Origin of the sequence: Xanthomonas sp. LF06-19 (assembly GCF_034105425.1) — a bacterium.
GTDB lineage: Bacteria > Pseudomonadota > Gammaproteobacteria > Xanthomonadales > Xanthomonadaceae > Xanthomonas_A > Xanthomonas_A sontii.
In genome coordinates this window covers 57,672-115,342 of sequence record NZ_JAXGGH010000005.1, presented here as the reverse complement: position 1 = coordinate 115,342, position 57,671 = coordinate 57,672, and the positions used below count along the sequence as shown (strand labels likewise).

Here is a 57,671-nt window from a genome sequence, read left to right as displayed (position 1 = left end):
GCCAGGTAGTAGGTGCCATTGCGCTTGAACAGCCACGGCGCTTCGAAGTAGCCGTCCAGCGTGGTCACCGCCACCGCCCGCCCCTTCGGCGTGACCATGTCGCGTTCCAGTTCGATGCCGAACAGCTTGCCGAAAGTGCCCCAGTACAGATACACGCGGCCGTCGTCGTCGACCAGGACGGTCGGGTCGATGTTCTGGATCGCGTTGGGCACCGGCAGCGACTGCGACAGGATCGGTCCCTGCGGATGCGCGTCGCGCCACGGCCCCAGCGGGCTGTCGGCCACCGCCACGCCGATCGCGAACGGATCGGCATTGCGCGAGTGTGCTTCCTGCACCGGCGCATACAGGTAATAGCGTTTATCCGGGCCCTGCACGATCTGCGCAGCGTAGGCGTGGCCGGGCGCCGCCCAGGCGAATACCTGCTGCGGGCGCAGCAACGTCGGGTAATGGGTCCAGTCGCCGCGGCCGACATCGTCGGTGACCAGCAGTTGCCAGCGGTCGATCGCGAAGTCGTTGACCTCGGGTGCCGCCTCGTCGCGGCCGGCGATGATGTAGAGCTTGCCGTCGGCGACCAGCGGCGCGGGGTCGGCCGAATAGGCGCGGCCGTCGGCCAGGATCGGATTGCCCGGTGCATGTACCTGCCTCGACCGCGGCACTGCCTGTGTGGCGGCGATGGCCGCGGCAACGCCGATGCAGGCAGCGCAGGCCACCAGCAGGCAGGCGACGGTACGGCGCACGGGATGGCGGTTCATGGCGTCGTCTCCGCCTCGATCACCAGGTCCAGCCGCACCGGCAGCGTCCCGGTGCCATCGCGGCCCCGCGCCTGTCCGACCACGCTCAGGCGTGCGGGCTTGGCATAGGCGGCCGGCGCCAGCGGCGCCCAACGCACCGGCACGCGCTCGCGCGAGCCGTCGTTGTACTGCACGGAGACCAGTTCCGGCAGCCCCGGCGCCTGCCCCGCAGGCACGTGCAGCGGCGGCGGCGCCTGCACGGTGGCGAGCTGGCCCGGCGCGGTCGCGCGGACCCAGATGCTGGCCGTCACCGGCACGCCGCCGTCGGCCAGGCCCTGCACCTGCACGCGGCCCTCGCCGGCCAGCGCCGCCGCATCGACCTGCGACCAGCGCGCGCCCAGCCAGGCCCAGCCGCCATCGGCGAAGTAGCCGGCGATGCGTGCCGGCAGCGTCGGCGCCTGCCCGGGCGCGATGCGCACGTCCACCGCTTCGGTCGCCACCGCGCGCTCGGCGAACACCTGCCATTCGTCCAGCCCGACCGCGTAGTGGCCCTCGCCCTGCGTCGCGGTCTGCAGCACCGCGCGCAAGGCCGTGGTAACCACCGGCGCGAACGTCACCCTGCTCGGCGCGCCATCGCCATGCACCGGATAGCCGCCGCGCACGGCGATGTCGCGCCACTGCGTGCCGTCGCGGTATTGCAACGTCCACGCACGCGGCAACGCCACCCCGCCCTGCGGCTGGTCGTCCCAGAAATACAGCGCCGCCGCGTTCAGTCGTTGCGGTTGCGGCCACTCGTACTGCACCCACACCGAAGCCGGCTGCGCGCGTCCCCAACTGCCCCAGCGGCGGTCGGCGGCCGGCACCTGGTCCGGTGCCGGCAGCAGCCCATCATTGAGCGCCTGCAGGCGGTGATGGCCAGCGGTGAACTGCGCGCTCGGCGTGGCCTCGCCCTGTACTTGCAGCGTCTGCCCGGCCGGAGCCGCCGCCGCGATCACCTTGACCTCGGCGTGCCCTTGCAACGCGCCATCGTCGGCCTGCAACTGCAGGGTGTAGGTACCGGGCGCGGTGAAACGCACCTGCGTGGTGGCCGCCTGCGGCTGCTCGAACAGGGCAGCGCCGCCGGGCGGTGCCTGCAGCGTGCGCCACTGCAGCGCCAGCGTGCCGTTCGGCAACGCGTCGTCGCCGACCCGGCCGACCAGGCGCATCACGCCACCCGCCGCGCTGCCGTCTTCCTGCCAGGCCTCGACCTCCGGCGCCTGGTTGCCGTGCACCGCCGGCGCCGCGGCGCCGCTGGCATAGGCTTGGATCTCCTTGATCCCGGTGCGCAGCGGGCCGGCATGGGTGACCTGCACGCGCCAGCGCTGCGCGCGCAGCGGCGGGAAACGGATGCGGTTGCGGTTGCCCTGCGCGATCGGTGCGTCACGCACCTGGCCCGGCACGGTCTTCCACACGCCGGCGTCGAAGTACTGCAGCACGTACAGCCACGGCGGCGCGTAGCCGGCGCGCGTGCCCGACGGGAAGCCGTGCTGTTCACTCGGAGGCGAGGAACTGCGATAGAAGTACACGCGTACATCGTCCAGGGTCTGGGGGCGCTGCAGATCCAGTTCCAGCCAATCGCTGGCGGCAGGCGAACCGGCGGTGCCCCAGAACGGTTCGTTGGCGGTGCTGCCGTCGACCGCGGCCGTGGCCGGGAACCCGTCGGCCGCATAGCTCGCGCTGACCGCCGCACCCTGCGCCAGATTGCGCGCGCCGGGCGGCAGCGCGATGTCGAGCCCGGCATCGGCGAGTACCGCACCGATCCGCGCCTGGCCTGGAAACCGCACCTGCTGCGGCGCCTGCAATGCCAGCCGATGCGCGGCCAGCACCTGCATCTGCGCGGCACCGGCATTGACTACATCCGGCAAGGCCTGCACGCGGCCGCTGGCCGGGTCGTACAGCACGTGCGCCAGGCGATCGACGGTGAAGGCCAGGTGGCCGTCCAGGTACAGCGAATAGCCCTTCGGCGCGGCTCCGCCGTAGCGGCGGCCGTCGCGATCCCAGACGATGCTCAGGTCGCGATCGCGATAGCGCAGGCAGTCGGCGACGAAATGATCCCAGCCGATATCGATGGGATACAGCTCGATCAGGGCATCGCTGCGCGGGCGCAGGCCCATCGCATCCTCGATCACAGTGAAGTTGGTGGCGCCGAGCTGGGTGTGGTGGATCCACGAGCGATAGCCGATGCGGCCGCCATCGGCGGCGCTGCCCTGCGCCCAGAACTCGTTCTGGTCCGGATAGCGGTTGTCGCCGTCGATGTAGTGCGCCCACGCGTTCCAGTACAGCAGCTTGCGGTAGCTGGACGCATCCAGGTATGGGCTGGGGTAGTCGCGCAATACGCTGCCGAGCAGGCGGAACGCCACGGTGGAATTGATCACCGAAAAATTGTTGCTGCCGCCGGCGCCGCGCGCCTGCGCGTCGGCCTGGTTGGCGGTGTAGAACGGAAACAGCGGGAACTGTCGCGCATCGGCGAACAGGCGCAGCGCGCGCACGTACTTGGGGTCGTCGTCGGCATCGCCGTGCCTGGGCATCAGGCCGACGCTGAAGGGGTAATAGTTGTTGGTTTCCTTCCAGTCCACCGGCAGGCGCGGCTCATCGGCCTGGCGCTGCTTGATCAGGTCGCCGTGCAGGCCCATGCCGTCGGCCTGTGCACTGTGGTCCTGCCACAGCACATCGAGCACGGCACGGCGGATCTTCGCCGCCAGCGCCTGCATGCGCACCGCGGTGGCGGCGTCGCCGGCCAGTTGCGCGGCCTGTGCAGCGGCCAGCGCGTTGGCGTACACGTACGCGCTCTCGCTGCGGTCCATGCGCGCTGCGCCATGGTGTTTGGCCCAGTCGAAGGACACCGCGTCGGCGTCGTTGCCGGTCATCGCCGCCCAGTCGTATTCGATCAGGCCGTTGCCGTTGCGGTCGTAGGCGCGCAGCAGCGCGTCCACGTCATCGCTGGCGTAGCGCGCCAGTTGCCCGGCGATCGCCGGCGGGCCGCCATGCACCTGGTAGGCACGCCAGGCGGCGGCACTGAGGTACTGGGCGTAGGAATTGGACCAGTTCTCCGGCGCGCCGGGATTGTCCACGTACTTGCCGCCGCCGGCGGTCTCGCCCGCGCCGAGCCAGGAGCCGTAGGCGTAGAGCGGATCGCGCAGGTACTTGAGGTCGTCGATGAACATGCCGGTGGTGAGCACGATGGCGTTGTCGTAGCCGAGCACGCCTTCGATCGCCACCGGGAACTGGTAGTCGTTGCCGGGCACCGCCGCGTCGAGGAAATTGAAGCGCAGCAGCCACCAGCGGTAGAACAGGGTCTTGTCGAGATTGTCCTCGGGCGTGTCCAGGTACGGCAGGTTGTCGACCCACCAGCGGTTGTAGGCGACGACGTGGTCGCGGTAGGCCTGCTGCGGCGACTGCGCGGCGATGCGCCGGTATTCCTGCAGCGAGGCAGGCAGCTCGCGCGCGATCAGCCCCAGTTGCACCTTCAGTGTCGGCGCGGTGCCGTGCGCCGGCACCGCCAGCGGCCGCGCGATGCTTGCGCCATCGACCGCGAAGCCGTCGCCGGACAAGCGCGGAAACAGCGTGGTGATGGCGTTATGGGTGACGAAGGCGCCGGTCAACTCGGCACTGTCGGGATGCGTGGCCATCGGCGAGACCGCACGCAGGGTCAGGCTGTGCGCCACGCCGTCGACACTGGACACGGTGACTTCGGCCACCGCCACGTTCTGCTCGCTGATGAACTTGACCAGTTGCAAGCGCACGCCGCCACCGGCATACGCGCTGCTGAAATAGCTCGGCGTCTGTCGCCGCTGCGCGCTGTCCTCGACCAGCGCGATCGGCACGCCGTCGCGCTCGAGTTGCAGGCGGAACAGCGCGTCGTGGCCGGTCTTGTGCACGTAGGCCACGTCGCCCACGAAGCCAGGCTCCTCCGGCTTGTGCGTGTACAGGTAGGCGGCGCGGCCGCGGGTGAACAGCCAGTTGTTGCTGTCGCCGAAACCGCCGCCGGTGCCCTGCCGCGCGAGCAGGCGGTCGATCCAGAAATCACGGCCGGGCGCGCGGCCGGCACCCGCCGCCAGGTCGGCGGCGAACACCCGCTGCAACTGGCCCTGCCCCTGCCCCGGCGCGAACGCCACGCCGCTATCCGGCAAGGGATGCGCATCGCCCTTGAAGTGCGGCATGCCGATCGCGGCATTGCTGGGCTGCAGGCCTTCGCCGTCGAGGTCGCTGACGGCGGCTGACGCCGCCACCGCAGTCGCAGCGAACGACAGTCCAACCAGGAGAGCGACGGCGCCGCGTCGCACGCGCGATGCGGCGCCACCGGGGACAGGCATGCGACTCAAAACTCGGTCCTGATCCGCACCCAGAAGTAACGCCCCAGCGTGTCGTAGGTGAACGCATCGGTGTTGGCCGCGCTGGCATAGCCGTAGTAGCGCGGCGGCGTGCGATTGCCGAGGTTGTTCACGCCCAGCGCCAGGGTGGTATGCAGGCTCTCGAACTTCCGGCTCACGCTGGCGTCGTGGTAGGTCACCGTGCCGACCGGGAAGTACACGCAACTGCCGTCGGCGGCGGTGTTGACGCAGAAGTCCTCGTAGGTGCTGCCGACGGTGGTGCGCCCGATCAGCCGCGTGTTCCAGCTCGCGTGCCAGGGGCCGTTGTCCCAGTCGAGGGTGAAGTTGGCGCGCCAGCGCGGCAGGTTGCCGTAGCTGGATTGCTCGCCCACGTAGTTGTGCGGATCGCCGCTGAACTTGTAGCTGGACAGGTAGGTGGCATCGACACCGGCGCGGAAGCGGCCCCACGCCGTCTCCGGCAAGGCGTACTTGATGCCGACGTCGTCGCCGCGGATGTCGACCTTGCCGCTGTTGATCGCGAACGGCACGGTCACGCTGACCAGTTGCCCGGTGGGGCCGCGCTTGATCAGCGGACAGTAGGCGCTCTGGCCGTCGTAGCAGTTCTGCAGCACCTGATCCAGGCCGGTGCCGTTGATCATGTCGTCCAGGGTGACGCGCCAGCTGTCCAGATTCAGCGACAGACCCTCGGCCCAGCTCGGGTCGTACACCGCGCCGATGTTGTAGGAGCGCCCCTGCTCGGGCTTGATCGCAAAGCCCGCGTTGGCCGAGCCGGTGGTGAGCACGGTGAACGAGGAGCTGTTGACGAAGCTGCCGTTGGTCGGCACGTTGGCGCAGGCCGCGGGATTGCCGCCGCCGGTGTAGCCGTTGCACGGATCGGTATAGGTGCCGGCGTCGTCGACCACGCCGTTGAACGGGGAGCCGTACAGATCGCCCAGCGCCGGCGCGCGGAACACCTGCGAGCCGGTGGCGCGGATCAGCAGGTTGTCGATCGGCCGCCATTCCAGCGCCACCTTGCTGTTGGTGGTGCTGCCCCAGTAGTCGTAGCGCGAGTAGCGCGTGCCCAGGTTGAGGTTCAGCGCCTGCGCGCCGGTCACGCCCTTGAGCAGCGGTACCAGCACTTCGGCATACGCCTCCTTGATGGTCTCGTCGTGGCCCTGGTTCATGATGCAACCGTCGTTGTAGTCGCAGTTGCCGTCGGCATCGGCCGCCGCCACCGGATTGCTGGTGCCCTGCGAGAAGCCGTTCTTGCGGAACGACAGGCCGAACGCGGCCTGCACCGCTCCGGCCGGCATCGCGAACAGGTCGCCGTTGACGCTGGCCTCGGCGAACTTCATCGTGCTCTCGTCGATCAGGTCGACCGCGCTCTGGGTAGCCTTGATGCCGGCGATGGTGGCCGGATCGTCCGGGTTGAACACGTTGATCGGGGTACAGCCGGCGATGACGTTGCCGGGCGTACCGCACTTGATGGTGCCGTCGCTGTCGCGGAACGAGGCGCCCACCGCGTTGTTGAGCGCCGAGGTGATGGAGAAGCCGTTGCGCACCAGGGTGTCCTTGTAGTGCGCGTAGCCGGCCGCCGCATCCCACTGCCAGCTGCTGTCGCCGAACTTGCCGCGCAAGCCGGCGACGATGTTGGTCTGGTACATCGTCGAGGTGTAGACGCGGGTGTTGGCCGGCACCGAACGCAGCAGGTAGCGGCTGAGCTGGGCGCCGAAGGGGTTGTAGTAGTTCTGCGCGGCGTTGGGCAGTTCCAGGCCGTAGGCGGTGAGCTGCGAGGTGGTCTCGCTGCGGGTCCAGAACATGTCCAGGTAGCCCTGCACGTTCGGGGTGAAATCGAACGTGGCGTGTGCAGAGGCGTTGGTGCGCTGCACCGGGGTGATCAGGTACTGCCCGGTGTAGGAGTTGTAGCCTTCCACCGCCTGGCTGTAGGTATGGAAGTCGCTGGCGGTGACCTGGCCCGGCGCCAGGTTGGCGTTGGGCGTCAGCACGCTGCCATTGCGCAGGAAGGCGCGGGTGCCGTTGCCGCGGCGCTCCACCACCTGGCCGTTGAGATAGTTCTGCGCGGTGCGCGCGTAGTCGCGATCGCTGTCGTACAGCGCGTTCATCGAGCTGCGGCTCACGCCCAGGATCAGCCCGCCGCGGTCCCAGGTCTTGCCCCACTCCAGGCCGAGCGAGCGCCGGTTGCCGTCGCCGTGGGTGCTCAGGCCGTAGTCGGCGGTGGCGGCGAAGCCGTCGTACTTGTCCTTGAGGATGATGTTGACCACGCCGGCGATGGCGTCGGAGCCGTACACCGACGAGGCGCCGTCGGTGAGCACCTCGATGCGCTCGACCATGGCCGCCGGAATCGCGTTGACGTCCACGCCGGGCGCGGCGGCGACGCTGCTGGCCGGCCCGGCCATGCGATGGCCGTTGACCAGCACCAGGGTGCGCTCGGGGCCGAGGTTGCGCAGCGACACCAGCGCGCGACCGTGGCTGAAGCCGGAGTTGAGCGCGACGTTGGGCATGTTGCCGGCCATCGCCGGCAGTTGCTGCAGCAACTGGCCGAGGGTGTCCTGGCCGCTGTCCTCGATGCGCTGGCGGTCGATGGTGATGACCGGGCTTGCGGTTTCCGCATCGACCCGGCGCAGATGGCTGCCGGTGACGCTGATGCGTTCCAGCGTGGTCGCCTGGCTATCCTGCGTCGGCGCATCCTGCGCCTGCGCCGCCGGCGCGAGCAGGGCCAGGGCGGTGCAGATCGCCGCGGCCAGCGGACCGGGCTGCGGCGCGGCGCGCCAGGAACACGGGAGCAGCGGCGCAACGCGTTCGAGCAAAGACGGCATCGGAAATCTCCTGAGCGGCAGCCTGGCGTTCGCCGGAACGCCGCCCTTCCCCAGGCGGGCGCCCCGTCGCCAGCGCGTGTGGCGGATACGAAAACGGACGTGTCCACGCATGCGCCGCCGGACGGGACGATCCCGACGCCGCCTGCACGGCGACGCGCACGACCCATGCGCTGCGTCCCCGGTGACGTGCAGGAATCTCCCCCTTGGACATTCACTGCACGGTCACAATGTGCGCGTAGGACGCGCGTGGCGTCTTGTCGTATTTATCGGGAAAACGTGCGGAATACCGCACTGCCCCGCAGGCAGGCGGGACGTTTCCGACTTTTTCGCCACTCAGCCGTAGACGGCGGAAATCGCCACCGTCGCCGCGCTGCCGGCCGGCACCAGCACGCGCTCGTTGCGCGGCCCGGACAGCGCCGCCGGCTGCCCGTCCAGTTGCACCTCCTGCAGGCGGGTGCCGGCCGGCACGCGCAGGGTCAGCCAGGTGCGTGCCGGCCGCTGCGCCGGCAGCGTCACGCGGCCGTCGATGCGCTTGCGCGCCGGATCCCCGCGCAGCGCCAGCGACACCCTGCCCCAGCGCGTCGGCGCGGCGTCGATCGCGATCGTCTCGCCGCTGCCCAGCCAGTCGCGCGGCACCGCCCGCGCCAGGAACAGTTCCTCGCCGGCGCTGTCCTCGAACACCAGCATCCAGCGCAGCAGCAGCGGGATGGTCAGCTGCGCCGGGATGCAGAACAGCGGCATGCCGCCGGTGATGCCGGTGACCTCGCCCGCGGTCCAGCTGCCGCGGGTATGCACGTGGAAGCGGTGCGCGTACAGGAACAGCAGGTATTCCTCGATTCGGTCCAGGCGCAGCAACTGCTGCGCGTAGCCGTAGGAGATGAAACCAAGCAGGTCGCGCGCCTCCGGGGTCGGCGCGGTGATGTTGCCGACCACACCGAGGCTGGTGCCGCCGTGGCCGCGCACGCAGTCGATGACCAGGTGCGCCAGGTCGTCGGGCAGCACGTCGGCCTGCAGCAGTTCTGCATAGGCGCGGTGCGGCCAGCCCTGCTCGCTGGGATGCTCCTGCTGCAGCGACTGGCGGAACGTCAGCTTCACCCCCGGCAGCGGGCCGATGTACGGGGGCTGCAGATCGCGACGGATGTTGCCACGCAGCGTGCGCAGCAATTGCGTGGACAGTTGCTGCGCGCGGCGCTGCCATTGCGCCGCGGCGGCCTGCCCGCCGGGCCCGGCGATGCCGCTCCACACCGTCGCCAGGTCCTGCCAGCCGCGCACCGTCAGCGCGCTGTTGGCGTAGTACGGCTTCCACCACACCTGCGGATCGGGGAACAGGCACGCATCGGATTCGTTCCAGCCGTGGAGCAGGCCATGCCCCGGTGCCGATGCCGGCAGGCGCAGGCTGGCGTCGTGCAGCTCGACCAGCACCTGCGCGGTGGCGGCGATCTTGTCGCGGTGCTTGCGCAGCAGCGCGGCATCGCCGGTGTAGCGCAGGTAGCGCGCCAGCAGCGACAGGGTCAGCCCGAACTGCCCGGTCTCCGGGCCGCGCATGTTGACTATGCCGTCGGCCTGCACGAAATCGCTGAAATACCCGTCCAGCACCGCTGCCGCCTGACTGAAACGCCCCCATTCCAGGTTGGCGTACAGCGAACTGGTGAAGGTGTCCTGGAAGCCGTCGTACTCGTTGCCGTAATAGTCGCGGTCCACTGCACCGTACTTGGGATAGGTGCCGCCCGGACGCACCACCAATTCGCGGGCGAAGGCGAAGCGCGCCATGTCGCGCCAGCTCGCATCCGGAGTCTGCGCATGCACGGTGTCGGCGAGCTGCGCCTGCCAGTAGCCGGCGAAGGCGAGCAGGCCGCGGTAGAAATCCTCGGCGCTGCGCGGGCCGCGCCGCGGCGGGTAGTCGGGATAGCTGTAGCCGTACACGACCTTGCTGACCTTGCCATGCTCGACCAGCGCGCTGCGGTGCCAGGTCTGCACCACGAAGCGGTCCTCGGCCAGCACGTCGGCGAACAGCAGGATGTCGTAGTAGCGGCCCTCACCGGCCGGCACCACCTTGCGCACCGCCGGCATCCAGCCGCCGAGCAGGCCTTCGCTGCGGCGCCGCACCAACTCGTCCTTGCCCAGTTCCGGGAACGCCTGGATGGCGCGATAACAGCGGGTGCGCCCGTCCGGGTACACCGGCATGGTGTCGGCGCACTCGCGGGTACCGACGAAGGTGGTCCACGGCAGGCGCCCGTTGTAGTCCTTGGGATCCAGTTGCGAGGCCGGCGGCGGCGCCACGTCGCGCACCTCGTCGGCGCGCGGGTCGCCATCGCGCAGCAGGCGGTCGGCGAGCAGGTCGGCATCGGCCATCGCCACCTCGGCCAGGGCCATGCCGAAATACGGCGCCTGGGCGGCAGGGAACACCGCTTCGGTGCGCTTGCCCAGCACCAGCGCCCCGCCCGGCCCGCGCAGGGTCAGATCGCCGTCGGGCTGGCGCAGGTCTTCGTACACCTCCCAGGTCGCGCCGGCCTCGACGAAACGGCATTGCAGGGTGTGCCCGGCCAGCGCGTCGGCCGCCAGCGGCTGCAGTTGCGGCGGTGCAGGCGCACGCGCGGCGCTGGTCGCTGTGGGTGCCGCGGCGGCACGCCCGGCCAGCGCTTCCACGCCAGCAACCGCGCCGACGGCCAGGCCCTGACGCAGGAAATCTCTCCGATCCATCTACCGTCCCCGATGCAATGCGATCGTCGCATCCTGCGCTGCGCGCGCCGCAGCGTCTTGTGCGCTGTGCCGAGGATGGATGCGGAAAATCGCACAGCCGCGGCGTCGCGGCGATGTTGCGTTGCGGGAGCGCGACGCGCCGACGACGGCTTAGGCGAGCACGTCGAGCAGGCTGCCGATGCTGTCGTCGGCCGCACGCAGCACCCGCGCGTTGGCCTGGAAAGCGGTGCGCTCGGTCAGCGTGCCGACCATGTCGTCGACCAGATCGCTGCCCTGCCCGTCGGCCTGCCGCACCTGCCCGACCACGCCACCGCCGGCGCTCGCCTGGTTCACCGGGACCGAACGCTGGAAGCCCTCGGTGGCGAGGTTGGCGATGTTGTTGGCGCGCACCTGCAGCCCGGACGTGGCAGCGCGCATGCCGGACAGCGCGAGCGAGGAACTGGGAGCGATGGCGGTCATGGCAGGCCGTGGCGCAAGGAGACTTGCCGGGATATCGGCCGAGTTCGCGGCATCTTTAGGGGCGGGAGTCGGGATTGGGGATTCGCAGGAGCGAACGCATCGGCGCCGAGAGCAAAGGACCCTCTCCCGCCGGGAGAGGGTTGGGGCTGAGGGTACGGAAGCGCCGCGATGCCTGCGAAACCCCAATGCCTCCTCCGCCCCCTCATCCGCCCCTGCGTGGCTCCTTCTGCCGAAAGGTCAAGGAAACACGTCGAAGTATTGGCGATCGCGATCCACCCATCCATCAATTGTGCGATCGAAGTCAGATGATATTGCTGCCCTGTTCGCAGCGGACCGCGGATGGATCGCCACGTCATTCGGCCAAATTAATGTGTCATAAATATGAAATTATCTTGACGCCTCTTGAATGAACTGTTAATTTTATTTTCCTTAAAAATTCAGGGTATATATTCCGAAATACAAAATTCATTAAATAAAATTAGATTTCTTATCGAATTCCACTTGATTCACTTGACTCACTTGCAAGAGAGAAGAATGAAGATTTATAAAAAATCAGTCGTGGCATGCGCGTTGTTTTCCATTGCCGGAGCAGGCAATTGCGGAATAGGCGAGAACTCGTGGTTCTTCATGCCCTTGGAAAAAGTAACCTATGACTTCACCGCTGGCGAAGAACACATGGGCCTTGAAACAGGATGCGATTTCTTCGCCCCCGGCAATATCTTTTTTGCGATCACATACTCTGGCACGCCTGCAGCCGAAAAAAGAGTCTATGTCGAAACCGACGACCCCAGAAACGTCACGTACGACAAAGCCGCAAAGACGTTCTACGTCACAAATCCAAAGCGCATGGCAATAGGACTACCCTATGGCGGAACCTATACCATTAAAAATCGCTCATTAGCGACGATCAAAGGCGCCAACTGTGACGCCGGATTCTATTAAATCCACGATTTCCGAATGATCCGATGCCGCCACCGGAAGGCGGCATCTCTGACATTCATGCAGGCGCGCTCTACTTATCGCGCAACGCGTCCGTCCACGCCATTCCAACGCGGCGTCGGCTCCCCCAACAGATGCCGCACGAAGAAGTCGTACTGGCGCCGTTGCACGTAATCGATGGGACCGGTGGAGCGGCCGACGGTGTGTTCGCCGCCGGGCACGGCGAGCAGATCGAAGTCCTTGCCGGCCTTGATCAGTGCGTCCACCACCTGCGCGGTCGAGGCCGGGTCGACGTTGCTGTCCTGCTCGCCGACGATCAACAGCAGGTCGCCACGCAGCTTGGCCGCATTGTCCACACCGGAGGCGCGGGCATAGCTGGCGTCCACCGGCCAGCCCATCCACTGCTCGTTCCAACTGATCTTGTCCATGCGGTTGTCGTAGCACCCGGCATAGGCCACGCCGACCTTGTAGAAGTCCGGATGCCGCTCCAGCGCGCCCAGCGTGCTCTGCCCGCCGGCCGACGCGCCGTAGATGCCGACGCGGCCGATGTCGTAGGACGGATCCTGTGCGGCCAGCGCCTTGTGCCAGGCGATGCGGTCGGGGAAGCCGGAATCGCCGAGGTTCTTCCAGGCCACGTCGTGGAAGGCCTTGGAGCGGTTGGCGGTGCCCATGCCGTCGATCATCACCACGATGAAGCCCAGGTCCGCCTGCGCCTGCATGCCGATCTGCTTGTCGCCGCCGGAGTGATAGCCGAACGGCCAGAAGGTCTTGGGCACGAAGGAATCGTGCGGGCCGGCGTAGATGTTCTCGATCACTGGGTATTTCTTGTGCGGATCGTAGTCGCGCGGCCGCACCACCATGCCCCAGATGTCGGTCTTGCCGTCGCGGCCCTTGGCGACGAAGGTCTGCGGCGCGCGCCAGCCGGCGGCCTGCAGCTTGCGGATGTCGCCGCGCTCGACCACCTGCAGCAGGCGCCCGTCGATGGCATGCAGTTCCATCACCGGGGCCATGTCCGGACGCGAATACACGTCCACGTAATGGCGCCCATCGTCGGCGATGGCCACGTCGTGGTCGGCATCGGCCTGGGTCAGCCGGGTCAGGTGGCCGCCGTCGAAATCCACCGCGAACAGTTGCCGATAGTACGGATCCTTGCCCGCATCCGTGCCGCTGGCGGTGAACCAGATGCGCCGCTGTGCATCGTCCACGCGCAGCACGTCGCGCACGATCCACTCGCCCTTGGTGATCTGCGTCTTGATCCGGCCGCTGGCATCGTCGAACAGGTACAGGTGGCGCCAACCATCGCGCTCGGAGATCCAGAGGATTTCCTGGCCCAGGCCGTCGACATCGTGGTGGTAGCTGCGGTCGGCGTACACGAAGGTCTTGGCGTCCTCGCCCACCGCCACATGCGCCTTGCCCGTGGCCGCATCCACCGCGATCGCGCGCATGCGCTGGAAGCCGCGCTGCACGTAGTCGAACACGAAACTGGCGCTGTCGCGGCGCCACTGGATCGGCGAGAGCTGGTACGGGTTGGCGAACAGCGCGTCGTCGATGACCAGGCGCTTGGGCGCGCCGCCGCGCGCCAGCGCGCCGAGGTCGAACAGCACCGGTCGCTCGATATCCACCGCATCGCCGGGCTTGGGATACAGCTGCGTGCGCACGATCGGCTGGCCGCCGCCGGGCGGCGCCGCCTCGACCCGGGTGACGCGGCGGGGAAAGCCGGGCTTCACCCGGTACAGCGCCAGCCGCTGCGAATCCGGCGACCAGGCAATCGTTTCCGGGTCGTAGAAATCGTCGCTGCGGCCATCGTCGGCCAGGCGCAGCGTGTGGCCGTCCGCCACCGCGCGCAGCATCAGCGCATTGCCGTCGACATAGGCGTCCCAGCGTCCGTCCGGCGAGCGCCGCGGAGTGGCATCGGCCGGCACGCTGAGATCGCGCACCACACCGAAACCGCGCGGCCGCGGCTGCGGGCCGCTGTCGGCACGCGCGCAGACGTAGGTGGTGAGCGTGCAGCGCCACGGCGTCTCATCGAGCTCGAAGGCGATCGCCGCCTGCGGCTTGCCGCCCTCGGCGACGTAGGCGAAGCGCGTGAACGGCAGGCGCAGCGCCGGATAGGTGGTGCCGGTCGCCGCACTCAACGCGCGCGCCAACTGCTGCTGGTCGAACGCCGGCTGCTTGCGTTGGCTGGCCACGTCCTCGACCTCGAAGGCGAAACCGCCCGGCACGGTCTTGCGGTAGTAGAACGCGCCGTCGTCGCGCCACTGCGCCGGCCAGGTCACGTTCTCGGTCAGGCCGATCCAGGCCTCGCGCAGGCCCAGCGAGCGCTGGTAGTCGGCGACGCTGGGCGCGGCCTGGGCGGCGCCGGCGCAGCAGGCCAGTGCCATGACGATCGATACGACGAACTTGTTCATTCGGTTTCCAAAAATCTCATGACGCGCTGTTTCCCGTAGAGCGGCTTTAGCCGCGACGGGCTTTCCCGTTGACGTCTGCCGCAGACAATCCCACAAAAAGGGACAAGAACCGTCCTACGCCTCTCCACACACGCAACGGCTACTCCCCGTCATCCTCTTCCAACGCAAGTTCCTCCGGACGCAGGCCGCTGCGCGCGCCCCAGTGGTAGCACCCCAAGGCGATCGCGGCCACGCACAGCGTGTCCCAGGGATGGGCGATCCAGCCGCTGCCGCCGAAGGTGCCCAGACGCGACACCACCAGCACCAGCGCGAAGAACACGATCAGCCACAGCACACCGCGCACCTGCCGCCACAACCGTGCACGGCCGGCGGCGTTGGGCAGGCGGTACAGCACGTACAGCGCGAACATGGCGATCTGCAGGCCAAGCAGCCACGACAGCGTGTTCCAGGTCGACCAGTACACGATCAGGCCTGCGACGATGAACGACAGCGGCCCGAGCAGCGCCGCGCCGCGCAGCCGGAACGGCCGCGGCAGTTCCGGCGCGCTGCGCCGCAACGCGGCCACGGTCACCGGCGCCACCGCATAGCTCAGCACCAGCGCCGCCGACACCACGTTGATCAGCGCCTCCCACGAGGGGAACGGCAGGGTCCAGAACACCGACAGCCCCAGGCTCAGCCACAGCGCCGGGCGCGGGATGCCGGAGGCGGCGTCCACCTTGGTCAGCACCGGCATGAATCCGCCGCTGCGCGCCCAACCGTAGACCACCCGCGGCGTGGCGTTCATGTAGATGTTGCCGGTGCCGCTGGGCGAGATCATCGCGTCGCAGATCACCAGCGCCGCCAGCCAGCCCATGCCCAGCGCCAGGGCGATATCGTGGTACGGCAGCGAGAACGCCTTGTCGATGCCGCCCCAGCCGTTGACCAGATGTTGCGCCGGCACCCCACCGAGGAAGGCGAGCTGCAGCAGCACGTAGATCACCGTGGACAGCGCCACCGACAGGATCAGCGCGATCGGGATATTGCGCTGCGGATCGCGCACCTCGCTGGCCACCGACACGATCGGCGTGAGCCCGAGGTAGGCGAAGATGATGCCGCCGGCGGAGATCGCCGCTTCCACTCCGGCCGCGCCGAACGGCGCGAAGCCCTGCACGTGCAGGTTGCGCACATCGAAGTGCGCCATCAGCAGCACGATCACCAGCACCGGCACCAGGAACTTGAACACGCTGACGATGTTGTTGGCGGTGGCGAAGGTCTTGACGCTGTAGTAGTTGAGCAGGAAGAACGCGACCAGCAGCGCCAGTTGCAGCAGCCAGCCGGCGACACTGGGATGGGTGCTGCCGGCCTGGTTGAGCCAGGGGAACCACGCCGCGGCGTATTGCCGCGCCGCTTCCACTTCGATCGCGATCAGGCTGGAGAAGGCGATCAGGGTGATGAAGCCCATCAGCCAGCCCAGCAGCACGCCGTGCGAGTACTCCGGGTAGCGCACCACGCCGCCGGCGCGCGGCAGCGCCGCGCCGAGTTCGCAGTACACCAGGCCCAGCAGCAGCACCGCCACGCCGCCGGCGATCCACGAGACGATGCCGGCCGGCCCGGCGATCGCCGAGACGTGGCTGGCCGAGAACAGCCAACCGGACCCGAAGATCGAGCCCAAGCCGATGAAGGTCAGATCGGTGAGGCTCAAGCGCTTGTGGAACTTGCCTTGTGCGGCCATGGCGTCTCCCGCTGGATTGGTGTCACTGGCGATTCGATTATCTGCGGCGTTCCCTACCCTCACCCCAACCCCTCTCCCGGAGGGAGAGGGGCTTGTTGCTCCCTTCTCCCTCTGGGAGAAGGTGCCCCAAAGGGGCGGATGAGGGTCCGGGCGAAGCCTCGTGCAGTTGAAACACCGCATGCGCTTCGCGCCCGACCCTCACCCCAACCCCTCTCCCGGAGGGAGAGGGGCTTAGCACTCCCTTCTCCCCTCGGGAGAAGGTGCCCCGAAGGGGCGGATGAGGGTACGGGCGAAGCCTCGTGCAGTTGAAACACTGCATGCGCTTCGCGCCCCGACCCTCACCCCAACCCCTCTCCCGGGGGGAGAGGGGCTTATTGCTCCCTTCTCGCTCCGGGAGAAGGTGCCCCGAAGGGGCGGATGAGGGTACGGGCGAAGCCTCGTGCAGTTGAAACACTGCATGCGCTTCGCGCCCCGACCCTCACCCCAACCCCTCTCCCGGAGGGAGAGGGGCTTTTACTTCCCTTCTCCCCCCGGAAGAAGGTGCCCCGAAGGGGCGGATGAGGGGCCGGGCGAAGCCTCGTGCAGTTGAAACACCGCATGCGCTTCGCGTCCGAACCCTCACCCCAACCCCTCTCCCGGAGGAAGAGGGGCTTATTGCTCCCTTCTCCCTCCGGGAGAAGGTGCCCCGAAGGGGCGGATGAGGGTACGGGCGAGGCCTCGTGCAGCCGAACTACCGTATGCGCTTCGCGCCCCGACCCTCACCCCAACCCCTCTCCCGGAGGGAGAGGGGCTATTGCTTCGCCGCCTCCTTCGACCAAGGCGACTTCCCACCCTCGGCAATGAACCGGTCGATGCGCTGCTCCAGCACCGGCAGCGGCACCGAGCCCGTCTCCAGCACCGCGTCGTGGAACGCGCGGATGTCGAACTTCTCGCCCAGCGCCTGCTCCGCCTTGCGCCGCAGTTCCAGGATCTTCAACTCACCCAGGTAGTACGACAGCGCCTGTCCGGGCCAGGCGATGTAGCGGTCGACCTCGGTGGTCACCTCGTGCTCGCTGAGCGCGGTGTTGTCGCGCAGGAATGCCTGCGCCTGCTCCCGCGTCCAGCCATCGTGGTGGATGCCGGTGTCGATCACCAGCCGGCACGCACGCCACATCTGGTAGGTCAGGTAGCCGAAGCGGTCGTACGGGGTGTCGTACATCCCCATCTCCTGCCCCAGGTATTCCGAGTACACCGCCCAGCCCTCGCCATACGCGGAAATGAAGGTGTAGCGGCGGAAATCCGGCAGGTTGTCCTGCTCGGCCGCCAACGGCATCTGCAGCGCATGGCCCGGTGAGGACTCGTGCAAGGTCAGCGCAGCGAGGTTGTACAACGGCCGTGACGGCAGGTCGTAGGTGTTGACCAGGTAGATACCCGGGCCGCCACGGCCGCCGGTGTAGAACGGCGCCAGGTCCGCCGGCACCGGCTCGATCGCGAAGCGTTGCCGCGGCAGCCGGCCGATGTAGTCGCCGATCTTGCCGTCCACGCGCTTGGCGATCCACGCCGCGTCCTTGAGCAGTTCCTCCGGAGTCTTGGCGTAGAACTTCGGATCGGTACGCAGGTAGTGCAGGAACGCCGGGAAGGTCTGCTGCCCGGGCGGGGTCTTGAAGCCGCTGTCGGCGATCGCCTGGTCCATCTCCTTGCGCAGCCGCGCCACCTCCTTCAGGCCCACCGCGTGGATCTGCTCGGGGCTGAGGTCGAGCGTGGTGTATTCGCGGATCTGCGCGCGGTAGTACGCCGCGCCGTCGGGCAGCGATTCGGCGGCCAGCGCCGGGCGTGCCTTTGGCAGGTATTCCTCGCGCATGAAACGCAGCAGCTTGGCGTAGGCCGGCACCACCTGCTGGGCGATCGCCGTGCGCGCCTGCGCGCGCAACTGCGCCTGCAGCGGCGCCGGGATCGTCGCCGGCATCTGCTTGAATGGGGTGTAGAACAGATTGGTCTCGCCAGGCGCCTGCGCGACCTCGGCGATCGACTGGTCGCGACCCTGCAGGGTCACTTTGGGCTGGGCGAAACCGCGCGCCAGGCCGGCGCGCATGTTGACGATCTGCTCGTCGAAGTAGCGCGGGATGTCGGCGAGCTGTCCGAGATAGCGCTGGTAGTCCTCGCGGTTGCGCAAGGTGGCGCGCGCAGTGAACCCCAGGTCGCTCCAGAACGCGGAGTCGCTGTTGAACGGCATTTCCCAGGCGCGGAACCGCTGCTGGTCGAGCAGCACCTGCAGTTGCTGGCGATAGACCTGGTAGTTCACCTGGTCCTGCGCCGACAACTGCGCCGGGTCGATCGCATCCAGATCATGCAGCGTCTGCTGCCAGTAGGCGGTGCGCTGCGCCTGGGTGGCCGGATCGACCTTGGGCAGGTGATCGGCGGCCTGTCCCTGCGCGTCCTCGTCGTCGGCGCCGGCGAACTGCTCCTGGCGCCATTTCCACTCGCGCTGGTACAGCGCCTTGAAGCGCGCGCCGGCATCGCCGGCGGGGGCAGCGGCCGCCGGCGCGGCGGTCTTTGCGGGCGCGGCGGCGGCAGCACCCTGCCAGGCCAGGGTGCACGCGATGGCCAGGGCCAGCGCCGTGCGCAGTCGGGAACGGGAGGTCATCGCGAAGTCTCCGAAGTGGCGGGGGTGCCGGCCTGGACCTGGGCGATCCAGGCGTCGATGCGCGCGTCCAGCAGGTCCAGCGGCATCGCGCCGCCGCCGAGAATGGCATCGTGGAAGGCGCGGATGTCGAAGCGCTCGCCCAGCGCGCGCCTGGCCTTCTCGCGCAGCGCCAGGATGTCCAGTTCGCCGAGCTTGTAGCCCAGCGCCTGGCCCGGCCAGACGATGTAGCGGTCGGTCTCGGCCTGGATGCTGGGCTCGTCGTCGGACGGATGCGCGTGGAAGAAATCGATCATCTGCTGCCGGGTCCAGCGCTTGTAGTGCACGCCGGTATCCAGCACCAGCCGGTTGGCGCGCAGCAGTTCGCCGGCCAGGCGGCCATAGTCGCTGTACGGATCGCGGTAGAAGCCCACCTCCTTGCCCAGCCGCTCGGAGTACAGCGCCCAGCCTTCCACGTAGGCGTTGTAGCTGGATTGCTGGCGGAACGGCGGCAGCGGCAGGGTCTGCGCCAACGAGATCTGCAGGTGATGGCCGGGCACGCCCTCGTGATACGCGGTGGCCTCGATGTTGACCAGGGTGCGGTGCGCGTAGTCGCTGGTGTTGACCATCACCAGCCCCGGCTTGCTGCCCTGCGCATCGCTTTGCCAGTACTCGGCACCGGGCGCGGTGGCGCGGAACGCCGGCATCGCGCGCACCTCCAGCGGCGTCTTCGGCAGCGTACCGAACAACGTCGGCAGCTTCGGCTGCATCTGCGCGATGTCGTCGCGGTAGCGCTGCAGGATCTGCTCGGGCGAGGTGGCGAAGAACTTGCGATCATGGGCCACCGCCTTGCGTAGCGCAGCCAGATCGGCATAGCCGAGCTGCTTGGCGATGACGCCCATCTCGCCCTCGATGCGCGCGACCTCGGCCAGGCCGGTCTGGTGGATCTGCTCGGGCGACTGATCGGTGGTGGTCTGGGTGTGGATCGCGAAGCGGTAGCGGCGCGCACCATCGGGCAGCGACCACAGGCCTTCGTGGACGCGGCCCTGCGGCGCGTATTCGTCGGCGACGAAGTCGGCGAGCTTGCGATAGGCCGGGCGCACCTGCTGGTCGATCGCCGCGATCATCGCCGCGCGCAGGCGCGGTCGCTCCGCCTCCGGCACGGCCGCGGGGAATTGCTGCAGCGGCGCGGCGAACGGACTGTCGGCCCCGGCCGGCGCGGCGATCTCGCGCACCTGCGCGGGAATGCGCTCGAGCAGGTACTTCGGCTGCACCAGCCCGTCCCTGGCGCCGGCCCGCGACAGCGCCACCACCTGGTCGAGCAGCGCCGGGATCGCCTGCAGGCGCTTGATGTAGTCCTCGTAGTCCTTGACGCTGGCGAACGGAAACGCCTGCGCGTAACCCGGCAGCGCCACCTGGATGCCGCCCACCGGTTCCAGCGGCATCTCGTCGTTCTTCAGCGCGATCGCCTCCAGCCGGTCGCGCAACTGCCGCTGCATCATCTGCAGGCTCAACTGCTCCTGCGCCGACAGCGCCTTGGCATCGATCGCATCGAAGCGCGCCAGGAACGCAGCGGTGGCCTGGCGTTCGGCCTCCAGCGCGGCGAGCGAATAGTCGCTCCAGCGATCGTTGTAGCGGCTGTCGCCGATGATGCTGGCGAACTCCGGATGGTGTTCGAGCTGATACTGCCACTGCGCGTCGAGCAGCGCGTCGAAGGCCTGCGACGGCGAGGGGCTTGCCTTGGCCGGCGCCGTTGCGGCCGGCGTGGAAGGCGCCGACGGTGCCGACGGCTGACAGGCACTCAGCAGGGCCAGTGCCAGCATGCCGACGACGGGCAGACGTATGTGCTTCATCGAGGAACTCCGCAGGGCGGCACGCGCCCGTGACACACCGCGACGGCCGCCGCGCAAACGTTGCAGGCGGCCGCCCTGCGCATCAGGCGAACGGCCGGTCGATCGCCGGCGACGGGGGCGTGAACCACTGCGCGCCGTCCTCGGTGACGTAGAAATGATCCTCCAGTCGCACGCCGAACTCGCCCGGCACCACGATCATCGGCTCGTTGCTGCAGCACATGCCCGGGGCCAGCGCCAGCGCATTGCCGCGCACCAGGTACGGTGCCTCGTGGATGCTCATGCCGCAACCGTGGCCGGCGCGATGCGGCAGCCCCGGCAACTGGTAGTCCGGGCCGAGCCCGGCACGCTGCAGCACCTTGCGCGCGGCCTCGTCCACCACCGCGCAGGCCACGCCCGGCCGCACCGCGGCGAAGGCCGCCGACTGCGCGTCGTGCTCCAGTTGCCAGATGCGTCGCTGCTTCTCGCTGGGCTCGCCGAAGATGTAGGTGCGGGTGATGTCGGAGTGGTAGCCCTGCACCGTGCAGCCGGTATCGATCAGCACCAGTTCGCCCGGGCGCAGCGCCTGCACGCCGGGAATGCCGTGCGGATACGCGGTGGCATGGCCGAACTGCACGATGCAGAAGGTCGAGCCGTTGTCGGCACCGAGCGCGCGGTGCGCCTGGTCGATGAAGCGGGTCAGTTCCGCGGTGGTGATGCCCTCGCGGACCAGCCCGGCGGCCAGCCGCTGCACCTGCAGGGTCATGTCGCAGGCCTGCTGCATCAGCGCCAGTTCCGCCGGCGACTTGCGCATGCGGCAGCCGTCGACGATGGCCGCCGCATCGCGGATCGCGATCCGGCCCAGCACCGCCGTCAGCCCGGTGTGCACCGCAAAGGCCACGCCCGGGTCCAACGCTAGACTCTGCGCGTCCAGTTCTAGCAAGGCCTCGGCGACCAGCGCGTGCGGATCCTCGTGTTCCTGCCACAGGCGCTTGCGCACCGGCACCGATAGTACCGCGTCCAGCGAGCCTTCCTCGAACGCCGGGCAGATCAGCAGCGGATCGCCTTCGGCGGTGAGCAGCATCGCCACCAGGCGCTCGCTGGCGCCCCACGGCACGCCGGTGAAGTAGCGCAACGAAGCGCCGGCACCGATCAGCAACGCGTCGGCGCCGTGCGCGCGCATCAGCGCGCGCGCATTGGCCAGACGCTGCCGGTACTCCTGCTGCTGGATCGCCGGCGCGCGGTGCGGCCACGGCGCCAGTTGTGCGTGCGCCTGCTCCAGGGTCAACCCGCCGATCTGGGCTTGCTCGCTCATGCGCGCGGCTCCACGTCGGCGGTGCTCCAGCTGCCGTCGATCAAGCGCTGCACGCCGCTGGGATTGCGATCGCGCAGCAACGGCGGCAGCAGCGCGTCGGGCACGCCGTCGTAGCTGTGCAGCGCGGCGAAGCGGCGGATCGCCGCGGGCATGCCGACCGCAGTGAAGCCCGGGTGGCCGGTGCTCGGATACGGGCCGCCATGGTTCATCGCCGGGCTCACCGCCACGCCGGTCGGCATCTTGTTGCAGATCAGGCGACCGACCCGCGGACGCAGCGCCGCGGCCAGCGCGGCGAAGGCCATGTCGTCGCTGCCATCGGCGGCGCGATAGAGCGTGCCGGTGAGATTGCCCTCGAAGCTGCGCGCCAGGGCGGTCAACTGCCCCAACCCGCCGCCGCGCACGATCAGGCTGACCGGGCCGAACGCCTCGGTCTGCAGCGCCTCCGGCTGCTGCAGGAAGGCCTCGGCCGACACTTGCAGCAGCGTCGGCGCATGCCGATAGCCGGGGCCGGCATCGGCCTCGCCACCGGCCAGCACCGTGGCGCCGGCATCGCGCAGCGTGCCCACGCTGCGCTGCAGATGCTCCAGCACGCCGCGCGAGAACAGCAGCGCCGGCGCAGCAGCGGCGAAATGCGCGGTGGCTGCGGCGACGAAGGCATCGCCGGCCTCGCCCTCGGGCACCACCACGATGCCCGGGTTGGTGCAGAACTGGCCGCTGCCCATGGTGCAGGAGGCGAAGAACTCCTGCGCCAGCGCCGCACCGCGTTCGGCCAGCGCGCCCGGCAGCAGGAACACCGGGTTGACGCTGGACAACTCGACATAGGCCGGCACCCCGGCGCGGTCGGCGGCGGCCTTCAGCGCCAGCCCGCCGGCACGGCTGCCGGTGAAGCCGATCGCGCCCAGCCGCGGATCGCCTGCCAGTTCCAGGCCCAGCGTGTTATCGAAGTGATACAGCAACTGCACCGTCGCCGCCGGCAGGTCGTTGGCCAGCAGCGCCTGGTGCGCGAGCTGGGCCAGGCGCTGGCTGGTGGCCGGATGCGAAGGATGCGCCTTGGCGATGACCGGATTGCGCGCGGCGATGGCCGAGGCGAAATCGCTGCCGGCCACCGCGTTGAACGCGAACGGGAAATTGTTCGGACCGAACACCAGCACCGGCTTGTGCAGCGGCCCCAGCTGCGCGCGCAGGCCCGCCGCGGTGTCGATCACCGGCTGCGCCCAGCTGTGGCTACGCACTGCCTGCGCGGCCTGGCGCAACTGCCCGCTGGCGCGCGGCAGCTCCACCTTGGCCAGGCGCGGCTCCACCGGCAGGCCGGTTTCGGCATGGGCCAGCGCCACCAGACGTTCGACGTCGGCGTCGATCGCGTCCGCGTACGCATCCAGGAACCCGGCGATGCGTTCCGGCGCGGCCGCGGCCAGCGCATCGGCGCTCAGCGCCGCCGCGCTCAGCGCCGCTTCCAGATCGGCGGCGCCGCTGATCGGGAACGACGGGCCGAACTCGCTCCCGTCGCGCGGATCCTCGGCGCGGAAACTGCCGCGCTCTTCCAGCGAGGCCTGCCAATGGCCGGCCAGCAACAGCGGTTGCGTGCTCATCTCAGTGCCCAGGGTGGGTGGCGATGGCGTGGTCGATGACCTTCAGCGCGGCCTCGCGCTCGGCGCCTTCCAGCACCAGCCGCGGCGCGCGCACGCGCTCGCTGCCCAGGCCGACCTTCTCCTGCACCAGCTTGATCAGCTGGACGAACTTGGGCACGGTGTCCAGGCGCAGCAGCGGCAGGAACCAGTCGTACAGCGCCTTGGCCGCCGGGTAGCCGCCGTCGCGGGCCAGCTCGAACAGCTTCACCGACTCCTTCGGATACGCGTTGACCAGGCCGGCGATCCAGCCCTTGGCGCCCATGCTCAGGCCTTCGACGATCGCATCGTCCATGCCCACCAGCAGCACCAGGCGGTCGCCGAGCAACTCGCCCAGCGCGGCGAAGCGGCGCACGTCGCCCGAGGATTCCTTCACCGCCTGCAGGTTCGGGAACTCGGCGGCCAGTTCGGCGATCTGCGCCGGGCTGAAATCGGTCTTGTAGGCGATCGGGTTGTTGTACAGGATCGCCGGCAGGTCGGTGGCGGCGATCACCGCGCGCATGTGCGCGCCCATTTCGCGCCAGTCGGTGGAATACACGTACGGCGGCAGCACCATGAGGCCACCGCAGCCGACCTGCTTGGCCGCCTGCGCCAGGCGCACGGCCTCGTCGGTGGACAGCGCGGCGATGCCCGGCACCACCGGGATGCGGCCGTCGACCGCCTGCACCAGGGTCTTCAGAACCGCCAGCTTGTCGTCGAAGCTCAGCGTGGCCGCCTCGCCCAGCGAGCCCAGCGGCACGATCGCAGTGCAGCCGGCGTCGATCATGAGCTGCGCATGCTTAGCCAGGAACGCGTGGTCGATGCTGCCGTCGGCGTTGAACGGGGTGGTGATGGCCGGCAGCACGCCGTACCAGAAGGAAGCCTTGCTCATGGAAGTACACCTTGTGGAGAGTTGCGAAGGGAGGCCGCGCGCGAGGACGCGACGGAATCGGCGTCCGGACCGGGATCCGGACAGGGATGGGCCAGCGCGTCCAGACGCGCCGGGAACAGCGGCGGCCGGCGGCCGTCGTCGGAGAAATCGGCGGCGCGCGTGGCCAGGCCAAGTTCGGTCAGCGCACTGCCGCAGATGCGGCCCTGGCAGGCGCCCATGCCGCAGCGCGAGGCCAGCTTGGCGTCGCGCAGGTCGGCATGGCCCTGCAGCGCGGACAGCGGCACGTCTTCGCAGCGGCACACCAGCGTGTCCGGCGCGGCCAGCGCGTGGATGCGTGGATCCAGCGCGAACTGGCGCTGCAGCAGTTCAGCGAAGGCGCGCGCACGTCGCCGCTGCGGCTGCAGCGCCTGCGCAGCGGCGTCCTGGCCGGCGGCCAGGTGGCCGGCGATGGCGCCTTCCACCCGCGCGCAATCGCGCCCGCCGATGCCCAGCGCCTCGCCCGCTGCGTACACGCCGTCGACGCTGGTGCGCAGTTGCGCATCCACCGCCACGCACGGATGCGCGCCGCTGCGGCCCAGCCGGCAGCCCAGCAGTTGCGCCAATTCCACGTTCGGCACCAGGCCGTAGCCCACCGACAGTTGATCGCAGGCGAGACGGCGGCGGCCGCGCGGGCCGTCGATCTCCGCCTCTTGCACGCGGCCCTCGCCGTACGCGGCCAGCACCACGCTGCCGGCGTGGTAGCCGACCCCGGCCAGTTGCGTGCGCAGCGCCAGCGCCTGCAGCGCCTTGTCCGGCCAACGCAGCGGCAGCTGCGCGGCGAACGCGGCCAGCGCGCGCCACGGCGCCTGTTCGACGATGCCCAGCACCTGCGCGCCGTGGCGATGCAGCGTCGCCGCCGAGGCCAGCAGCAGCGGCCCGCTGCCGGCGACCAGCACGCGCCGCCCGCGCAGCGGCCAGCCCTGCTTGGCCAGCGCCTGCGCGCCACCTGCACCGGTCACCCCGGGCAGGGTCCAGCCCGGGAACGGCAACAGCAACTCGCGCGCGCCGGTGGCCAGCACCAGCGCGTCGTAGCCCAGCCAGCGCGGGCCATCGGGTCCATCGGTGAGCAGTTGCCGGTCCTGCGCCAGCAGCACCTGGGTCTGCGGCAGGAAGGTCACTGCGCTCGCCGCCAGCTGCGCCAGCGCGCGCGCGGCCAGGCGCGGCGGCACCTGCGCCACATCGTGGCGCCAGATCTGCCCGCCGGCACGCGCCTGCAGATCGACCAGGCCGACCCGGCGACCATGCCCGGCCGCCGCCAGCGCCGCCGCCAGCCCGGCCGGCCCGGCGCCGATCACCAAGACCTCGAAGTGGGTGCGCGGCTCAGCCATCGGTCCACACCTGCATGCCGTCGCGCGCCGGGGTGATGCAGGCGCGCAACTGGCCGACGCGGTCGATGCGCACCCGGCACTCGGCGCACACGCCCATACCGCACAGCGGCGCGCGCGGCTGGCCGCTGCGCGAGCGGCGGAAATGCGTGGCCACCTGCGCCACCGCCGCGGCCACGCTGCTGCCATCAGGCACTTCGACGTCGCGGCCGTCGACCTGCAGGCGCAACATGCGCGCACTCATGCCAGCGCCCGCGCCGGCGCGTACGGCGCCGCGTCGATGGCCGTGGGCCGCTGCAGCAACTGGTCCAGCAGCAGGCGCGCACTGCCCAGCGCCGTCGTCACGCCCAGGCCCTCGTGGCCGGCCGCAACCCACACGTCGCGCCGCTCCGGCACCGCGCCCAGGTACGGGCGTCCGTCCGGCGTGGCCGGACGCAGGCCGGTCCACACCCGGATCGCCTGCAGTTGCCGCAGGCCCGGCAGGAACGCGAAGGCGCGCTCCAGCATCCGCTGCAGCATCGGCATCGACACCGCGCGGTCGGTCGCATCGAATTCGCGCGAGGAGCCGATCAGGAGTTGCCCGGTCGGCCGCGGCTGCACGTTGAACGCCACGCTGCTGCCGTCGCTGCCGTGCGCGCTGTCGGCGTAGCCCAGTTCCAGCAATTGATGGGCGACGAAGCCCGGATAGCGGTCGGTGATCACCAGTTGCCCTTTGCGCGCGCGCATCGGCAGTTCCGGCAACAGCTCCGGCACGGCGCAGCCGGTGGCGACCAGCACTGGGCCATGCAGCGCGCTGCCGTCGTCCAGACGCACGCCGGCATCGGCCAGCGCAGTGGCGCGACGCCCGGCGTACAGCTGCGCACCGGCGGCGCAGGCACGCTCGACCAGGTAGCGCGCCATCCGCGGCGGATACACCACCGCCTCGGCGGCCACGCACATGCCGCCGGCCAAGCCCGGCACCAGCGCCGGCTCCAGTTGGTACAAGCGCTGCGCATCGAGCGCTTCGGCGTGCACGCCGGCCGCGGCCAGGCGCTGGATCTTGGCCGGAATCGCCTCCAGTTCGCGCGCCTCGCGCGCCACCCACAGCGTGCCGCAGCGACTGAACTCCGCCTCGGGCAGCGGCGCGAATTCTTCCCACAAACGCAGCGAGTACGCCGACAGCGCCAGTTCCGCCGGATCGTCGTCCATCGCCACGAGATGACCCATCGCCGCGGCGGTGGAACCGCCGCCGATGCTGCCCGACTCGACGATCGCCACGCGCAGGCCGGCGGCCGCCGCCGCATCGGCGCAGGCCGCGCCGACGATGCCGGCGCCGACGACGATCAGGTCGAAACCGCTCATGCGGCGCCGATGCCCCAGGCGAACGGATCCTGCGGATCGATCGACAACTGCGCGCGCGCAGTGATGTAGGCCTGCCCGGTGATGCGCGGCAGTACCCCGCGCGCACCGGCCGTGTAGCTGCCCTCGAACACGCTGCCGAGGATGCCCTGCTGCCGCCACACCTGGCCCGCCGCCAGCTTGCCGTCGGCGGCCAGGCACGCCAGCTTGGCGCTGGTGCCGGTGCCGCAGGGCGACCGGTCGTAGGCCAGGCCCGGGCACAGCACGAAGTTGCGCGCGTCGGCGCTGGCGTCCGGCGCCGGCCCGTTGATCTCGATGTGGTCGATCTCGCCGCCGTCGGCGCCGCGGATGCCCGCCGCCTCCAGTGCCAGCCGCAGCGCCTCGGTGTAAGCGGTCAGCGCGCGCTGGTGGCGCAGTTCCAGCGCGCACGGGGTCTGTTCGGTGATGAAGAACCAGTTGCCGCCCCAGGCGACGTCGCCGCGCACGCGCCCGTACTCGGGCACCTGCACTTCGACGCCGGTGGCGTGGCGGTAGCTCTCGACGTTGTCGACCGAGACGCGGCCGTCGGCGTGCAGTTCCACGCCGACCGTGCCCACCGGCGTCTCGATGCGGTGCGTGCCCGCGCTCAGCCGGCCCAGTTCGGCCAGCGTGCGCACCAGGCCGATGGTGCCGTGGCCGCACATGCCCAGGTAGCCGACGTTGTTGAAGAAGATCACCGCCGCGCAGGCATCGGCGGCCACCGGCGGCAGCAGCAGCGCGCCGACCATGGTGTCCGAGCCGCGCGGTTCGCAGGCGATGGCGCTGCGCCAGGCGTCGAAGCGCGTGCGGAACAGCTCCCGGCGCTCGGCCAGGGAACCGGTTCCCAGATCGGGGAAGCCGGAGACGACGACACGGGTCGGTTCGCCGGCGCTGTGCGAGTCGATGACATCGAGTGTATGCATGGGGCCATGCTCACATTCGGCACCGTCGCCGGCTAGCAGCGTTTGCCTGTCGCCAATGCGGAAGTTCGCACAACCCGGCGACGCCCGCCGGTGCCGACTTAGGCTAGCATCGGCATTCGGGGGACGCGCGGCGGCGCGCCCGCACCGCCGCCCACTTCCGCAGGTGAACGCCATGGACACTCTGATTTCGGCACTGGAACTGCAGACGCTGTTCGACGCCCTGCCGGACGTGGTGTTCTTCGTGAAGGACCGCGACGGCCGCTACACCCACGTCAACCTGACCCTGGTGCGGCGGCTGGGCAAGAAATACCGCGCCGACCTGATCGGCAAGTCGGCCGCGGACGTGTTCCCGCTGCCGCTGGGCGGCAGCTACCTGATGCAGGACCGGCGCGTGCTGTGCGGCGAGGTGATCGAGAACCAGCTGGAAGTGCACCTGTTCCCCAACCGCACCCCCGGCTGGTGCCTGACCTTCAAGCGCCCGCTGTGCGAGGGCGAGGAGGTGATCGGCGTGGTCGGCATCTCCCGCGACCTGGGCCAGCCGGACAGCCGCCATTCCGCCTACGAGCGCATCAGCCGCGCCATGGAACACATGCAGGCGCACTACGGCGACAACCTGCGCGTGCAGACCCTGGCCGACCTGGCCGAGCTGTCGGTGGCGCAACTGGAGCGGCACTTCCGCCGCGTCTTCCAGCTGACCCCGCAGCAACTGCTGACCAAGATGCGCATCGAAGCGGCGATGCGCCTGCTGCACGGCGACGACAGCATCGCCAGCATCGGCCAGCTGTGCGGCTTCGCCGACCAGAGCGCCTTCGCCCGCCAGTTCAAGGCCACCGTGGGCATGACCCCGCGCGACTACCGGTCGATGAAGGGCAAGCTGTGAAGAGCTGGGAATGGGGAATGGGGAATGGGATTGGGGAATCGTTTTTTGCTGAATGCGGGCGTTGGGATCGCGACGCTGTTGAGGCTGTCGCAGGAGCAGTTTCGACTCTCCAGGAACACCCGCGCCCACAGTGACAAGCCCCTCTCCCTCCGGGAGAGGGGTTGGGGTGAGGGTGCGGCGGAGCCATTACGTCGAAAAACCATGGCAATTCCGCAACTGCACCCTGCGACTGTGCTTCAGTGGGCACCCGCCTGTCGCGGCTGATCCCGCAAAGGGCCAGGAACCGCGCCTGGCGCGACACACGCAGTCGCGACGCCCGAAGCCCACCTTGCCAACCATCCCAGCTCGCCCCCGCTGCACCGGCCGCTCAGGTCGCAAGTGGTAGCATTCTTCGTTTCCGGTCCACGCGTCATCCATGGTCAGCCTATTCCGCCGCAACAAGCCCCAGGACAACGCCGGCGAGAGCCGCACGCAGCGCTACAGCATCGAGGAACTGGCCGCCGCCTTCCCCAAGCCGGCAAGCGCCGAGCCCGCTGCGCCGGCGCCGCCTGCCGCTGAAGCAGCGCCCGCCGCTCCCGCGCCCGCCGCCACCCCGCAGCCGACGTCCGCGCCGGTCGCCGAACATCCCGTGCAGGCGCCGGCCCCGGTCGCGGTGCCGCAGCCGCAACCGACCCCGCTGCCGCCCGCAGCGCCCACGCCGCCACCGCAGGCCTATGTGCCGGCCCCGGCCGCCGCGCCGGCACCGAGCGTGCCGACGCCAACGCCCGCCCCCGCGGCTCCAGCGCCGGCCACCGCGTCCGTGCCCGCAGCCGACGCCGACCTGCTGCGCAGTGATGCCCTACCCGCCGCCCCGGCCGGCAAGCCCGGCTGGCGCGAGCGGCTGCGCAACAGCAGCTTCGCGCGCAGCGTCGGCAGTCTGTTCTCGCGCAATCCCAAGCTCGACGACGACCTGCTCGACGAGATCGAGACCGCGCTGATCACCGCCGACGTCGGCATCCCCGCCACCACCGCGCTGATCGAGAGCCTGCGCAAGCGCATGAAGGCGCGCGAGTTCGCCGACGCCAGGGCGCTGCAGCAGGCGCTGCGCGCCGACCTGCTGGCGATCCTGCAGCCGGTGGCCAGGCCGCTGCAGATCGACCGCAATGCAAAGCCCTTCGTGGTGCTGACCGTCGGCGTCAACGGCGTCGGCAAGACCACCACCATCGGCAAGCTGGCCAAGCGCTTCAAGGACGAGGGCCACAGCCTGATGCTGGCCGCCGGCGACACCTTCCGCGCCGCCGCGGTAGCGCAGTTGCAGGCCTGGGGCGAGCGCAACGGTGTGACCGTGATCGCGCAGGGCCAGAACGCCGACGCCGCCTCGGTGGCCTTCGATGCGCTGCAGGCCGGCAAGGCGCGCGGCACCGAGGTGCTGATCGCCGACACCGCCGGCCGCCTGCACACCCAGACCGGGCTGATGAACGAACTGGGCAAGATCCGCCGCGTGCTCGGCAAGCTCGACGCCAGCGCCCCGCACGAGGTGCTGATGGTCATCGACGGCACCACCGGCCAGAACGCGCTGTCGCAACTGCGCCAGTTCCACGCCGCGGTCGGCGTCACCGGCCTGGTGGTGACCAAGCTCGACGGCACCGCCAAGGGCGGCGTGGTGTTCGCCCTGGCCCGCGAATTCGGCATCCCGATCCGCTTCGCCGGCATCGGCGAGCGCCCCGAAGACCTGCGCGTGTTCGATGCCGAAGCCTTCGTCGACGCGTTGCTGCCCGACGCCTTGGGTGCCTGATCCTGAGCCCCTCTCCCACTGGGGCGACTGGGCACGGCTTGCGCGCCACTGGCGCGCGTGCCCTGGAGCGCCCGCGCCGCCAGCGCGGGCCGGGGCGCGGAGCGGGGGTTGGGGTGAGGGTGCGGCGCGAAGCGTCTCGCGGAATCAGGTCCCCGAGGCTTCGCCCGTACCCTCATCCGCCCCTTCGGGGCACCTTCTCCCGGTGGGAGAAGGAATAGCTCACCTCATCCGCCCCTGCGGGGCACCTTCTCCCGAGGGGAGAAGGAACTTCGACGCCAGCATGCGCCAGCCTCCCGACACCTTCCCTACCCGCCTGCTCGCCTGGTTCGACCGCCACGGACGCCATGACCTGCCCTGGCAGCATCCGCGCAGTCCGTACCGGGTGTGGCTGTCGGAGATCATGCTGCAGCAGACCCAGGTGGCGGTGGTCATCCCCTACTTCCTGCGCTTCCTGCAGCACTTCCCGACCCTGCCCGACCTGGCCGCCGCCGACAACGACGCGGTGATGGCGCAATGGGCCGGGCTGGGCTACTACGCCCGTGCGCGCAACCTGCACGCCGCCGCCAAGCGCTGCGTGGAACTGCACGGCGGCGAGCTGCCGCGCGATTTCGAGGCCCTGCATGCGCTGCCCGGCATCGGCCGCAGCACCGCCGGCGCGATCCTCAGCCAGGCCTGGAACGACCGCTTCCCGATCCTCGACGGCAACGTCAAGCGCGTGCTGACCCGCTACCACGGCATCGCCGGCTACCCCGGCCTGCCGGCGGTGGAAAAGCCGCTGTGGACGCTCGCGCACGACCACGTGGCCGCCGTGCCGGACGGGCGCATGGCCGACTACACGCAGGCGCAGATGGATTTCGGCGCCACCCTGTGCACCCGCGCCAACCCGGCCTGCGTGCTGTGCCCGCTGCAGGACGACTGCGTGGCGCGCCGCGACGGCCTGGTCGAGGCGCTGCCCACGCCCAAGCCGGGCAAGACCCTGCCCGAGCGCGAGGCGCTGGCGCTGCTGCTGGAGAACGCCGCCGGCGAACTGCTGCTGCAGCGGCGGCCGCCGACCGGCATCTGGGCCTCGCTGTGGACCCTGCCGCAGGCCGACACCGACAGCGAGCTGCGCGCCTGGTACGCGCGCTGGATGCGCGGGCGCGCCTACGACGACGCCGAAGCGCTGCCGCCGATCGTGCACACCTTCAGCCATTACCGCCTGCACCTGCAGCCACTGCGCCTGCGCAAGGTCGCCATGGGCGATGCGCTGGGCGACAATGACGACCTGCGCTGGGTGGCGCGCGCCGACCTGTCGGCGCTGGGCCTGCCCGCACCGATCCGCAAACTGCTCGACGGCCTCTAGCGCGCCAGCGCGCGCGGCCGCACGCACCGCCAGGAATTGTTGCCATGTCCCGCACCGTCTTCTGCCAGTACCAGCAACGCGACGCCGAAGGGCTCGATTACGTGCCCTATCCTGGCGAGCTCGGCAAGCGCGTGTTCGCGCACATCGGCAAGGCCGGCTGGCAGGCCTGGCTGGCGCACCAGACCATGCTGATCAACGAGAACCGGCTGTCGCCGCGCGATCCCAAGCACCGCGCGTTCCTGGAAGCGGAACTGGAAAAGTTCCTGTTCCAGGGCGGCGCCGACAAGCCCGACGGCTACGTGGCGCCCGACCAGGCCTCCTGAGCACCACCGCGTCGTCGCGTCACTCCCACGCACCGACGCTCAGACACTGCCAAGCGCCTGCGTTCGTCGCACCTCACCCGATCTCGCAGGAGCGGCTTCAGCCGCGACTGGGTCTTACCGGTAACACCCGTCGCCGCTGAAGCGTGCGCCCCGGAGCCATAAGGGCGTGCCGCACAGCACCTTGCAGTGCACCTGACGCAACAGGCTGCACCAGCAAGCGACGGCGCGACATCACACTATCCGCACCACCGCGCGCACCGCCTCGCGAATCGCGAATCCCGGCACCACGTCAGCTCCCAGGCGCCTGCTGCGCCCGTTCCTGCACCTTGGCCTCGCGCAGTTCCTTCTCCGAGGTGCGCAGCGCCTTGACGTCGAGCGGGCGGATGCTGTCGATGCGGCACGGCAGGCGAATCGCGGCGGGGCCGCCGCCGAGCACCAGCACATCGTCGAACTTCGCCGAGACCTGGCTGCCGAAATGGGTGATGGCGATGCTGGGGGCGAAATCCAGGTCCTGGCAGGTGCCGGCGAATTCCAGCAGATAGGCCTGGTTCGGGCGCGTCCACACCGCCAGCGCGCTGTCGCCGAGTGCGGTCCAGCCGCTGAGCCGGTTGAAGTACTGGAAGTCGCGCACCGGCGCACCGGCGTGGGCGCGGTACAGGGTCAGACGCTCGTCGTCGCTGAGCCGGTTGGTGGCGCAGCCGGCCAGCACGGCCGTGGCGACGAGGGAGGACAGCAGCAGGCGTTTCATGGCAGTGCTCCCGATGGTGTGGAGCGCATCATGCGCCCGCCGCCGTGCACGCGAGCGTGGATAAGCGCGCGGCGTTCAGCGACAAGGCAGCCAACGCGTGCAACGGCGGCAGCGCTTACTGCGAAGCACCACGCGCGGACTCGCAGAAGCGCTGCCGGTACTCCAGCGCCTTGGGCATCAGCGCCTGCAGGTTCTGGATGCGGGTGCCCGGATTGGGATGGGTGGAGGCGAACTCCGGCGGCGCCTGGCCGCCACTGCTGGCGCTCATCCGCTCCCACAGCGGCACCGCCTCGCGCGGGTCGAAACAGGCCGCCGCGGCCAGCATCAGGCCCACTTCGTCGGCCTGGGTCTCGTGGCTGCGCGCGTACGGCAGCAGGTAGCCATAGCCCATCGCCGCCATCGCCATCTGCTGCTGTTGCGGATCCAGGCCGCCGGCGGCGCCGGCCATCTGCCCGATCTGGGTCAGCTTCTGCTGGGCCATGCGCTGCGCGCCATGCCGCAGCAGCGCATGCGCGATCTCGTGGCCCATCACCACCGCCATCGCGTCGGCGTTCTTGGCCACCGGCAGCAGCCCGGTGTAGACCGCCATCTTGCCGCCGGGGAGGCAGAACGCATTGGCCTGGTCGGACTCGATCACGTTGACGTCCCAGTCGAAGCCGCGCGCGTAATGCTTGGCCTGCATGCCGTGCTCGGCGGCCAGCGCGTCCTCGACCACGTCGACCTTGGCGATCAGCCGCTGCGCGATCGCACGCACCTGCTGCGCCACCTGCGACTGCGGATCGACCGGATGTTCCTGCGCCAGAATCTCCTGGTACGCCTGCAGACCCAGCGCCTTCTCGTCCTCCACATTCAACGAGCGGTCGATCAGCACCTGTTCGCCGGTGTACGGATCCTCGCTGCGGTTGGAGAACCAGTAGAACCCGGCATACACGGCAAACCCCAGCAGTACCAGCCAGCGCACCCCGCCCAGCGGTCCACGGCGGCCGCCGCCCGGTTCGCCGCCCTGGCGGCCGAAGACTTGGTTCATCGCACTCCCCCTCGCTGACTGGTGAGGCAATCTAGCGCCGGCCCTGGCGCGGCGGCGTCAAATGCCGCGCACCAGGCGGAAGCCGACGCGTGCGCTGGTGCTGTCCGAATCCTGCATCAGCCGCCAGGCCGCGCGCGTCTGCTCCGGCGCATTGGCCCAGTTGCCGCCGCGCACCACCCGCGAGCGGCAGCCCGGGTTGTACCAGGCCGCGCCGTCGGCCGGCGCGCGGCGATAACTGGCGTGCCAGCAGTCGGCGACCCACTCGCTGAGGTTGCCGGCCATGTCGTGCAGGCCCCAGGCGTTGGCGGAAAAACTGGCCACCGGGGCCGGGCCCCAGAAGCCGTCGGTGTAGCCGACGAAGGCATTGCGCCAGTGCCGCCCGCTGGGCGAGACGTCGCCGCCGCCGGTGAAGTTGCCGCTGCCGCGCGGCGGCGTGCCGGCGTTGCCCCAGGGATAGCGGCCGCGGCCGCCGGCGCGCAGGGCGTATTCGAACTCGGCCTCGCTGGGCAGCCGGTAATGCCGCCCGGTCTGCTGCGACAGCCAGGCCGCATAGGCCTCGGCGTCGCGCACGCTGACGTGCATCACCGGGCTGTTCGGCGCCGCCCGGGCGCCCTGGTAATCGGACTGCCAGTCCACGCCGTTGCGGCGCACGAAGTTGCCGCTGCGTTCGTCGTAGACGGTGGAATGGCCGCGGCGGGTGGCGCGCGGACGCGCATTGGTCGCCTCCACGAAACGGCGGAACTCGGCCACGGTGACCTCGGTGATCGACATGGCGAAACCGCGGTCGAAGCGCACGTAGTGCTGCGGCATCTCCGCCGGCGAGGCGCCGGGTTCGGTCTCGGCCGCGCCCATGCGGAAGCCGCCGTGCGGCACCACGATCATCTGCGGACCGCGCCCGCCGTCGTGCATGCCGTCGGTGAACACCTGGCCGGGGCGGAAGCTGCCGTAGTGGGTGGCCAGGTCGATGCGTTCGCGCAGCATCGCCGCCACCGGGTCGCCGGGATCGGCGATGCGCAGCACGTCGCCCAGGCGCTCGCGCGCCGACTTCAATCCGGCCGGGGTGGCCAGATCGCGCAGGCCCGCATCGCGCAAGGCGGCGATGCTCGCCACCCGCACCTGCTCCACGCGCTCGCGCGCGTCGTGCACCGTGGGCGCGTCCTCGCGCACCCGCGCCGCGCGCGCCAGCCAACTGCCGGCGGCGGCGAAATCCGAGGCCGCCGCGGCCGTCTCGGCGCGACGGATCAGCGCGCTTTCCACCGCCGCCACGCCCTGCCGCGCGCGCGCATCGTCCGCATCCAGCAGCAACGCCTCACGGAAATTGGCCAGGGCGCCGTTGCCGTCCTCGCCCAGGCGGCCGCCGCGCAGGTCGTCCTCGCCGGCGCGGTTGTAGGCCAGCACCCGCGAGGCGGTCTCCACCCGCTGCTGCAGGCGCCGCACCGCCGGGTCATCGGCATCCAGCCACAGCGCCACCATCGCGATGCGCGCGGCCTGCTCGAGCATGCGTTCGGAAAGATCCGGATCGCCCAGCGCCTGCGCGCCGAGTTGCAACAGGCGCCGCCGCGCCTTGCGCAGGCCGTCCTGGGCAACGCGATCGTTCGGCGCCAGGCTGCGGATCGCCAGGTACAGCGGAATCGCCGACTGCGCATCCTCGAACAGGCGATCTTCGGCCAGCGCGCGCGCCGCCTGGCGCCGCGCCTGCGGCAGGCCGCTGCGCGTCAGGGTCGGCAACGGCGGCTGCCAGCGCGCCACGGTCTCGGCCGCATCCTCGCCGCCGATGGTCACGCTGGGCGCCTGCACCGGCTTGACCGGCGCCGACTGCGCCGTAGCGGTGGCGGTGGCAGCGGCGGTCGCAGGCGCGGTCTCGGCGGCCGGCGCCGACGGCTGCCGCGCACAGCCGACCAGCGCCGCCGCAAGCATGCTCCAGACCATCACAACGCCGCTGCTGCGCACTTTCCCTCCGAACCATGGACCTTGCGACGCCATCCCGTCCGGCGCGCCGTGCGGCCGGCGGAGCGACGTTAGGCTATTCTCGCCTGCCTGAGCAAACCCTGCAGTCAACGGAAATCACGTGCCTTACTGGATCAAGCAACCTGCCGAGCTGAGCGAACGGCTGGCGCAGCGACCGGCCCGCATCGGCCTGGATACCGAATTCGTCCGCGAACGGACCTACTGGCCGCAACTGGCGCTGGTGCAGATGGCCGTAGGCGACGAAATCCTGCTGATCGACCCGCTGATCCCGGGCATGCCGCAGGCGCTGGCGCCGTGGCTGAGCGACCCGGACATCCTCAAGATCATGCACAGCGCCAGCGAAGACCTGGTCGCCTTCAAGTGCGCCTGCGGCACCCTGCCGCGGCCGCTGTTCGACACCCAGATCGCCGCCGGCCTGGCCGGGCTCGGCGCCGGCATGGGCTACCAGAAGCTGGTGCTGGAGATCACCGGCGTGCACCTGGCCAAGGGCGAGACCCGCTCGGACTGGCTGCGCCGCCCGCTGTCGCCGGCGCAGCTGGAGTACGCCGCCGACGACGTGCGCCATCTGTTCGCGCTGCACGACAACCTGCAGGCGCGGTTGCAGACCCTGGAGCGCGGCGACTGGCTGCACGAGGACGGCGAACGCCTGCTCGGCACCGTCGAGCACGACGACGGCGAACGCTGGCCGCACCTGGGCATGCGCTCGGCGCAGTTCATGGACCGCCCCGCGCAACTGCGCCTGCTGCGCCTGTTGCGCTGGCGCGACGCGCAGGCCCGGCACAACGACAAACCGCGCAGCTGGATCCTGGACAACGAACTGGCCGCCACCCTGGCGCGCTTCCCGCCGCAGGACCAACCGGCCATGCTGGCGCTGTTCGACAAACACCCCAAGGCGCCGCGCAAGCTCAGCGATGCGGTGTGGCAGGCGCTGACCACCCCACTGACCGACGAAACCGACGCCCCGCAGGCGTTGGCCGCCAGCGACGACAACAAGGCCGCGCTGAAGCGGCTGCAGGACGCGGTGGCCGCACGCAGCGCCGAACTCGGCCTGCCCGACGGCCTGCTGGCCTCGCGCAAGCATCTGGAAGCCCTGCTGGAAAGCGCGCAATGGCCGGCGCCGCTGGCCGGCTGGCGCCGGCGCGAACTGGAACCGCGGCTGCAGCCGCTGCTGGCGGCCACGCGCTGAGCGGGCGCGGCCGGGCCGATCGCGCCGCCTCGTCCGCGCAGCGCGATCGGGTCAACGATCGGGCATAAAAAAAGGCCAGGAATTCCTGGCCTTTCTTCGTTCGCTCAATACTTGAAGAGCGGGAACTTCAGATCCGGATGGCGCGCCTTCCATTCGTTGTAGGCGGCGGTGCCTTCCCAGGCGGCGAACGCCTTCGGCGTACGACCGCGGCCGGACCAGGTTTCGCCGGTGTGCGGCAACTGGTACTTCGGCTTGACCTCGCTGCGGCCGCCGGCGGACTTGCTGCTGGCCGGCTTGGGCGCTGCGCTGGTCACGTAGGCGGCGATCTCGTTGCGCTGCTTGGCGCTGAAGAACTCGGCGAACTGCTCCAGCAGCGACAGCACATTGGCGTGCGCCGCATTGGTTTCGCCCTCGCGCGCCTGCCGCTCCTGCTCTTCCAGCTTGCGCATTTCTTCCTGCAGCTTGGCCTTGGCTTCGGCGATCTGTTGCAAGTTGCGAACTTCCGTCATGTGTAAAAGACCTGTATTTAGGTAAAAAGGTATGAGGCGGACGGTATATTTCGTCCGGAACGAAATCACCGCGGGGGATTTCGGCCGTCGAGTATATCGACTCCATGCGCGCGCTGTAGACAAAAGGCGAACACGTTTTCCGGCCCGACCGGTCCCCTGCCCCGGCGCCGCCGATGTTGCACTGCCCCCTTGGCACGCGGCCCCGTGCCCAGTTACACTACGCGTCTGATGTGGGGCGGTAGCTCAGCTGGGAGAGCGTCGCGTTCGCAATGCGAAGGTCGAGGGTTCGATCCCCTTCCGCTCCACCATCTTGCCGTCTTCGACGGTGCAAACGAGGTCAGACAGCCACCAGGCTCTCTGGCCTTTTTTGTTGGCCGAGCTTGGGCCTGGCCGCGCTCGATCGCGCGGGGTGCGCCGTCCGCTGGCGCGCCAGGCAGTCCTTGGCCGTCGTCCTGACGGAACGGGAAGCGGGATGCACTCCGCTCCTCGCCGCCGCATCGCTCAGTCGTGCCCGTCCTGCGCCGCCTCGCCCTGGCCGGAGCGCGGGCCGCGCTCGTGCGCCTCGCGCAGCTTCTGGTCTTCCAGGCCCGGCCGCTGCTTGGCGGTGTCGTCCTGGGCACGGTCCTGCCGGCCCTCGTGGATGCCCTGCTGCTTGCCGGACTGGGTGGTCTCGTCTTTTGCCATGGTCTGCACCTCGCTGGGGCGGATGCCCGTTCGCCGCCACCCTAGCGAGGCCGCCGTGATGCATGGATCACGGCCTACCTGACGTCACGCCGCCAGCGCCGCTGCGCCGACCTCGGCGATGTCGTCGCTGCGCAGCAGCCGCGCGCGGTCCAGCAGGATCACCAGCCGATCCTCCAGCTTGCCCATGCCCTGCAGCAGGTCGCGGCGGATATCGCTGCCGAAGGCCGGCGGCGCCTCGATCTGCTGCGGCGGCAGTTCCAGCACCTCGTTGACCGCATCCACCAGCAGGCCGAAGGACTGCGCGCCGCCGCCCTCGTCGGTGGCGGCGCTGGCGATGACGATGCAGCTGCGCCGGGTGACCTGGCTGGGCGCGCGGCCGAGCCGCGACTGCAGGTCCACCACCGGCACCACCGCGCCGCGCAGGTTGATCACCCCGCGCACGCAGGCCGGCATGGTCGGCACCGGGGTGGGCGGACGGTACTCGATGATCTCGTGGATGCCGGCGATGTTGAGCCCGAACAGTTCGCGGTCCAGCTGAAAGGTCAGGAACTGCCAGCCACCCTGCGGCGCGTGCTCGGCCGCGCTCTCGTAGCGATCGTTGTGCATGTTCTTCCCCTTCAGAAGTTGACGAACTGGCCTTCGTCCGGCGCATCCGCCAGCGCGTAGGCCGGCACCGGGCGCGCACGCGGGCGCAGGGCCTTGCCGGCGTTGCGCAGCGGCCGGGTGGCGGCCGGCCTCGGCGCCACCGGCGCGGCACGGCGCGGCGCGGCCAGGTCCTGTTCGCGGCTGAGGCGGAAGAATCCCATCGCCTGCTGCAGCGATTCGGCCTGGGTGCTCATCTGTTCGGCGGTCGCCGCCAGTTGCTCGGAGGCCGCCGCGTTCTGCTGTGTGGTCTGGCTGAGCTGGGACACCGCCAGGTTGATCTGGGTGACGCCGGAGGACTGCTCCTGCGAGGCCGAGGCGATCTCCTGCACCAGATCCGACGTCTTCTTGATGCTGGGCACGATGGTGCCGAGCAGGCTGCCGGCGCGATCGGCCAGGCCGACGCTGTTGGCGGCGACTTCGCCAATTTCCTGCGCGGCCACCTGGCTGCGCTCGGCCAGCTTGCGCACTTCGGCGGCGACCACCGCAAAGCCCTTGCCGTGCTCGCCGGCGCGCGCGGCCTCGATCGCCGCGTTCAGCGCCAGCAGGTTGGTCTGATAGGCGATGTCGTCGATGATGCCGATCTTCTGCGCGATCTGCTTCATCGCCTGGGTGGACGCCAGCACCGCGTCGCCGCCCTCCACCGCTTCCTTGGCCGCCTGCGCCGACATGCCCTCGGTGACCTTGGCGTTGTCGGTGTTCTGCGCGATGGACGCGGTCATCTGCTCCAGCGAGGCGCTGGTCTCCTCCACGCCGGCGGCCTGCTCGGTGGCAGCCTGGCTCAGCGACTGCGCGGTGGCGCTGACTTCCTCGGAGGAACCGGCCAGCGACTGCGCGCTGGCATTGACCTCGCCCACCACCTCCGCCAGTCGCTCGACCATCGCCTGCAGCGCCACCATCGCGCTGGTGCTGTCGTTGGGGCGGGTCGGCACCTGCACGGTGAGATCGCCGCGCGCGATTCGCGAGGCCACTTCCATCACCGTGCTCGGCTCACCGCCAAGTTCGCTCATCAGCGACCGCGCGATCAGGAAACCGATCAACGAGGCACACAGTGCCGCGACCAGACTGCCGACGATCAGGGTCAGGTTGGTGCGCTGCTGCAACTGCTCGGCCTCGGTGGCGCGCGCAGCGAGCAACTCGCTCTCGGCGCGACGCACTTCGGCCATGCGATCGCGCATCGCGTCCATGTAGGCCTTGCCCTTGGAAGCACGCACCGCAGCGCTCAGCGCCTCCATCGTCGCCTGGCCATCGTTGACGTTCTTGCGCAGCGCGATCTGCGGATGCACCGCCTGGCTGAGCCATTGCGCCTGGGTCTGCTTCAGCGCGTTCAGGCGCTCCTGCTGCTTGGGGTTGTCGGCGGTCAGCTCCTGCGCCGTGCGCAGGTGGCTTTCGAAGCTGGCGACGCCGTCGCGGTAGGGCTGCAGGAACGCGTCCTCGCCGGTCAGCGAGAAGCCGCGCGTGCCGGTCTCGATGTTGATCAGGCTGCTGAGCGCGGCATCGACTTCGGCGATCACCTTGTAGGTGTGGGTGTTCCAGTAATTGGCCTGCGACAACGCGGACACGTTGAAGTAGGCCACGCCGGCCAGGGCCAGCAGGATGCACAGGACCACGGCGAAGCCGCCGTAGAGCTTGGTTGCGATTTTGAGATTCTTCAGCACGGCACTCTCCCGACAATGGGCAGTTGTGACAACGACAGCGACACGGAACTGGCGGCGCGGCAGGCGCCGCCAGGGAATGGATCAGACGCGGCCCAGCAGCGCTTCGCTGCGGTCGCGATTGCCTGCAACGGAACGGCGCGCGGCGACGGATGGCGCACGCGGCGCCCAGCGCGAGCCAGCCGCACGCAGCGGCGCCACCGCCTCGCCGTCGTCCAGCGCGTGCGTGGCGCGGCGCGTGCCGGCGGACAACTGGAAGAACGCCATGCTGTCCTGCAACTGCACGGCCTGCGTGCTCATCGATTCGGCGGTGGCCGCCAGCTCTTCGGAGGCGGTCGCGTTCTGCTGGGTGATCTGACTCAGCTGCACCACCGCCGCATTGATCTGGGTGACGCCGGACGACTGCTCCTGCGAGGCGGCAGCGATCTCCTGCACCAGATCCGAGGTCTTCTTGATGCTGGGCACGATGGTCTCCAGCAGCTGACCGGCCTTCTCCGCCAGTTCCACGCTGGAACCGGCGACCTCGCCGATCTCCTGCGCGGCCACCTGGCTGCGCTCGGCCAGCTTGCGCACTTCCGCGGCGACGACCGCAAAGCCCTTGCCGTGCTCGCCGGCGCGCGCAGCCTCGATCGCCGCGTTCAATGCCAGCAGGTTGGTCTGGTAGGCGATGTCGTCGATGATGCCGATCTTCTGCGCGATCTGCTTCATCGCCGCGACCGTGGCCACCACCGCCTCGCCGCCCTCCAGGGTTTCCCGCGCCGCCTGCGCGGCCATGCCGTCGGTGATCCTGGCGTTGTCGGTGTTCTGCGCGATCGAGGCGGTCATCTGTTCCAGCGAGGCGCTGGTCTCTTCCACGCCGGCGGCCTGTTCGGTCGAGGCCTGGCTCAGCGACTGCGCGGTGGCGCTGACTTCTTCCGACGCGCCGGCCAGGCTCTGCGCACTGGCGTTGACCTCGCCGACCACCTGCTGCAGCTTCTCGACCATGCGCTGCATCGCCAGCAGCAGCTGTGCGGTCTCGTCGCGGCCGCGCACCTCGATCGACATGCTCAGGTCGCCCTCGGACAGCGCATTGGCCACGCTGACCGCCTTGCCGATCGGCCGGGTCACGCTGCGGCTGATGAACACGCCCAGGCCCACGCCGAGCAACACGCCGCCGATCACGATGGCCAGCATGGTGCGGGTGCTGCTGGCATAGATCGCGTCGGTGGCGTCGTTGGCACGCGCCGCGTTGGCTTCCTTGGTTTCGCTGAGTTCGGACATCAGCGCATCCAGTTCGTCGGAGCTGCTGCGCACGCCCTTCGACAGGTCCGCCAGCTGCGCATTGCCCTGCGGCAGCGGCTCGCGCATCACCGAGTCGACGAACTGGCCGCGCCGCTCCAGGTAGGTCTTCCACACCTGGTCGAAGCGGGCCAGCTTGGCCAGCGTGGCCGGGTCGTCGAACGAGGTCCTGGCCTTGTCCATGTGCTCGACCACCTTGGCGGTGTACTTGTCGAGACTGGCGATGTGCTTGGCGCGATCCTCCGCCGTACTGGCCAACTGCAGGTTGGCGCGCGAGCGGCCGGCGTTGATCAGATTGATGTTGGCCTCTTTCAGGTGCGACAGGCCGAGCAGTTCGCGCTCGTACAGCACCGTGGCGTAGTCGTTGATCCGGCCGGAGTTGCGAATGCCGACCCAGCCGATACAGGCGCCGATCGCCGCCACGATCAGGAACGCCGCCGTCAGCCTGACTCCGATTTTCATATTGCCCAACATGGTGTACCCCGATTCTTTGTGTGCGTCCGGTTGCGCAAGTGAGCGCCTCCAGCCGTCTTCCGCAGCGCCTCGCGGAGTGGACACACTCGCTCTGAGGAGCGAGGACGCTGCGCCGCAACGTCTGTGCGTGAGGGCTATCGGCGTCATCGACAGCGCCTTTAAATCGCGTGAAAACTGCGGAATTCCGCATAGCGCGAGCGCTGCGGCGACGTTGCATGAATGCGCAACGGGCATTGCGGCGCAGCACTCGACGCGTGTGAAGAAAGCGCCTGGGCGTCTGCGGCGCGGATGCCGCAGTTGTTCTGCAATGGCAGATGACCCCGGTTTTGCACCGAAGGCGAAGTGGGATACCAACCCCTTTAATTTGTAGACAGAATGTGAAAGCGGCGCCGATATGCCCGCCCTCGCAATGCGCGAGCGCATGCATGGCGCCGCGTCTTCACACCATCGGCAGCGCCGCGACCGTACGTCGTTCCGCCGCGGTGGCTCCGCGCAACAAGCGCTGCGCGCGCACGCGTTCCTCGGCATCGAGCTGCTGCAGCGCCTCGAAACGCTCGCCGACCCAGCTCGCCATCGGCACGCCGTCGCGGTACAGCACGCGCGCGCCCGCCACGCGTGGCAGCCGCGTGCCCGGGAGCACGCTGCCGAGCAGATTGGCCGGATCGGAGGCGGCCACGCACACCCAGGTGCCGTCGCCAGGCTGGCGGCGCAGTTGCCGCAGCAGACCGATCGCCTCCGGCAGGGCGAACTGTTCGCCGGACAGGCCATCGATGAAGCGCCCGCCGCGGATCTCGCCACGCGCCTCCAGGCGCTGGTAGACCCGCAACAGCTCGCGCCACGGCGGCAGCCATGCCGCCTCGCGCTCGAGCAGGCGCCAGCAGACCACGCCGTAGCGGCGCAGCAGCGTCAGCGCGACGTGCTCGACCGCCTCGCTGCGCGCGGCCGGGTCGTCGGCCTCGGCGCCGGCCTGCAACAGCGCCCAGCGCCCGGCATCCTGGATGCCGCCGTACAGCGCCATGCGCGGCCGCCGCCGCGACAGCGCCGACGGGCGCTTCGATGCCGGCACCAGCAAGGCGCGCAGGCCGGCGTAGCTGTCGCAGTGGACCCGACCGGCGGCGACCAGCTCGGCCAGCGCCGTCTCCAGTTCGGTGGAGAGCAGGCGGGTGGCCGCGGCGATCTCGTCGAAGAACGAGGCGCCATGCGCCGCGAGATGGTCGGCGACCTTGCGCGCGCGCGAGCCGAGCGCATCGGCGTCCGGCGCTGGCGACAGCCGCGACCACTGCCCGGCGCTGCATCGCGGCAGCAACAGGATCGGCGTGCTGCGCAGCGTCGGCGCGGCGCCGCCAGCGCCGGGGCGCAACCGCGTCCACAGCGTGCGGCCGGCACTGCAGGCCTCGTCCAGCCAGGCCGGGCGGTAGTCGCGCACCCGCGCAGGCAACAGTTCCGCCTCCCACAGCGGCGCCGCGGCCTCCACGCCCTCCAGTTGCGCCAGCACCGCGGCCAGCGCTTCGGCGCCCTCCACCTGGCCCTGTGCGTCCAGATGCTGCCAACGGAACAGGAAGCGCGCGTAGTCGCGCGGCGCCACCGGCTCGATCTCGCGGCGCAGGCGGCCGAGGGTGTAGCGGTGGATGCGTGCCAGCAGGTGCCGCTCGCACCACTCCTCGGCATCGGCGTGGGCACTGAACCGGCCAGCCAGCACATAGCCGTCCTGTTGCAGCGCCAGCAGCCCGGCCTGCACCTCGCGCAGCGGCAGGTGCAGCGGCGCGGCCAGCGTGGCCGCAGTGACCGGCCCCAGGCCTGCCAGCCGCCAGCGCAGCAACTCGCGCAGCGCGCTGTCGCGGTCCCAGTCGGCCACCGCGTAGCCCTCGGGACTGGCGATGGCCGGCCCCGCGCTGGCCTGCGGGTACAGCGGCGCCACCGCCGCCTGCGCTTCGGCCGTCACCCACAACGCCGCCGCGGCGCCGTCGACACCGTACAGGCAGGTGGCGCGCGCGTCGGCAGCCAGTTCATCCAACCACTGCCGCCACTGCGGCTGCGCGGCGGCCTCGTCCACGCTCACCACCCCGAGCGTGAGCAGCGCCTCGTGCATCTCGTCGCGGCTGCGCGGCTGCGGCCAGGCCTCCTCGCGCACCGCGTCGATCGCCTGCGGGTCCAACTGGCCGAGCTCGTCGGCGCTGTGCGGATCCTGGTAGCGGCGACTGTGCACCGCCTGGGTGCGCCGCTCTTCCAGCGGCGCGTCGTCGAGAAAGGCATAGGGCCGCGCGTCGAGCGCCTCGGCCGCCAGCGGCGAGGGCGCGGTCAGCTCGCGCGCCAGCACGCGCACCTCGCCGGCCTCGATGCCGCGCAGCAGCTGCAGCCAGCCGTCGCTGTCCATCGCCTCGTCCAGGCAGTCGCGCAGGGTCTGCGCCACCAGCGGGTGCTCGGGAATCTCGCGCTCGCCGACCAGGTTCTCCGCGCAGGCCACCTGGTCGGGAAACACCGTGGCCAGCAGATCCTCGGACTTCATCCGCTGCAGTTGCGGCGCGACCTTGCGCCCGCCGGTGAAGCGCGGCAGCGCCAGCGCGTTGGTGGCGTTCCAGCGCCAGCGCACGCCGAACAGCGGCGCGTCCAGCAGCGCCTGTACCAGCACGTCCAGCGCAGACGCGGCGCGCAGATAGCGTGCCACCTCGTCCAGGGCGAAGCTGTGCCGGGTCGACAGCGACAGCACGATCGCGTCCTCGGTCGCGGCCGCCTGCAGCTCGAAATTGAAGGTGCGGCAGAAGCGCTTGCGCAGGGCCAGGCCCCAGGCGCGGTTGATGCGGCTGCCGTAGACGCTGTGGATCACCAGCTGGGTGCCGCCGGTGGCATCGAAGAAGCGTTCCAGCACGATGCACTGCTGGGTCGGCAAGGCGCCCAGCGCCGCATGCGCGCGGCCCAGGTAATCGACGATCTGCTGCGCGGCGGCGGCGTCCAGCGCCAGCGGGCCGCACAGCCACTGCAGCGCCTGCGCCGCGCCGCCCTGCTCCAGCGCCTGCGCGACTTCGGCCCGCAGCCGCGACACGCCGAGCGACAGCGCGTCGCTGCGCCCGGGCGCCTCGCCGATCCAGAACGGGATGTTGGGCGGTGCGCCGCGCGCGTCCTCCACCCGCACCCGCCCCGCTTCCACGCGCAGGATGCGGTAGCTGGCGTTGCCGAGCTGGAACACGTCGCCACCCAGGCTCTCCACCGCGAAATCCTCGTTGACCGTGCCGATGGTCTGCGCCTGCGGCTCCAGCACCACGCTGTAGTCGCCGGTCTCGGGGATGGTGCCGCCGGAGGTGAGCGCCGCCATCCGCGCGCCGCGGCGCTGGCGCACGCGGCGATGCACCGCATCGCGATGCAGGTAACCGGCGCGCGGCCCCAGCCGCGTGCTGAAGCCTTCGCTGAGCATGCGCAGCACCGCGTCGAACTGCGCGCGCGGCAACGCCGCATACGGCCAGGCGCCACGCACCAGCGCGTACAGCGCGTCTTCCTCCCACTCCTGGCAGGCCACCTCGGCGACGAGCTGCTGGGCGAGCACGTCCAGCGGCGCATCGAGCATGCGCAGCGCATCCAGTTCGCCGCGGCGCACGCAATCCAGCAAGGCCGCGCACTCGACCAGGTCGTCGCGCGACTGCGGAAACAAGCGCGCCTTCGGCGTGCCGCCCACCGCGTGGCCGGAGCGGCCGGCGCGCTGCAGGAACGCGGCGATCGAACGCGGCGAGCCGAGCTGGCAGACCAGGTCGACGTCGCCGATGTCAAGGCCCAGTTCCAGCGAGGCGGTGGCCACCAGCACCTGCAGCTCGCCGGCCTTGAGCCGGCGCTCGGCGAGCAGCCGGGTCTCGCGCGCCAGGCTGCCGTGATGCGCCGCCACCGCCTGCGTGCCGAGCAGTTCGCCCAGGTGCCGCGCGGTGCGCTCGGCCATGCGCCGGGTGTTGACGAACACCAGGGTGGTGCGGTGCGCGCGCACCAACTCGGCCAGGCGCGTATACGCCTGCTGCCACTGGTCGGCGGACATGGTCACGCTGAGCGGCGTCGGCGGCACCTCCAGCGCCAGGTCGCGGGCACGCGCATAGCCGATGTCGACGATGGCGCAGTCGGCAACGCCGTCGTGCACCGCGGCGCTGCCGACCAGGAAACGCGCGACCGCCTCGATCGGCTTCTGCGTCGCCGACAGGCCGATGCGCAGCGGCGGCACCTCGCACAGCTGCTGCAGGCGCTGCAGCGACAGCGCCAGATGGCTGCCGCGCTTGTTCGCCGCCAGCGCGTGGATCTCGTCGACGATCACCGTGCGCACGTGGCGCAGCGTCTCGCGCCCGGACACCGAGCCGAGCAGCACGTACAGCGACTCCGGCGTGGTCACCAGCACATGCGGCGGGCGCCGCCGCGCCTGCGCGCGCTCGCGCTGTGGGGTGTCGCCGGTGCGTACCGCGGTGCGAATGGACACATCCGGCAAACCCAGCGCCGCCAGTTCGGCGCGAATGCCCTGCAGCGGCGCCTCGAGATTGAGCTGGATGTCGTTTGAAAGCGCTTTCAGTGGCGACACGTACAACACCTGGGTACGGTCCTGCAGGCCGCCTTCACGCAGGCCTTCGCGGACCAGCGCATCCAGCGCGGCCAAAAATGCCGTCAGGGTCTTGCCCGAGCCGGTCGGCGCGGCGACCAGCGTATGCCGTCCGGCCTGGATCGCCGGCCACGCCGCCGCCTGCGCCGGCGTGGGCGCCGCGAAACGTTGCTCGAACCAGCGTGCAACGGCGGGATGGAAGCGCGCCTGCGCCAACGACATGCGATCTCCTTGTGTCAGCGTCGCAACCAACCTGGGGCGCGCCGACGATGCCGCCTGTGCGGATTGTCCAGCTGGATGTCTTGCGCCATTTTCTCGGCAATGAAAATGGTGACGTTATCCAGGCAATCAAGCGCAACCTCGCGCGAGCCCTGTTTTTAGGGGTTTTTCCATTAAGCGTTCATCGAACGACATAATGTCTACCACTCGCTCCGCGTAGCGCGGTTATGTTGTCGACGGCGTCACGTATCCCGGCCTAGCGTTTGCGCATCACGCACAAGCTTCGCTTCTGGGAACGGAATGCGGCACGGCAACACCAGCGAACAACGGCATCGCCCATCACGCGCGCGGGACGCTCCACGACCCGCACACGCGATCGCGGCGGCGCGCGTTCGCGCCGCGTCCGCCTTCCTCTCCCTTCGACGTCGAACTGCCGTCGCCTCGCGGCGTGCGGCAGCGATGGCGGCGGCATCCGCCATCGGGTCCTGCACTGTGGGACTGCGCATGCGTTGTACCTCTCCACCGCCATCGCCAAGGAGCATCACCAATGGCACAGAGCAGCCCGTCACTCTCCAGCACCGACCTCAACCAGCGCCGCGGCAGCGACGCGCAACAGTCGCTCGGCATCGCGCCGAACGTGTTCGAAGGCAACGATCCGGCCGCGATCGCGCGCGCGCTCAAGCAGTCGGCCGACCTGCACGCCCGCCGCCGCACCGGTCCGTATCGCTCGGCCATGTCGATGCTGACCTTCTACATCAATCGCGCCGGCGACCAGTTGCCGGCGCAGCGCCGCCAGATCCTGGAGCAGGCCAAGGACGAGTTGCGCAGCCTGTACGGCAAGCCGCGCAAGGGTGGCGCTGGCGACTGAGCACGCGCACGCGCGCAGCGTGATGGAGCGATCAGTTCCGCACGCTGCCTGGGCGAAGCGCGCGCCGCGCGATTGCCGTCCTCCGACGCACTGCCACATGATGCGTACATGGCCAAGGCATCCGACATTTCGGACCTCATCCAGCACGCCGCCGCGACCCAGGACGACGCGGCGTTGCTGTCGCGCATCATCCTGGCGCAGGGCGAAATCGCCGCGGCCGGCGGCGATCCGCTGCAGGTGGTCGACGTGGTCACCCGCCGCGCGCAGGAGCTGACCCGCTCCAATGGCGCCGTGGTGGAGATGTGCGACGGCAAGGACATGCTGTACTGGTCGGCCAGCGGCGTCGCCGAGCGCCACCTCGGCCTGCGCCTGCCCAGCAACGGCAGCCTGTCGGGGCTGTGCATGCGGACCGGCGAGGTCTTGCGCTGCGACGATTCGGAAGTCGATCCGCGCGTGGATCGCGCGGCCTGCCGGCGCATCGGTTTGCGCTCGATGCTGGTGGTGCCGCTGCGCTACGGCGACCGCAGCATCGGCGTGCTCAAGGTCCTCGCGCCGCACCCCAACGCCTACAGCGCACAGGACGTGCGCACGCTGGAATTGCTGGCGACCCTGGTCGGCGCGACGCTGGCGCTGGCGATGGACCGCGCCGCACTGCAGACCGACATCGCGCGCCGCCAGGATCTGGAGAAACACGCATTTCGCGAGAAGGCGGCGATCGCCACCCGCATCCGCGAAACCATCGCCGAGACGCGCCTGCAGATCGTGACCCAGCCAGTGCTGGCGCTGGCATCGCAACGCATCGTCGGGGTGGAGGCACTGTCGCGCTTTCCGGCCAATCCGGCGCTGCCGCCACTGCGCTGGTTCGACGATGCCAGCCGGGTCGGGCTGGGACTGGAACTGGAGCTGGCCGCCGCGCGCAAGGCGCTGGAGGTGCTTGCGCAGTTGCCGGCGCCGCTGTATCTGGCGATCAACGTGTCCGCACCGACGCTGCTGCATCCGCAGTTGCAGGCGCTGCTGCACGGCCACGACCTGTCGCGGATCGTGCTGGAAATCACCGAGCAATTGCAGGCGCCGGATTACCCACGCCTTTCCGAGCACATCGGCCTGCTGCAGCGGCAGGGCCTGCGCATCGCCCTGGACGACGCCGGTACCGGCTTCGCCAGCCTGCGCCATCTGCTGCACCTGGCGCCGGACATCATCAAGCTGGACCTGACCCTGACCCGCGGCATCGACGCCGAACCGCGCCGGCAGCGGCTGGCGATGGCCATCCTCTCCTTCGCCGCGGAAACCAATGCCGACGTGGTCGTCGAAGGCATCGAGACCGAGAGCGAACTGGCGACACTGCAGGCGCTGGGCGCGCGCTACGGCCAGGGCTACCAGCTAGCCCACCCCGGACCGCTATCGGCGCATCTGGCGCGCTATCCGGCGATCGAAGACGACAGCAGCGGCTGAGAACGCCCACCGCAGGCGCGGCGCTGGTCCCCAGTTCGGGATCACCCCCCAGGCATTCCCAAGATCGCCATGCCGGCCTGGTCGCGGCTGAAGCCGCTCCTGCGAAAGCGTGCGCTACGGACGCGCGCCCCCCACCCTCGCCGACCCTGGGCCGCTGTCAGCGCATCTGCAGATGCTCTCCAGCGATCGCTGGCAGCCTCGGCCAAGTCGCGGGCCAAATGCTCCGTCATCCTGTGCAGGAGCGGCGCCAGCCGCGACAGGACGTCACCGTTGACGCCGCGTCGCGCCTGCGCAAACGCCAGGCAAGAAAAAAGCGGGCCGAAGCCCGCTTTTTCCTGGAACGACGCTGGCAGCGTGCGGCTTATTCGGCCGACGCGCCCTCGCCTTCTTCCACGGCCTTCATCGACAGGCGGATGCGGCCCTGCTTGTCGACTTCCAGCACCTTGACCTTGACCACGTCGCCTTCCTTCAGCTTGTCGCCGACCTTCTCCACGCGCTCGCTGGAGATCTGCGAGACGTGCACCAGGCCGTCCTTGCCCGGCAGGATGGTCACGAACGCGCCGAAGTCCATGATCTTGGCGACCTTGCCTTCGTAGATGCGGCCCGGCTCGACGTCCGAGGTGATCTGCTCGATGCGCGACTTGGCCGCCTGCGCGGCGATCGCATTGACTGAGGCGATGACGATGGTGCCGTCGTCCTGGATGTCGATCTGGGTGCCGGTTTCCTTGGTGATCGCCTGGATGGTCGAACCGCCCTTGCCGATCACTTCGCGGATCTTGTCCGGGTGGATCTTGATCGTCAGCAGGCGCGGCGCGTAGTCGCTCAGCTCCGCACGCGGGGTGGTCAGCGCGCTGGCCATCTCGCCGAGGATGTGCAGGCGGCCGGCCTTGGCCTGCGCCAGGGCCTGCTTCATGATCTCTTCGGTGATGCCTTCGATCTTGATGTCCATCTGCAGCGCGGACACGCCGTCGGCGGTACCGGCGACCTTGAAGTCCATGTCGCCCAGGTGATCTTCATCGCCCAGGATGTCCGACAGCACCACGAAGTCGTTGCCTTCCTTCACCAGGCCCATGGCGATACCGGCCACCGGCGCCTTCACCGGCACGCCGGCGTCCATCAGCGCCAGCGACGAACCGCAGACCGAAGCCATCGACGAGGAACCGTTGGATTCGGTGATTTCCGAGACCACGCGGATGGTGTACGGGAACTCTTCCATGGTCGGCATCACCGCCAGCACGCCGCGCTTGGCGAGGCGGCCGTGGCCGATCTCGCGACGCTTGGGCGCGCCGAAGCGGCCGCACTCGCCCACCGAGTACGGGGGGAAGTTGTAATGGAACAGGAAGTTTTCCTTGTACTCGCCGGAGACCGCGTCGATCACCTGGCCGTCGCGGGCGGTGCCCAGCGTGGTGACCACGATCGCCTGGGTCTCGCCGCGGGTGAACAGCGCCGAGCCGTGGGTACGCGGCAGCACGCCGGCCTGCACGCTGATCGGGCGCACGGTGTCCAGCGCACGGCCGTCGATGCGCACCTTGGTGCTCAGCACCGAACCGCGCATGGTCTGGTATTCCAGCTCGCCGAATTCCTTGGCCAGGTCGGCAGCGACCCAGTTCTCGGCGGTGGCGCGCGGCGCCAGCTGCGCCAGCACGTCCTTCTTGATCGCGGCGATGGCGTCGCGGCGCTGCAGCTTGTCGCGCACCTGGAACGCGGCGGCCAGCTGCTCGCCGACGGCTTCTTTCAGCGCGGCGATCATGGCCTCGTTCTTGGACGGGGCGACCCAGTCGGACGGCTTGGTGCCGGCTTCGACGGTCAGCTCGTTGATCGCGTTGATGACCTTCTGCATCTCGCGATGGCCGAAGGTGACCGCGCCCAGCATCACTTCTTCCGACAGCAGCGCGGCTTCGGACTCGACCATCAGCACCGCGTTGGCGGTACCGGCGACGACCAGCTCCAGCTGCGACTCCTTCAGATCCGACACGGTCGGGTTGAGGATGTATTCGCCGTTCTTGTAGCCGACCTTGGCGGCGCCGATCGGGCCCTTGAACGGGGTGCCGGCCAGCGACAGGGCGGCCGAGGCGCCGATCAGCGCGGCGATGTCGCCGTCGATGTCCGGGTTCATCGACATCACCGTGGCGATGATCTGCACTTCGTTCTTGTAATCCTCCGGGAACAGCGGACGGATCGGACGGTCGATCAGACGCGAAATCAGCGTCTCCTTCTCGGTCGCACGGCCCTCGCGCTTGAAGAAGCCGCCGGGGATGCGGCCGCCGGCGTAGAACTTCTCCTGATAGTCGACCGTCAGCGGGAAGAAGTCCTGACCTTCGCGCGCGCTCTTGGCGGCGACGGCGGTGACCAGCAGTACGGTGTCGTCCATCTTGACGATGACGGCACCGCCGGCCTGGCGGGCGATCTCGCCGGTTTCGAGGGTGACGGTGTGCTTGCCGTACTGGAAGGTTTTGGTGATTTTTGCCACGGGGTTTCCTTGGATGATGCTGTCTGCAAATGGACCGCTGACGGCCCATGCCGCTGGCGGGTGGCCGGGAGGATCCGGCCGGTGGCGCGGAGCGATCCCCGGGCCACGGTACTACCCAAAACAAAACCGCGGCGCATCGCTGCGCCGCGGTGGGGTTCGTTGACTCAGCGACGCAGGCCGAGCTTCTCGATCAGCGCCTTGTAGCGCTCGCCATCCTTCTTCTTCAGATAGTCGAGCAGGCTACGGCGGCGGTTGACCATCTGCAGCAGGCCGCGGCGGCTGTGGTGATCCTTCTTGTGGGTCTTGAAGTGGCCGGTCAGCAGTTCGATGCGGGCGGTCAGCAGGGCGACCTGGACTTCCGGCGAACCGGTGTCGGCAGCGCCGCGCTTGTTTTCTTCGATGACTTTCTGGGTGTCGATGGACATGGGATTTTTCTCTGAGATGCGGGGCCGGCAGGAACGTGCAGAGGACGCACCGCCTGGCTCGCCGATTGCGAAGGATTGCGCCGGAGCGCAGCGTGCCGGAAAGGCCGCGAAATTGTACCGGCCTCGGCCCGGAGGAACAAGGCGTTAAGACCGCGTCATGACTGAACGACAGTCAGGTAACACCTCGCGCGACCGCCGCGCGGTCACGGATTGAACATGCGCTGCGGCGCCAGCAGCCCGCTCGCATCGACCTGACCCAGGCCCAGCGGGACGCCGTCGGCGTCGAACACCGCCGCCAGGCCGGGCGCCCAGGCCGGATCGCGCAGGCGCTGGCCCATGCGGAAGCGCTGCGCCGCAGCATGTTCCAGGCGCAGCGGCGGGAAATCGGCCAGGCCCGCGGCCAACGGCAGCACCAGCGTTTCCAGGGCTGCCGGATCCTGCGCGGCCAGGTGTTGCAGGTGCTCCAGGGTGACCATCTGCGGTGTCCGGAACGGCTCCACCCACAGCCGCCGCAGCGCGGCGATATGCGCGCCGCAGCCCAGCGCCTCGCCCAGGTCGCGGGCCAGGCTGCGGATATAGGTGCCGGACCCGCAGGCCACGTGCAGACGCAGGCGGTCGCCGGCGTGGGCGAGCACGTCGATCGCATGCACCTCGACCTCGCGCTCCGGCGCCTCGATCGCCTCGCCGCGGCGCGCCTTGACGTACAGCGGCTCGCCACCCTGCTTGAGCGCCGAGTAGATCGGCGCGCGCTGGCGGATACGCCCGCGCAGCGGTGCCAGCGCCGCCTCCAGGGTCGCTGCGTCCAGCGGCGGCACCGGTCGGGTGCGCAGCACCGCGCCCTCGGCATCGTCGCTGTCGGTGGTGATGCCGAGCACGACCTCTGCCTCGTAGGCCTTGGCCGAGCCGAGCAGCAGCCCGGCCAGCTTGGTCGCCTCGCCGAAGCACAGCGGCAGCAGGCCGGTGGCGAGCGGATCCAGGCTGCCGGTGTGACCGCCCTTCTCCGCACGGAACAGCCGCCGCGCCGCCTGCAGCGCCGCGTTGGAACTCATGCCGATCGGCTTGTCGAGCAGCACGATGCCGTCGAGGCGACGGAAGACGATACGAGGCAGGCGCGGGCCGAAGACGGGCATGGGGGGTTGGGCGGGGATTCGGGATTGGGGATTCGGGATTGGCGGATCCGACCCCGGCATGGCGCGGGCGAACGGCACGCATGGAACAGCGTGACGCCAGACGGATGAAAGAGCGCCGCGATCGCGACTGCGAAACGGACGCTCGCGTTGGGCGCCCGCACTCGAACACTGGACGCCGACGCCGCGGCGTCGGCAGCGGACTCAGTCCTTGCGCGGCGCCGTGTCGGCGTCGTCGGCGGCAGGGCCGCCGTCGTCCTGCTCCTGCTGCAGTTCCGGCATGTCGCGCAGCAGATTGTCGATGCGCTCGCCGCGATCGACCGAATCGTCGTAGTGGAAATGCAGTTCGGGCACGTGGCGCAGCTTCATCGCCCGCGCCAGCTCGCTGCGCAGTTGCGGCGCCAGCTCCTTCAGGCCCTTGACCGCCTCGGCCGAGCGTTCCTGCATCAACGCGGTGACGAACACCTTGGCATGGGCCAGATCGCGGGTGACCTCGACGTCGGACACGCTGACCGACGGCAGGCCGTGATCGCGCACGGCCGCATGCACGATCGTGCCAAGGTCGCGCCGGATCTGCGCGGACACGCGATCGGTACGGTGAAAGGATTTGGTGGGCATAGCGAAAATCTCTCTGTTCGGAATAAAGAAATCGGGAAGGGTCTGGGACGAGCGACGCACCTGCAGCGCCCCGCTCCTCCCATTCCCCAATCCCGATTCCCGATTCCCGGCTCTTACAGCGTACGCTGCACTTCGATGCGCTCGAAGCACTCGATCTGGTCGCCGGCCTTGACGTCGTTGTAGGCCTTCACGCCGATACCGCACTCGGTGCCGTTGCGCACTTCGTCGACGTTCTCCTTGAAGCGACGCAGCGATTCCAGCTCGCCCTCGAACACCACGGTGTTGTCGCGCAGCACGCGGATCGGCTTGTTGCGCTTGACCACGCCCTCCACGACCATGCAGCCGGCGACGGCGCCGAACTTGGAGCTGCGGAACACGTCGCGCACCTGGGCGATACCGATGATCTCTTCGCGGATCTCCACGCCCAGCAGGCCGGACGCCACCTGCTTCACCTGGTCGATCACGTCGTAGATGATCGAGAAGTACCGCAGGTCGATGCCGTTGGTCTCGATGATGCGCCGCGCCGAGGCGTCGGCACGCACGTTGAAGCCGATCACCGTGGCCTTGGAGGCCAGCGCCGAATTCGCGTCGGACTCGGTGATGCCGCCCACGCCGGAGTGGATCACGTTGATGCGGATCTGCTCGTTGGACAGCGCGGTCAGCGACTGCTTCAGCGCTTCCACCGAACCCTGCACGTCGGCCTTGATCACCAGGTTCAGAGACAGCTGGCCTTCGCCCTTGCCGAGCTGCGACATGATGTCTTCCATGCGGCTGCCCGCCGAGGACACCAGGCGCGACTCGCGGCGCTTGGTCTCGCGCTGCTGCGCCACGTCCTTGGCCAGGCGCTCGTCGTCGACGACCACGAAGTCGTCGCCGGCATCCGGCACGCCGGACAGGCCCAGCACCTGCACCGGGATCGACGGACCCGCCGAATCGGGCTGCTTGCCGGTCTCGTCGAACAGCGCACGCACGCGGCCGTACTGGATGCCGCACACCAGGTAGTCGCCCTTCTTCAGCGCGCCCTGCTGCACCAGCACCGTCGCCACCGGGCCGCGGCCCTTGTCCAGCGAGGACTCGATCACCACGCCGCTGGCGCGGCCTTCGGCCACTGCCCGCAGCTCCAGCACTTCGGCCTGCAGCGAGATCGCGTCCAGCAGCACGTCGATGCCCTGGCCGGTCTTGGCCGAGAGTTCGACGAACTGGGTGTCGCCACCGAATTCTTCGGCGACCACGTCCTGCGCCAGCAGCTCGTTCTTGACCCGCAGCGGATCGGCGCCGGACTTGTCGATCTTGTTGACCGCCACGATCAGCGGCACGCCGGCCGCCTTCGCATGCTTGACCGCCTCGACCGTCTGCGGCATCACGCCGTCGTCGGCCGCGACCACCAGCACCACGATGTCGGTGAGCTTGGCGCCGCGCGCGCGCATCGAGGTGAACGCGGCATGGCCCGGGGTATCCAGGAAGCTGATGACGCCGCGGTCGGTCTCGACGTGGTACGCGCCGATGTGCTGGGTGATGCCGCCGGCTTCGCCGGAGGCGACCTTGGTGCGGCGGATGTAGTCCAGCAGCGAGGTCTTGCCGTGGTCGACGTGGCCCATGATGGTGACCACCGGCGGCCGCGGCAGCTTCTCGCCCTGCGCGTCCTCGGTGTGCGCCAGCAGCGCGTCCTCGGCGTCGGCACTGCCCGCACGCACCGGCTTGTGGCCGAGTTCCTCGGTGACCAGCGCGGCGGTGTCGTGGTCGATGGTCTGGGTGATGGTGGCCATCACGCCCATCTTGAACAGCGCCTTGACCACGTCGCCGCCCTTCAGCGCGAGCTTCTGCGCCAGGTCGGCCACGGTGATGGTGTCGCCGATCGCCACTTCGCGCACCACCGGTGCGGTCGGACGCTCGAAGCCGTGCGCGCCGCCGCCGCTGCGCGACGGCTCGGCCTGGCGACGGCCGCCGCTGTGGCTGCCACCGCGCGGCTTGCCGCGCACGTTGGAACGGCGCGCGCGGTCGGCCGCGGACAGATGCAGCTGGCCGGCGAAGCGGCTGGTGCTGTCGTCGTCCTCGACCCCGGCAACCATCACGTGCGAGCCGCGGGTCTTGTGCTTGTTGTTGGCATTGTTGCGGTCGTCGCTGCGCGGCGCGGCCGGCTTGGCCGGATGCGCGGCGCCGGCCGGACGCGGCGCCATCGGCGGACGCGGCGCGCGCGGCGCGGCGGCGGGGGCGTTGCGGTCGGCGGCAGGCGCGGACGGCGCCGCAGCCGGCGGCGCCGACTCGGCGTCCAGCGCGGCCTGGGCCGCACGCTGCTCGGCCTCGGCACGCTCGCGCGCTTCCTGCTCGGCCTTGCGCTTGCGCTCGATTTCCTCGGCGCGCGCGCGGTCCTGCTCGGCGAGCTTCTGCTGTTCGGCCAGATTGCGCTGCTTGGATTCCTCCAGCTTGCGCAGGATCTCGGCGCGCTCGTCGTCCACCCGTCCGCCCGCGGACGGCGCCGCACGCTCGGCGGCCAGGTCCTCGGCCGACTTCACGTAGGTGCGCTTCTGCCGGACCTCGACGTTGACCGTGGTCTTGCTGCGCCCGGCGCTGACCGTCACTTCCTGCAGCTTGCGCCGGTTCAGGGTGATCTTCTTCGGCGCCGCCTGGGCCTCTTCCTCGACCGGCTTGTCGGTCTTGCCGTGGGTACGGCGCAGGAAGCCCAGCAGCTTCATCTTTTCGGTGCTGGTGACGACCTGATCGGGACCGCTGAACTTCATCCCGGCGTCAGCCAGTTGAACCAGCAGTTTCTCGACCGGCGTGTTCACCAGTTCGGCCAGCTTGCGGATGGTGGTTTGCTGCGACATTCGGATCCTATGATCTGGTTGGCGCCCCCTCGCCGCGTGCGAAGGTAGCGCGGATTCTAAGCCCTGATCGGGTCAGGGCGGCATTCATCGCTGACTCATTCGCCGCGCTCCAGGCGGGCGATCTCCTCGGCGCGGGCGGCCAGGATCAGGGCCGCGGCGCGGTCCTTGTCCAGGTCCTCGATGCCGAACTCGAGGATTTCGTCGGCAGCCAGATCCGACAGGTCCTCGCTGGTACGTACGCCATGGCCGGCCAGCGCGTAGGCGGTGGCTTCGTCCATGCCCGGCAGCGACAGCAGGTCCGCCGCCGGCACACCGTCGTCGTCGCTCTCCTCGGCGGCCAGCGCCTCGTTGAGCAGCGCGTCGCGGGCACGCGCGCGCAATTCCTCGACGATGTCCTCGTCGAAGCCTTCCACCGCCAGCAACTCGCCGACCGGCACGTAGGCGATTTCCTCGACCGAGTTGAAGCCCTCGGCGACCAGGATCGCGGCGATCTCCTCGTCCACTTCCAGCTTGTCCATGAACAGCTGGCGGGCCACGGCCTGCTCGGCCTCGGACTTGGCCGCGACCTGCTCGGCGGTCATCACGTTGAGCTGCCAGCCG

Annotated in this window: 39 protein-coding genes and 1 tRNA gene (2 of these 40 cut by a window edge); 9 read left to right on the top strand and 31 right to left on the bottom strand. The window is 69.7% G+C overall.

Features of this window, described 5'->3' with window-relative positions; genetic code table 11:
- The 5 genes from SLW55_RS11605 to SLW55_RS11585 form a co-directional block, all read right to left on the bottom strand.
- On the bottom strand, nucleotides 1-752 hold the start of the coding sequence (locus SLW55_RS11605; RefSeq protein WP_320745156.1) for a family 43 glycosylhydrolase. Its footprint begins 850 nt before the window's first position; the window shows 752 of its 1,602 coding nt (coding positions 1-752); it begins with the start codon at nucleotides 750-752; its stop codon lies off the left edge, out of view.
- Nucleotides 749-4,930, bottom strand: coding sequence for an Ig-like domain-containing protein (locus SLW55_RS11600; RefSeq protein WP_320745220.1), 4,182 nt, complete (start codon nucleotides 4,928-4,930; stop codon nucleotides 749-751). Before SLW55_RS11600 ends, SLW55_RS11605 begins: the two co-directional genes overlap by 4 nt.
- 158 nt (nucleotides 4,931-5,088) lie before the next feature.
- Nucleotides 5,089-7,917 carry a TonB-dependent receptor gene (locus tag SLW55_RS11595; protein WP_320745155.1) on the bottom strand — a complete coding sequence of 943 codons (2,829 nt, stop codon included), beginning with the start codon at nucleotides 7,915-7,917 and terminating at the stop codon, nucleotides 5,089-5,091.
- 333 nt (nucleotides 7,918-8,250) lie between these two features.
- Nucleotides 8,251-10,617: a Tat pathway signal protein gene (locus SLW55_RS11590; RefSeq protein WP_320745154.1), complete on the bottom strand. Its 2,367-nt coding sequence runs from the start codon at nucleotides 10,615-10,617 to the stop codon at nucleotides 8,251-8,253.
- 150 nt (nucleotides 10,618-10,767) lie between these two features.
- Complete coding sequence (locus SLW55_RS11585) at nucleotides 10,768-11,076, bottom strand: flagellar basal body protein (RefSeq protein ID WP_152235770.1); 309 nt, start codon at nucleotides 11,074-11,076, stop codon at nucleotides 10,768-10,770.
- Between the two features lie 534 nt (nucleotides 11,077-11,610).
- Between SLW55_RS11585 and SLW55_RS11580 the strand changes: the two genes are divergently transcribed.
- Nucleotides 11,611-12,018: a hypothetical protein gene (locus SLW55_RS11580; RefSeq protein WP_152181887.1), complete on the top strand. Its 408-nt coding sequence runs from the start codon at nucleotides 11,611-11,613 to the stop codon at nucleotides 12,016-12,018.
- 74 nt (nucleotides 12,019-12,092) lie between these two features.
- Here the strand turns inward: SLW55_RS11580 and SLW55_RS11575 are convergent, their stop codons facing one another.
- From SLW55_RS11575 to SLW55_RS11525, 11 genes are all read right to left on the bottom strand, one after another.
- On the bottom strand, nucleotides 12,093-14,423 hold the full coding sequence (locus tag SLW55_RS11575; RefSeq protein WP_320745153.1) for a DPP IV N-terminal domain-containing protein: 2,331 nt from the start codon (nucleotides 14,421-14,423) through the stop codon (nucleotides 12,093-12,095).
- 139 nt (nucleotides 14,424-14,562) lie between these two features.
- Nucleotides 14,563-16,134, bottom strand: coding sequence for an APC family permease (locus SLW55_RS11570; protein WP_320745152.1), 1,572 nt, complete (start codon nucleotides 16,132-16,134; stop codon nucleotides 14,563-14,565).
- Between the two features lie 790 nt (nucleotides 16,135-16,924).
- Nucleotides 16,925-18,757, bottom strand: coding sequence for a DUF885 family protein (locus tag SLW55_RS11565; protein ID WP_320745151.1), 1,833 nt, complete (start codon nucleotides 18,755-18,757; stop codon nucleotides 16,925-16,927).
- Nucleotides 18,754-20,586 carry a DUF885 family protein gene (locus SLW55_RS11560; protein WP_320745150.1) on the bottom strand — a complete coding sequence of 611 codons (1,833 nt, stop codon included), beginning with the start codon at nucleotides 20,584-20,586 and terminating at the stop codon, nucleotides 18,754-18,756. Before SLW55_RS11560 ends, SLW55_RS11565 begins: the two co-directional genes overlap by 4 nt.
- An 82-nt stretch (nucleotides 20,587-20,668) precedes the next feature.
- Entirely contained in the window at nucleotides 20,669-21,877 is a 1,209-nt protein-coding gene (locus SLW55_RS11555; protein ID WP_320745149.1) for a Xaa-Pro peptidase family protein, read from the bottom strand.
- On the bottom strand, nucleotides 21,874-23,466 hold the full coding sequence (locus tag SLW55_RS11550; RefSeq protein WP_320745148.1) for an aldehyde dehydrogenase family protein: 1,593 nt from the start codon (nucleotides 23,464-23,466) through the stop codon (nucleotides 21,874-21,876). The genes SLW55_RS11555 and SLW55_RS11550 overlap by 4 nt, the downstream gene beginning before the upstream one ends.
- Before the next feature lies 1 nt (nucleotide 23,467).
- Complete coding sequence (locus tag SLW55_RS11545) at nucleotides 23,468-24,373, bottom strand: dihydrodipicolinate synthase family protein (RefSeq protein ID WP_150411089.1); 906 nt, start codon at nucleotides 24,371-24,373, stop codon at nucleotides 23,468-23,470.
- On the bottom strand, nucleotides 24,370-25,740 hold the full coding sequence (locus SLW55_RS11540) for an FAD/NAD(P)-binding oxidoreductase (protein ID WP_267084822.1): 1,371 nt from the start codon (nucleotides 25,738-25,740) through the stop codon (nucleotides 24,370-24,372). Before SLW55_RS11540 ends, SLW55_RS11545 begins: the two co-directional genes overlap by 4 nt.
- Nucleotides 25,733-25,981: a (2Fe-2S)-binding protein gene (locus SLW55_RS11535; protein WP_170268107.1), complete on the bottom strand. Its 249-nt coding sequence runs from the start codon at nucleotides 25,979-25,981 to the stop codon at nucleotides 25,733-25,735. The genes SLW55_RS11540 and SLW55_RS11535 overlap by 8 nt, the downstream gene beginning before the upstream one ends.
- Nucleotides 25,978-27,078 carry an FAD-dependent oxidoreductase gene (locus SLW55_RS11530; RefSeq protein WP_295917732.1) on the bottom strand — a complete coding sequence of 367 codons (1,101 nt, stop codon included), beginning with the start codon at nucleotides 27,076-27,078 and terminating at the stop codon, nucleotides 25,978-25,980. The genes SLW55_RS11535 and SLW55_RS11530 overlap by 4 nt, the downstream gene beginning before the upstream one ends.
- Complete coding sequence (locus SLW55_RS11525) at nucleotides 27,075-28,016, bottom strand: proline racemase family protein (RefSeq protein ID WP_152238196.1); 942 nt, start codon at nucleotides 28,014-28,016, stop codon at nucleotides 27,075-27,077. The genes SLW55_RS11530 and SLW55_RS11525 overlap by 4 nt, the downstream gene beginning before the upstream one ends.
- Nucleotides 28,017-28,188: 172 nt before the next feature.
- Here SLW55_RS11525 and SLW55_RS11520 point away from each other — a divergent pair, with 172 nt between their 5' ends.
- The 4 genes from SLW55_RS11520 to SLW55_RS11505 all read left to right on the top strand — a co-directional run bounded on the left by SLW55_RS11520 (nucleotide 28,189) and on the right by SLW55_RS11505 (nucleotide 32,335).
- Nucleotides 28,189-28,896 (top strand): AraC family transcriptional regulator, encoded by a 708-nt coding sequence (locus tag SLW55_RS11520; RefSeq protein WP_017911046.1) that lies wholly within the window; start codon nucleotides 28,189-28,191, stop codon nucleotides 28,894-28,896.
- A gap of 415 nt (nucleotides 28,897-29,311) precedes the next feature.
- Nucleotides 29,312-30,670 carry a signal recognition particle-docking protein FtsY gene (gene ftsY / locus SLW55_RS11515; protein ID WP_320745147.1) on the top strand — a complete coding sequence of 453 codons (1,359 nt, stop codon included), beginning with the start codon at nucleotides 29,312-29,314 and terminating at the stop codon, nucleotides 30,668-30,670.
- A gap of 280 nt (nucleotides 30,671-30,950) precedes the next feature.
- A complete protein-coding gene (gene mutY, locus SLW55_RS11510) occupies nucleotides 30,951-32,012 on the top strand; it encodes an A/G-specific adenine glycosylase (RefSeq protein WP_320745146.1) in 1,062 nt (353 codons plus the stop codon).
- Nucleotides 32,013-32,056: 44 nt separating this feature from the next.
- Nucleotides 32,057-32,335, top strand: coding sequence for an oxidative damage protection protein (locus tag SLW55_RS11505; RefSeq protein ID WP_017912227.1), 279 nt, complete (start codon nucleotides 32,057-32,059; stop codon nucleotides 32,333-32,335).
- 289 nt (nucleotides 32,336-32,624) lie between these two features.
- Here the strand turns inward: SLW55_RS11505 and SLW55_RS11500 are convergent, their stop codons facing one another.
- From SLW55_RS11500 to SLW55_RS11490, 3 genes are all read right to left on the bottom strand, one after another.
- On the bottom strand, nucleotides 32,625-33,083 hold the full coding sequence (locus SLW55_RS11500) for a DUF6491 family protein (RefSeq protein WP_017909671.1): 459 nt from the start codon (nucleotides 33,081-33,083) through the stop codon (nucleotides 32,625-32,627).
- Between the two features lie 115 nt (nucleotides 33,084-33,198).
- Entirely contained in the window at nucleotides 33,199-34,110 is a 912-nt protein-coding gene (locus tag SLW55_RS11495; protein ID WP_017909672.1) for a M48 family metallopeptidase, read from the bottom strand.
- A gap of 57 nt (nucleotides 34,111-34,167) precedes the next feature.
- Nucleotides 34,168-36,027 (bottom strand): formylglycine-generating enzyme family protein, encoded by a 1,860-nt coding sequence (locus SLW55_RS11490; RefSeq protein ID WP_320745219.1) that lies wholly within the window; start codon nucleotides 36,025-36,027, stop codon nucleotides 34,168-34,170.
- A 151-nt stretch (nucleotides 36,028-36,178) separates the two neighbouring features.
- On the opposite strand from SLW55_RS11490, the gene rnd reads away from it, so the two are divergent.
- Complete coding sequence (gene rnd / locus SLW55_RS11485; protein ID WP_043092553.1) at nucleotides 36,179-37,264, top strand: ribonuclease D; 1,086 nt, start codon at nucleotides 36,179-36,181, stop codon at nucleotides 37,262-37,264.
- 104 nt (nucleotides 37,265-37,368) lie between these two features.
- On the opposite strand, the gene SLW55_RS11480 is transcribed toward rnd, so the two are convergent.
- Entirely contained in the window at nucleotides 37,369-37,773 is a 405-nt protein-coding gene (locus SLW55_RS11480) for an H-NS family nucleoid-associated regulatory protein (RefSeq protein WP_010344215.1), read from the bottom strand.
- A gap of 232 nt (nucleotides 37,774-38,005) precedes the next feature.
- Here SLW55_RS11480 and SLW55_RS11475 point away from each other — a divergent pair.
- Nucleotides 38,006-38,081 (top strand) — tRNA-Ala (locus tag SLW55_RS11475).
- A gap of 193 nt (nucleotides 38,082-38,274) precedes the next feature.
- Here the strand turns inward: SLW55_RS11475 and SLW55_RS11470 are convergent.
- The 5 genes from SLW55_RS11470 to SLW55_RS11450 form a co-directional block, all read right to left on the bottom strand.
- Nucleotides 38,275-38,457 carry a hypothetical protein gene (locus SLW55_RS11470; RefSeq protein WP_043092554.1) on the bottom strand — a complete coding sequence of 61 codons (183 nt, stop codon included), beginning with the start codon at nucleotides 38,455-38,457 and terminating at the stop codon, nucleotides 38,275-38,277.
- A gap of 84 nt (nucleotides 38,458-38,541) precedes the next feature.
- Nucleotides 38,542-39,063, bottom strand: a complete 522-nt coding sequence (locus SLW55_RS11465) for a chemotaxis protein CheW (protein ID WP_267099516.1) — start codon at nucleotides 39,061-39,063, stop codon at nucleotides 38,542-38,544.
- Between the two features lie 11 nt (nucleotides 39,064-39,074).
- Entirely contained in the window at nucleotides 39,075-40,757 is a 1,683-nt protein-coding gene (locus SLW55_RS11460; protein WP_295930965.1) for a CHASE3 domain-containing protein, read from the bottom strand.
- 81 nt (nucleotides 40,758-40,838) lie between these two features.
- On the bottom strand, nucleotides 40,839-42,506 hold the full coding sequence (locus SLW55_RS11455) for a methyl-accepting chemotaxis protein (protein WP_320745145.1): 1,668 nt from the start codon (nucleotides 42,504-42,506) through the stop codon (nucleotides 40,839-40,841).
- A 439-nt stretch (nucleotides 42,507-42,945) separates the two neighbouring features.
- Nucleotides 42,946-47,289 (bottom strand): DEAD/DEAH box helicase, encoded by a 4,344-nt coding sequence (locus tag SLW55_RS11450; protein WP_320745144.1) that lies wholly within the window; start codon nucleotides 47,287-47,289, stop codon nucleotides 42,946-42,948.
- Nucleotides 47,290-47,833: 544 nt separating this feature from the next.
- On the opposite strand from SLW55_RS11450, the gene SLW55_RS11445 reads away from it, so the two are divergent.
- Nucleotides 47,834-48,154 (top strand): DUF3175 domain-containing protein, encoded by a 321-nt coding sequence (locus SLW55_RS11445; RefSeq protein WP_152239657.1) that lies wholly within the window; start codon nucleotides 47,834-47,836, stop codon nucleotides 48,152-48,154.
- A 108-nt stretch (nucleotides 48,155-48,262) separates the two neighbouring features.
- Entirely contained in the window at nucleotides 48,263-49,606 is a 1,344-nt protein-coding gene (locus SLW55_RS11440) for an EAL domain-containing protein (RefSeq protein WP_320745143.1), read from the top strand.
- 361 nt (nucleotides 49,607-49,967) lie between these two features.
- On the opposite strand, the gene pnp is transcribed toward SLW55_RS11440, so the two are convergent.
- From pnp to nusA, 6 genes are all read right to left on the bottom strand, one after another.
- Nucleotides 49,968-52,076: a polyribonucleotide nucleotidyltransferase gene (pnp, locus tag SLW55_RS11435; protein ID WP_017907567.1), complete on the bottom strand. Its 2,109-nt coding sequence runs from the start codon at nucleotides 52,074-52,076 to the stop codon at nucleotides 49,968-49,970.
- Nucleotides 52,077-52,240: 164 nt separating this feature from the next.
- The gene (gene rpsO, locus SLW55_RS11430) at nucleotides 52,241-52,501 is read right to left on the bottom strand and encodes a 30S ribosomal protein S15 (RefSeq protein WP_003467392.1); all 261 of its coding nucleotides are present in this window, start codon (nucleotides 52,499-52,501) and stop codon (nucleotides 52,241-52,243) included.
- A 203-nt stretch (nucleotides 52,502-52,704) separates the two neighbouring features.
- Nucleotides 52,705-53,631 (bottom strand): tRNA pseudouridine(55) synthase TruB, encoded by a 927-nt coding sequence (gene truB / locus SLW55_RS11425; protein WP_267099513.1) that lies wholly within the window; start codon nucleotides 53,629-53,631, stop codon nucleotides 52,705-52,707.
- A gap of 201 nt (nucleotides 53,632-53,832) precedes the next feature.
- Entirely contained in the window at nucleotides 53,833-54,246 is a 414-nt protein-coding gene (gene rbfA, locus SLW55_RS11420) for a 30S ribosome-binding factor RbfA (protein WP_267093802.1), read from the bottom strand.
- Between the two features lie 113 nt (nucleotides 54,247-54,359).
- Nucleotides 54,360-57,071: a translation initiation factor IF-2 gene (infB, locus tag SLW55_RS11415; RefSeq protein WP_267096791.1), complete on the bottom strand. Its 2,712-nt coding sequence runs from the start codon at nucleotides 57,069-57,071 to the stop codon at nucleotides 54,360-54,362.
- A gap of 95 nt (nucleotides 57,072-57,166) precedes the next feature.
- A protein-coding gene (nusA, locus tag SLW55_RS11410) for a transcription termination factor NusA (protein WP_017908136.1) crosses the window boundary here: on the bottom strand, nucleotides 57,167-57,671 show its end. Its footprint extends 1,007 nt past the window's final position; the window shows 505 of its 1,512 coding nt (coding positions 1,008-1,512); the start codon falls outside the window, past its right edge — the gene reads right to left on this strand; the stop codon is at nucleotides 57,167-57,169.

What these genes read in the sequence shown, in the direction of transcription:
- SLW55_RS11450 (WP_320745144.1), bottom strand. Translation starts at nt 47,289, where the DNA reads ATGTCGTTGGCGCAGGCGCGCTTCCATCCCGCCGTTGCACGCTGGTTC.
- SLW55_RS11560 (WP_320745150.1), bottom strand. Translation starts at nt 20,586, where the DNA reads ATGAAGCACATACGTCTGCCCGTCGTCGGCATGCTGGCACTGGCCCTG.
- rbfA (WP_267093802.1), bottom strand. Translation starts at nt 54,246, where the DNA reads ATGCCCACCAAATCCTTTCACCGTACCGATCGCGTGTCCGCGCAGATC.
- SLW55_RS11595 (WP_320745155.1), bottom strand. Translation starts at nt 7,917, where the DNA reads ATGCCGTCTTTGCTCGAACGCGTTGCGCCGCTGCTCCCGTGTTCCTGG.
- SLW55_RS11490 (WP_320745219.1), bottom strand. Translation starts at nt 36,027, where the DNA reads ATGCTTGCGGCGGCGCTGGTCGGCTGTGCGCGGCAGCCGTCGGCGCCG.
- SLW55_RS11565 (WP_320745151.1), bottom strand. Translation starts at nt 18,757, where the DNA reads ATGACCTCCCGTTCCCGACTGCGCACGGCGCTGGCCCTGGCCATCGCG.
- SLW55_RS11540 (WP_267084822.1), bottom strand. Translation starts at nt 25,740, where the DNA reads ATGGCTGAGCCGCGCACCCACTTCGAGGTCTTGGTGATCGGCGCCGGG.
- SLW55_RS11535 (WP_170268107.1), bottom strand. Translation starts at nt 25,981, where the DNA reads ATGAGTGCGCGCATGTTGCGCCTGCAGGTCGACGGCCGCGACGTCGAA.
- SLW55_RS11440 (WP_320745143.1), top strand. Translation starts at nt 48,263, where the DNA reads ATGGCCAAGGCATCCGACATTTCGGACCTCATCCAGCACGCCGCCGCG.
- SLW55_RS11570 (WP_320745152.1), bottom strand. Translation starts at nt 16,134, where the DNA reads ATGGCCGCACAAGGCAAGTTCCACAAGCGCTTGAGCCTCACCGATCTG.
- SLW55_RS11525 (WP_152238196.1), bottom strand. Translation starts at nt 28,016, where the DNA reads ATGCATACACTCGATGTCATCGACTCGCACAGCGCCGGCGAACCGACC.
- SLW55_RS11575 (WP_320745153.1), bottom strand. Translation starts at nt 14,423, where the DNA reads ATGAACAAGTTCGTCGTATCGATCGTCATGGCACTGGCCTGCTGCGCC.
- SLW55_RS11455 (WP_320745145.1), bottom strand. Translation starts at nt 42,506, where the DNA reads ATGTTGGGCAATATGAAAATCGGAGTCAGGCTGACGGCGGCGTTCCTG.
- SLW55_RS11590 (WP_320745154.1), bottom strand. Translation starts at nt 10,617, where the DNA reads ATGGATCGGAGAGATTTCCTGCGTCAGGGCCTGGCCGTCGGCGCGGTT.
- SLW55_RS11585 (WP_152235770.1), bottom strand. Translation starts at nt 11,076, where the DNA reads ATGACCGCCATCGCTCCCAGTTCCTCGCTCGCGCTGTCCGGCATGCGC.
- SLW55_RS11500 (WP_017909671.1), bottom strand. Translation starts at nt 33,083, where the DNA reads ATGAAACGCCTGCTGCTGTCCTCCCTCGTCGCCACGGCCGTGCTGGCC.
- ftsY (WP_320745147.1), top strand. Translation starts at nt 29,312, where the DNA reads ATGGTCAGCCTATTCCGCCGCAACAAGCCCCAGGACAACGCCGGCGAG.
- SLW55_RS11580 (WP_152181887.1), top strand. Translation starts at nt 11,611, where the DNA reads ATGAAGATTTATAAAAAATCAGTCGTGGCATGCGCGTTGTTTTCCATT.
- SLW55_RS11545 (WP_150411089.1), bottom strand. Translation starts at nt 24,373, where the DNA reads ATGAGCAAGGCTTCCTTCTGGTACGGCGTGCTGCCGGCCATCACCACC.
- rpsO (WP_003467392.1), bottom strand. Translation starts at nt 52,501, where the DNA reads ATGTCCATCGACACCCAGAAAGTCATCGAAGAAAACAAGCGCGGCGCT.
- SLW55_RS11495 (WP_017909672.1), bottom strand. Translation starts at nt 34,110, where the DNA reads ATGAACCAAGTCTTCGGCCGCCAGGGCGGCGAACCGGGCGGCGGCCGC.
- infB (WP_267096791.1), bottom strand. Translation starts at nt 57,071, where the DNA reads ATGTCGCAGCAAACCACCATCCGCAAGCTGGCCGAACTGGTGAACACG.
- truB (WP_267099513.1), bottom strand. Translation starts at nt 53,631, where the DNA reads ATGCCCGTCTTCGGCCCGCGCCTGCCTCGTATCGTCTTCCGTCGCCTC.
- SLW55_RS11600 (WP_320745220.1), bottom strand. Translation starts at nt 4,930, where the DNA reads ATGCCGCACTTCAAGGGCGATGCGCATCCCTTGCCGGATAGCGGCGTG.
- SLW55_RS11505 (WP_017912227.1), top strand. Translation starts at nt 32,057, where the DNA reads ATGTCCCGCACCGTCTTCTGCCAGTACCAGCAACGCGACGCCGAAGGG.
- SLW55_RS11445 (WP_152239657.1), top strand. Translation starts at nt 47,834, where the DNA reads ATGGCACAGAGCAGCCCGTCACTCTCCAGCACCGACCTCAACCAGCGC.
- SLW55_RS11465 (WP_267099516.1), bottom strand. Translation starts at nt 39,063, where the DNA reads ATGCACAACGATCGCTACGAGAGCGCGGCCGAGCACGCGCCGCAGGGT.
- SLW55_RS11480 (WP_010344215.1), bottom strand. Translation starts at nt 37,773, where the DNA reads ATGACGGAAGTTCGCAACTTGCAACAGATCGCCGAAGCCAAGGCCAAG.
- SLW55_RS11530 (WP_295917732.1), bottom strand. Translation starts at nt 27,078, where the DNA reads ATGAGCGGTTTCGACCTGATCGTCGTCGGCGCCGGCATCGTCGGCGCG.
- mutY (WP_320745146.1), top strand. Translation starts at nt 30,951, where the DNA reads ATGCGCCAGCCTCCCGACACCTTCCCTACCCGCCTGCTCGCCTGGTTC.
- SLW55_RS11555 (WP_320745149.1), bottom strand. Translation starts at nt 21,877, where the DNA reads ATGAGCGAGCAAGCCCAGATCGGCGGGTTGACCCTGGAGCAGGCGCAC.
- SLW55_RS11520 (WP_017911046.1), top strand. Translation starts at nt 28,189, where the DNA reads ATGGACACTCTGATTTCGGCACTGGAACTGCAGACGCTGTTCGACGCC.
- SLW55_RS11550 (WP_320745148.1), bottom strand. Translation starts at nt 23,466, where the DNA reads ATGAGCACGCAACCGCTGTTGCTGGCCGGCCATTGGCAGGCCTCGCTG.
- SLW55_RS11470 (WP_043092554.1), bottom strand. Translation starts at nt 38,457, where the DNA reads ATGGCAAAAGACGAGACCACCCAGTCCGGCAAGCAGCAGGGCATCCAC.